This window comes from Streptomyces sp. NPDC048211 (genome assembly GCF_043202315.1).
Lineage (GTDB): Bacteria > Actinomycetota > Actinomycetes > Streptomycetales > Streptomycetaceae > Streptomyces.
Genome location: NZ_JBIDAD010000019.1, coordinates 10,025 through 67,695, shown reverse-complemented (window position 1 = coordinate 67,695; position 57,671 = coordinate 10,025). Strand labels below are relative to the sequence as shown.

Genomic DNA, 57,671 nt, shown 5'->3' with positions numbered 1-57,671 from the left:
TACCGCCGCATGTTCGAGGAGCGTCCGGAACTGCTGCGCACCCTGTTCAACCGCGCGAACCAGGCCAACGGAGCCCAGCGCGAGGCTCTCGCGGGTGCCGTCGCGGCTTTCGCCACCATGCTGGTGGAGCGTCCGGACGAGCGCCCCGACGCCGTCCTGGGCCGCATCGCCAACAAGCACGCCTCGCTGGGCATCACAGCCGACCAGTACACGCTCGTGGGACGCCATCTCCTGGGCGCCGTCGCCGAGGTGCTCGGCGACGCCGTGACGCCTGCCGTGGCCGCCGCCTGGGACGAGGTGTACTGGCTGATGGCCAACACCCTCATCGCGATGGAGGCGCGCCTCTACGCTGAGGCCGGAGTCGGCGACGGCATCGTCTGGCAGGATATGGAGGTGGCCGAACGCGTCGATGAGGCCGTCGACACCGCCTCGCTCGTCCTGCGCCGCCCCGACGGGCTCCCCACCGGGTCGTTCCTCCCGGGCCAGTACGTCAGCGTCAAGGTCGAACTGCCTGACGGGGCCCAGCAGATACGCCAGTACAGCCTGTCCACGGCTCCTGGCCGCAAGACGTGGCGGATCACCGTCAAGCGCGAACGCGCGGCGGACGACCGCACCCCCGAGGGAGAGGTCTCCGCCTGGCTGCACGCCCATGCCCGCCCCGGGCTGCCCCTCAAGGTCTCCCTGCCCTTCGGCGACCTCGTCCTGAACGAGGAGGACGGCCCCCTGCTCCTGGCCTCCGCCGGCATCGGCATCACACCGATGCTCTCCATGCTGGACCATCTGGCCGGTACTTCACCCGAGCGGCCCGTCATCGTCATCCACGCCGACCGCTCCCCCGCCCACCACGCGCACCGGCTGGAACTGGCGGAGCTCGCGAGCAGGCTGCCCAACGCCTCTTTGCACCTCTGGTACGAGAACAAGGCCGCGGAATGGTACGAGAGCGGGGCCGATGAGCCGACGGAGCCCGAGGCGCACGTGCGCGAGGGCTGGGCGGATGTGACCGGACTGGCGGTGCCCGAGGACACCACCGCCTACCTGTGCGGACCTCTGTCCTTCATGCAGGCCGTCCGCGGCGATCTGCTCACCCACGGGCTCAGCCCCGCCGCCATTCACTACGAGGTCTTCGGCCCCGACCTCTGGCTCAGCAAGTAACTCGCCGCAGGAGGCCGGGAGGGGTGACGTCGGCAGCGCCCCTCCCGGCCTCCGTGCTCGACGGCCCATGGCCGGCGAGTGGCGGCAGGACCGTGTGCATCACTGCGCGGGAGTGTCCACCGGCTCGCCGCGCCGCGGGTTTCCCTTCGTCACGAACGCCTCCCGGGGCCGCTGAACCGCGGCAAGGGAGACGATGTCCCGTCCGTAGAAGGCTGCGGTGATCCAGACCGCGAGCACCCTGACCTTGCGTTCCCAGGTCGGGACGGCGAGCACGTGGTATCCGCGGTGCATGAGCCAGGCGGGGAAGCCCTTGATGACCAGGCGCTTGTACTGGAAGATGCCCCGCCCGAGCCCCAGCGTGGCCACCACACCCAGACTGTGGTGGACATAGTCCCGGGTGGGCCGCCCCCGCAGTGCAGCCAGGATGTTCTTCGCCAGAAGCTTGCCCTGCCGTACGGCGTGCTGGGCGTTGGGAACCGTGTGCGCTCCCGGCCGCCCCACCGCGAGATCGGGCACCGAGGCATCGTCGCCGGCGGCCCAGACGTCGGCCACCGTCTCCGACTCCGTGCCCACGCGGAGATCCGCCCGCACGACGAGCAGACCGCGTTCGTCGACGGGAAGGTCCGTGTGGTTGTGAATGATCGGATTGGAGGCGTTGCCCGCCGCCCACACGATCAGTCCCGAATCGAGTTCCTCCCCGTTCGACAGCACGACATGGCCGCCCGCAGCGGAGACCATCTGCGTGTTCAGGTGCACCCGTGCCCCGCGCTTCTCCAGCGCCCGTACGACCCAGGCTCCGGGTTCGTCGCTGACCTCGGGAAGTATCCGGCCCCTGGCCTCCACCAGGTGGAAGCTCAGCTCTGCCGCGTCGAGTTCCGGGTAGTGCTTCAGCAGCACGGTCGCCAGGGACAGCAGTTCCCCGAACCCCTCCACACCGGAGAATCCTCCCCCCACGAAGGTGACGGTGAGGAGTCTGCTGCGCTCGGGGCCGCGGGGCAGTGTCGCCGCGACGTCGAACGAGGCCAGCAGCCGGTCGCGGATGGCCACGGCCTCCTCGACATGCTTCAGTCCGAAGGCCTCCTCGCTGATGCCCGGGATGGGAAACGTCCGGGTGACCGCCCCCGCGGTGACCACGAGGATGTCGTAGGCGAGCTCGTAGTCCGGCCCTGTCTCCGGCCGGACGGTCACGGTGCGCGCGCTGTTGCGGATCTCCGTCACCGTTCCCGCGATCAGCCGGGTGCGGTGCAGATGCCGGCGGAGCGAGACCGCCGCGTGCCGGGCCTCCACCGACCCGGCCAGGACCTCGGGCAGAAATGGCTGATACGTCATGTACGGGCGCGGGTCCACCACGGTGACGCGCGCCTCGCCCCGGCCCAGCTTCTTCTCCAGGCCCCACGCGGCATAGAAGCCCGCGTAACCGCCGCCGACGATCAAGATCTCACGCAAGGTGTCCTCTGTTCCTCTCGGTTGCACCGGTAGAGACAGGGCAGAACCGCTGATTGTGACACCGTCCCGCTCCGGTGACCGCGCCACGCTCCACAGGTGTGATCCGCCCGGACCGCCCGGCGGTTCCACACACGTACCAGTCGTTCGACCGATGCCTGCCGGGCGTCGTCGTCACACCATGTGCGGTATCCGCTGGCCGAAAAGGGAGCAAACGACATGGCCGACAAGCAGGCGCACACCACGTCCTGGGAGAAGACTCCGGTACTCCTCACGGACGTCCGCCGACTGTTCACACCCGGGGGGTACAGAACGATCAGCTGCCGCTTCCGGTACAGCCCCGACGATCCGTTCGCGGTGGGAATCGACCTCATCCCGGAAACCGGCGTCTACATCACCTGGTCCGTGTCGCGCGACCTCCTGTTCGCCGGCACGAAGGCGCTGAGCGGCGAGGGCGATTTCAAGGCCTGGCCTTCGTGCCGTCACCAACGCGCGCGTGCACGGCTGTACTTCAGCCTTGAGCGGCCGGAAGGTCATGCCACGTTCCAGGCGAGTCTCCCGGAGGTACGCAAGTGGCTGGAGACCACCTACGAGATGGTGCCCCCCGGCACCGAGAGCGAACTGCTCGACTGGGACGCCCTCGCGGAGGGCCTGCTGGGCCGTTGATCCCGCCGCACGCCGCACCTTCCCGTCAGAGACAGGGCTCACGATCGAGGCGCCCCGGCGCCGTGGTGCCGGACCGGCCGGGACCGCGGCGCCGGCCGCTGCGGAAGGACCCGGCACGGCCCCGGCGCCACCCGTTCCCGACGGTATGGACACGTCGGATTGACATGACTACGCTCACCCTTGGTCTAGACCGCAGCACTCTCCGGACATCACCCCACATCTCCAGGAGCGACGTATGCGCAGAAAGATCACCTCCTTACTGGCCGGGCTCGGCCTGGCCGGCGTGGCGCTGTTCGCCACCTCCGGCAGCGCGCAGAGCCACGGCTACACCGACTCCCCCATCAGCCGCCAGCAGCTCTGCGGCATCGGCACCGTCAAGCACTGCGGCCAGATCCAGTGGGAGCCGCCGAGCGTCGAGGGGCCCAAGGGCTTCCCCACCCGCGGACCGGCGGACGGTCACATCTGCTCGGGCGGCATCGGGCGCTTCTCCGAACTCGACGATCCGCGGGGCGGCGCCTGGCCCGCGACCAAGGTCACCGCAGGGCAGAACTACACGTTCAACTGGCGGATCGAGGCCCGGCACGCGACAACCGACTTCCGCTACTACATCACCAGGGACGGCTACGACCCGGCCAAGCCGCTCACCCGGGCCGACCTGGACCCGCAGCCGTTCCTCACCGTGCCCTTCGGCGGCCGGCTGCCCGGCTCGACCGTGTCCCACGCGGGAGTGCTGCCCCAGAAGTCCGGCAAGCACCTGATCCTCGGCGTCTGGACGATCTCCGACACGGGCAACGCGTTCTACGCCTGCTCCGACGTGCAGTTCTGACGCCCGGTCTCCGCTCCCGCGCCGGCACCCCGCGTGCCGGCGCGGGGGCGGAGGCCACGTCGCGGCGGCCGGCCCGGCAGTGAGCCATTGGTACAGTCGCTGCCCCGAGGGACCGACCAGGGAAAGGCCGACGGACCATGGCGGTGGACGCGCTCGACACCCGGATCCTGCGACTGCTCATCGAGCAGCCGCAGACGAGCGTGCGCGAGTACGCACGGATCCTGTCCATCGCACGGGGCACCCTCCAGGCCCGTATCGACCGCCTCGAACGGGACGGCGTGATCACCGGCAGCGGTCCCTTCCTCTCCCCCGCGGCCCTGGGCCACCCGGTCCTGGCCTTCGTCCATCTGGAAGTGACGCAGGGGCATCTGGACGACGTGGGCGAGGCGCTGGCCGCTGTGCCCGAGATCGTCGAGGCGTTCTCCACCACGGGCGGCGGAGATCTGCTGACCAGGGTGGTGGCGCGGGACAACGGGCATCTGGAGGACGTGATCCAGCGGCTGATCCAGCTGCCGGGCGTGGTCAGGACCCGGACCGAGGTAGCGCTGCGCGAACGGGTGCCGCACCGGCTGCTGCCGCTGGTGGAATCGGTGGGCCGGACGGCTCCGTCCGGCCGGGGCTGAGGGCTGTCCCGCAATTCCGGGTGGATCAGCGGACCGTCCCGCAATTCCGGGTGGATCAGCGCGCGGCGTCCGGGCGGACGACGCTCCTTTCGGAACACGCCCCGGAACCGGTCGCCCGGATCGGGCCGGATCAGGTTTCCCGCCCACGGCACACCCCTCGCCCGGGGCCTGTCGGCCCGTCACCGTGCGGGCGGCCGGGTCGGGGTGACGGCCGGTCGACCCGGGTCCGCGCGCCGGATATCCTGATCTTGCCGCGTACCCCACCCCGCCCCCCGTTCCGGGCGAGGTCGCCGCCGCGGCGGCCGGAACGGTCCTCGGCCCGGGCTTTTCGAGATACGCGAGCTATTCGAGATAGGTGTGCACAGGTGCTGGTTGCTGGTCGGTACCGATTGATATCCGCCATCGGCCGTGGCGGGATGGGTGAGGTCTGGCGGGCCACGGACGAGGTCCTCGGCAGGGCCGTGGCCGTGAAGCTGCTGCTGGGCGAACACGCCGACGAGTCGGCGACCGCGCGGTTCCGGCTGGAGGCCCAGACCGCGGCCCGGCTGAGCCATCCGCATCTGGTGGCCGTGTTCGACTTCGGCTCCTGGGAGGACCGGCTCTTCCTGGTGATGGAACTCGTCGAGGGCAGGAGCCTGTCCGACCTCCTCCTGTCGCAGGAGCGGCTGGGTCCGGAGCAGGTCGCCCGGATCGCCGGCCAGGCGGCCGCCGGACTGGCCGCGGCCCACCGGCAGGGCATCGTCCACCGGGACATCAAACCGGGAAACCTGATGCTGGACGCCGAGGGGTCCGTGAAGATCGGCGACTTCGGAATCGCGCAGTTCGTCGACGACCCCTCGGCCGCCCTCACCACGACGGGCCACATCGTCGGTACGAGCCTCTACCTCGCTCCGGAACGAGCCCTCGGCCGCACCGCCGGTGCCGCGTCGGACATGTACTCCCTCGGCTGCGTCATCTACCAACTGCTGCTGGGACAGCCGCCGTTCCGCTCGGACACCCCGACCGCGACCTTGTACCAGCATGTGGACACGCCTCCTGTGCCCCTGCGGCAGCGGGGCGTGGACATGTCCCCGGCCTTCGACTCGTACCTTCTGGGCCTGCTCGCGAAGCAGCCGGAGGACCGGCCCACCGCCCAGCAGGTCGCCGACTGGTTCCACAGCGAGGCCTGGCGGGGGCAGGCGGAACCGCTGCCGCAGCACCGGCCCGCTCCCCCGCGCGCCCCGGCCGCCGCCTATACGCCGAGGCCCGCACCCCCCGCGCCCTCCGCGCCTTCCGAGCGGCGCGGCGGAGCGGACTCCGGTTCCCCGACGACGTACCGGCTGCCGCAGGCGCACGGCCGTGGGCGGCGCGCGGCCGCCCGGCCCCGTAACAACCGGCGGCGCAGCACCCGCGAGGCGATCAGACGCCGCCCCAGAGTGGCGAGCGCCATCGCGGGGACGGTCGCTTTCCTCGCCGCCGTCTACCTGGGGATGAGCCTGTTCTCCCCCGATTCCAGCTCCGCCACCACTCCGGACGGCGGCACCTCGACGAGCGAGGCGCCGCCCCCCGCGGCCGACCGTTAGGGCGGCCGCTACCAGCGGTCGTGGACCGCCGCGCGGATCCTGCGGTCGTAGAGATCGCGCACCGCGTCGAGGGTGCGCTGCGGCAGCGGCGGAAGCGCCGCCGCGGCCGCGTTGGCCCGGGCCTGCTCCACCGAACGGGCACCCGGGATGACGCTCGTGACGCCGTCCTGCTGAATGATCCAGCGCAGTGCCGTCTGAGCGGGGGTCGTCCCTTGACGGGCGAGTCCGGCGAACTCCGCCGCCGCGGCCACGCCGGTGCGGAAGTCGATGCCGGAGAAGGTCTCGCCCTGGTCGAAGGCCTCCCCGTGCCGGTTGTAGGTGCGGTGGTCCTCCGGCGCGAAGACCGTGGCCTCGGTGTACCGGCCGGAGAGCAGGCCGGAGGCGAGGGGCACCCGTGCGATGATGCCGACCCCGGCCGCACGCGCGGCCGGCAGTACCTCGTCCAGCGGCTTGAGGCGGAACGGGTTGAGGATGATCTGCACGCTCGCGACACCGGGGCGGGCGATGGCCGTCAGCGCCTCGGCACACGTTTCGACGCTCACCCCGTAAGCGGCGATCCGCTGCTCGGCGACCAGCGTGTCGAGGGCGTCGTAGACCTCGTCCGAGGAGTAGACGGCCGTGGGCGGGCAGTGCAGCTGCACGAGGTCGAGGGTGTCGACCCCGAGGTTGGCCCGGGAGCGGTCGTTCCACGTACGGAAGTTGTCCAGGACGTAGTTCTCCGGCACCTGGTCGGCACGCCGGCCCATCTTCGTCGCCACGAGGACGCCCGCGTCGGGGCGCTCCTTGAGATAGCGGCCGATGAGCTGCTCGCTGCGTCCGTCCCCGTACACGTCGGCGGTGTCGAAGAAGGTGACGCCCGCCCCGACGGCGGCGTCGAGGATGTCGAAGGCATCGCCCTCGCGCACCTCGCCCCAGTCCCCTCCGAGCTGCCAAGTGCCCTGCCCGACGACCGATACGTCTCGCCCGGTCCTGCCCAGTTCGCGCTGTTCCATGAGGATCATGCTACGTCCGCGAGGGGGCCTGCCCGGGGTGCCTCAAGCCATCGGAAGCGCCCCGGGCGGGATGCGCCGTCCCCGGCCCCGGGCCGGATCCCCCACCGGGGCCGTCAGCCGGCGTTCTGGCCCAGTGCGGCGAGCCGCCGCGTCTCGTCCTCGGTGAGCCGCAGGGCTCCGGCCGCCACATTGGCTTCCAGGTGAGCGGGGTTGCCCGTGCCCGGAATGGCCAGGACGTGCGGGCCCTGCTGGAGCGTCCAGGCGAGTCGGACCTGGGCGGGGGACGCGTCGTGGGCCCGGGCGACGGCGAGCAGCGCCTCGTGCTCCGCGGTGACGTCCGCACCGCCTTCGCGGCCCCCGCCGGCGATGGCGTAGAACGGCACGAAAGCGATGCCGAGTTCACCGCAGGTGCGCAGGATGTCCTGCGAGTCGGCGCGCCGCTCGCCGATGCCGTATCTGTTCTGCACGCAGACGATGGGCGCGATGGCTCGCGCCTCGGCGATCTGTTCCGGCCAGACGTTGGACAGGCCCAGGTGGCGTATGAGCCCTTCCTTCCGCAGGTCGGCCAGCGCGCCGAACTGCTCGCTGATCGGGGCGGGCCCGTTCACCCGCAGATTCACCACGTCGAGGTGGTCGCGGCCGAGCTGCCGGATGTTCTCCTCGACCTGTCCGCGCAATTGCTCGGGCCTGGCCCAGTCCAGCCAGTCACCCCCGGGGCCGCGGCCGGGCCCGACCTTGGTGGTGATGACCAGGTCGTCCGTGTACGGGCCCAGGGCCCGGCTGATCAGTTCGTTGGCCGAGCGCAGCGGTGAGAAGTAGAAGGCGGCCGTGTCGATGTGGTTCACGCCGAGCTCGACGGCCCGGCGCAGTACGGCGATCGCCCGGTCCCGGTCGTGCGGGCCGCGGTCTTTGCCGAACGCGGGCCCGTTCTGGGTCAGGCGCATGGCGCCGAAGCCGACCCGGTTGACGGTCAGATCGCCGAGCTTCCAGGTGCCGGCGGCTGCCGCGTCGGGGGTTTTCGAGGTCAAGACTGAAGCCTTCCGTCCGTATGAGCGAGAAATCGAGCGCGGCCATGTAATGGTGCGCCAGAAGTCTTGCATGATCACCTTGTTCGTGATACGTTAGCGCCAACGCGTCTATCGATTCCTTCATTTGACGCGAGTGCAGGATAGATCCACTGCACACGCGTGTCCAGCCCCTCCCGGCCCGCACGCCACAACGGATCTCCCGCATCCCGGCTGCACCTCACCCCCGTACGGCGTGACGACTCCCGCCTGCGACCGGACCGCAACCCCCGGATGCCGGGTACGGCGTGCACGACACCGGAGCAGGCGGCGATGGACGGCGCACCCGAGGCGTCCGGCAACCCACCGCGGCTCCCACCCCACACCCCTCCCTGTGTCCCGGCTGTGTGATCGCACCATGGCGACTTGACCAGACTTGCCAAGTCCCTTGCACGAGCCCGCAGTTCGTTGACGAGGTCATGCCTACGTGTGAGTGTTCGGTCGCCCGATCACGGACACCACCTGGGCGGACGGCCTGCGCCGACAGCACGAGCCGGCCCGTCTCCCCTGCCACCGCCCGTGACCGAGCTCCCCACGAACCGAGGAGCCTCGATGAAACGCAGACCGATGACGGCCGGGACAACCCTGGCCGTCCTCGCCGGAATGCTGGTCGCCACCAGTGGCCAGTCAGCTTCTGCAGAACCGTCCCCGCCGGCCCCGACCGCGCTTTCGGCTGCCGTGTCGGCTGCCGACCGGGCGGCGGCCAGTGGTCTCGACGCCCTGGCCAAGGGACCCGAGGAGCGGTACGAGCGCCAGATGGTGACCCCTTGGGTCAACGGGCTCTACTCCATCGCGTACGAGCGCACCTACCGGGGACTGCCGGTCGTCGGCGGTGACGCCGTCGTGGTGGCCGACTCCAAGGGGCGCGTCCGCGGATCCCAGTCGGCCGTCTCCCGGCGCATCAACGTACCGACCAGTGCGACCGTCTCAGCCGAGGCCGCCGAGGCCACCTCGCGCAAGAAGCTCAGTACGGTGGAGCGGGTCGACAGCCACCGTCTGGTCGTCCGGGCCACCGGCACGAGGTCCCGGCTGGCCTGGGAGACCGTACTCACCGGCCGGACCGCGACGGCACCGAGCCGGCTGCACGTCTTCGTCGACGCGGGCACCGGCGCGGTGCTCGACAGTTACGACGACGTCAAGGCCGGCACCGGCAACAGCCAGTGGAACGGCCCGTCCCCGCTGTCCATCAACACCACGTCGTCGGGTGGCAGCTACTCGCTCCGGGACCCCGCCCGCCCCGGTCTGAGCTGCGCCGATTACAGCACCGGGAGTGTGTTCACCAAGTCGAGCGACTCCTGGGGAACGGGCAGCGCCTCCAGCAAGGAGACCGGCTGCGTCGACGTCATGTGGGCGGCCCAGCACGAATGGGACATGCTGCGCGACTGGCTGGGGCGCAACGGCCACGACGGCAACGGGCGCAGCTGGCCGGTCAAGGTCGGCCTCAACGACGTGAACGCCTACTGGGACGGCTCCACCGTTTCCATCGGCCACAACAACGCCAACCAGTGGATCGCGGCGATGGACGTCGTGGGCCATGAGTTCGGCCACGGCATCGACCAGTACACACCCGGCGGCGCCAACAACGAGTCCGGTCTCGGCGAGGCCACCGGCGACATCATGGGCGCGCTGACGGAGGCGTACACCAACGAGCCCGCCCCGTACGACGACCCGGACTACACCGTCGGCGAGAAGATCAACCTGGTGGGCAACGGGCCGATCCGGATCATGTACAACCCGGGACAGATCGGCGACCCGAACTGCTACAGCTCCTCCATACCCAGCACCGAGGAGCACGCGGCGGCCGGCCCCCTGAACCACTGGTTCTATCTGCTGGCCGAGGGCTCGAACCCCGGCGGTGGCAAGCCCGCCAGCCCCACCTGCAACAGCTCGACCGTCACCGGCGTGGGCATTCAGAGCGCCGGCAAGGTCTTCTACGGCGGCATGCTGCTCAAGACCAGCGGCATGACGTACAAGCGCTATCGCACCGCCACGCTGACCGCCGCCAAGAACCTGGACGCGACCTGTGTGCTGTTCAACCGGGCGAAGGCCGCCTGGGACGCGGTGAGTGTCCCCGCGCAGAGTGGTGACCCGACCTGTGCGCCGAGCGGGAACAACGACTTCTCGATGTCCCTCGACCCGGCCTCCGGCTCCGTGAAGCCCGGCAGTTCGGTGACCGCCACGGTCCGGACGACGATCAGCTCCGGCAGCGCGCAGACCGTGAACCTGTCCGCGAGCGGCCTGCCGAGCGGCGTGAGCGTCTCCTTCAGCCCGTCCTCGGTGCAGTCCGGCGCGACCTCGGTCATGACCGTGTCGACGACGTCGGCCGCCGCGCCCGGGGCGTACACCTTCACAGTGAAGGGCGCCGGCACCCAGGAGCACACCGCGCAGTACACGCTGACCCTCACCGGCGGCGGCAGCCCCGGCGGCACGGCCCCCGACATCAGTGTCACCAACGTGCAGGCCCATCTGTCGCAGCTCCACACCATCGCCACCCAGAACGGCGGCAACCGGCGGGCCGGCAGCGGCGGTTACACCGCCTCGCTCGCCTATGTGAAGGGAAAGCTCCAGGCGGCCGGCTACACCGTCAGCGAGCAGACCTGCACCACCTGCACCTACCGCGGCAACAACCTGATCGCGGACTGGCCGGGCGGTCCGGCCGACAAGACCGTGATGTTCGGCGCCCACCTGGACGGGGTGGCCGCCGGTCCCGGCATCAACGACAACGGCTCCGGTTCCGCGACCCTGCTGGAGAACGCGCTCGCCCTGGCCCAGCAGAACCCGACCATGACCAAGCATGTGCGCTTCGCCTGGTGGAACGGCGAGGAGCAGGGACTGGAGGGCTCCGAGTACTACGTCGGCCAGCTCACCGCCGCCCAGCGGACCGCCATCACCGCGTACTACAACTTCGACATGGTCGCCTCCACCAACGGCGGCTACTTCATCAACAACCTCAACTCCGCCGCATCGGCCCCGATGAAGGAGTACTGGACCTCGCTCGGCCTCGCCCCGGAGGAGAACGTCGAGGGCCAGGGCCGCTCCGACGACTACTCGTTCCAGCAGGGCGGCATCGCCACCTCGGGGTACGCGACCGGTGCGAGTGACACCAAGTCCTCCGCCCAGGCCGCCAAGTGGGGCGGCACCGCCGGCCGTTCGTACGACCCGTGCTACCACCAGTCGTGCGACACCACGGCCAACATCAACGCGACCGCGCTCGACCGCAGCGCGGACGGGGTCGCCTACACGGTGTGGAAGACGGCCGTCGGCACCACCGCCCCCGCCGACGACTTCTCCGTCTCGGTGAACCCGGCCTCCGGCAGTGTCCAGCCGGGCGCTTCCGCCACCGCCACCGTGTCCACGGCCACCACCGGCGGTTCCGCGCAGAGTGTGCGGCTCACGGCCTCCGGCGCGCCGAGCGGGGTCACCGTCTCCTTCGCCCCGTCCTCCGTGCAGTCGGGCTCCTCATCCACGATGACCGTCTCCGCCGGCGCACAGACCACCGCGGGTACGTACACCCTCACCGTGACCGGGACGGGCACCGCCACCCACACCACCACGTACTCGCTGGTCGTCGGGGGTGGCGGCACCTGCCAGGCGCGGCAGGTCGTCGCCAACGGCGGCTTCGAGAACGGCACGACACCGTGGTCCCAGTCCGACGGGGTCATCAACAACAGGACCTCCGAGAAGCCCGCGCACAGCGGCGCCTACCAGGCGTGGTTCGGCGGCTGGGGCAGCACCCACAGCGACACCGCCACGCAGTCACTGACGGTTCCGGCAGGCTGCGCGACGTACAGGCTGTCGTTCTACCTGCGCACGGACACCGACGAGTCGGCGGGCGATGCGACCGCCTACGACACGTTCACCGTGAAGCTGGGTTCCCGGACGCTGGCGACGTACTCGAATCTCGACGCGAGCAGCGGGTACGTCCAGCAGTCCTTCGACGTCGGCTCCGCCGCGGGGCAGACGGTGACGCTGGGCTTCACCAGTAAGGAGGACGCCTACCTGCAGACCAGCTTCGTCGTGGACGACGTGGCACTGGACGTGAGCTGATCCATCGCCGGAAGGCGCGGGGGCGGGGCGTGATCCACACGCCCCGCCCTCCGGTGCGCACGGCGCCTCGGGATCGCCCGTCGACGCGGTGACACTCCCCAGGGCTGCGTCCGTCCGGGGAGACGGGAAACGGGAAACCGGACCCCGCAGATCCGCCCGGTCCGCGGACGGCTCATCGGCGCGGGCGTAAGCCCTGCCTTCGGTAGCGGGCGGCGGTTGCCCGCCTGCGGGTCCTCCGGTGATTCAGCGGACCACTGCCGCCAGTCTGCCGACGAAGCCGTCGGCATCCGGACCGCCGCCGGAGTGGGCCACCAGTCTGGCGTGGAGTCCGCGCAGCTCCTGACCGAGCAGCGTGGACGGATTCACCTCGGTGGTGTCCAGGACCGCGCCCGCCACCGCGTGCGCCGCCGCCGGGTCGCCGGCGCACGCGTGGGCGTCGGCCATCCGGGCCAGGAACAGCATCCGCGCCGAGTGCATGCCCGGTGGCAGCAGCCCGAGTGCCGTGCGTACCGCGTCGACGGCCCTGAGCGCGAAACGGCGGTCGCCCGTGGCCGCCGCGAGGTCGCGCAGCGCACCGGCCGCACCGGACTCCACGCGCAGGCGAACCGAGGCGACGGAGAGCCAGGGCGCCTCCGTCTCGTCGCGTTCGCGGGCCCGGTCCATCTGTGACCGGGCGCGGTCGATGTGTTTCAGGGTCCGGGCCGCGTCACCGCGGACCGCGTGACCGCGCGCCTGGTAGAGATCGCTCATGGCTCCCGCCCAGTGCCGGCCGGCGGCGGCCTGGCCGATCGCCCCGCCGTAGGCGAGCGCCGACGGCCCGTCGCCCTCCAGCCGCGCCAGGGTGCTCATATCGCTGAGGGCCGCGACCTGCGTCCCGACGTGACCGGCCATGGCGGCCCACAGCAGCGAGCGGTCGAGCCAGGCCATCGCGGTCCCGTTCCGGCCCCACAGCAGCCGCAGACAGCCGGCCGACTGCGCGTACTCGGCCGCGAGCGGCGCCAGTTGACGCTGATACGAGGCCGCCGGAAGGGCCATCCAGCGGAGCATGGCGTGCAGCGTGCGCTCGACGACTGCGGTCGCTCCCGGCCAGGCGCGCTCCTCGTCGGCGCGCAGACAGACCGCGAGCAGCGCCGTCAGCGCGTGCACCGTGTCGTCGTCCAGGGCAGGGCGCGACTCCGTGTCCGGGCCCAGTGCGCAGAAAGCCGTGTGCAGGGCGATGACATCCGTGAGTACGGGCACCGAGCAGCCGTCCCGTCCGTGCACCGGGCAGACGAGTCCGTAGGCGGGCAGACGCGCGGGCAACACGGTCCCCGGCGGGAGCATCGCCGGAAGTGCTCCGCCCGCGGGCTCCCCGGGCAACGGCCCCCTCCGTACGGTGGCCGGCGCTCCGCGCCCGCCTCCCTCACGCTCCCGCTCCTCGGCTTCCTCGCACGCTGTCAGCAACTCACCTTCCGCCGACAGCAGTTCGTCCAGGCGGCGGGCCAGCGGCAGCGGGGTCCTGCGGCTGCCGTGCTCCAGTTTGCTGATGGCGGTGTGGTCGTAGCCGACCCGGGCACCCACCTGGGCCTGCGTGAGCCCGGCCCTTCTGCGCCACTGCCGTAGCCGGGCGCCGAACGACCGCCACACCTCGGAGGCACGGGCGTCCGCCGGAACAGGACCCATGGTCTCGCTCACCCGGAACCCCGTCGCGCCTGGTCAAGGACGCCCCGCGCGCCATGCTCACGGCTCATGTCCCGGAGGATAGCGAGCAGTCGCGGCCGCTGTCCCCCGCACGTCGACAAGATGTCCGGTAACAGGCGCAGCGGTTTCCGGTGCGCGCGCCCACGATCGGCCGCACAGGCACCGGGATCGGTCCGGTTGCGGTGGCAACGGCCGGACGGGCGCCCCTCACCGACCGCGACCACTGCGTCATCACCTGAACCAACGATCCGTCAGATCCCTTGTCAAGAGTGCCTCAAGGTGTCGGCAACGAGGTCAATCAGGACGTATCAGTCATCAGTTGTTGTTCTCAACGCCACTCGTTCAACCCGGTGTTGCACACCTATTGACGTGTGGGGATGCGAGAGAGAAGTATCCCCATCGGCCGGAGAGAGCGCTCTCCGGCTTCGTGTCGTGCACCCGTACCGCGACTCAGGAGACAAGCCCCCATGTACGCATCCCCCATGTTCCACAGACCCGCAGCACCGACCGGGAAAAGACGCACCGGCGTACTGGCCGCCGTCGCCGGTCTCGTCGTCTCGCTGCTGGCCTTCGTGCCGTCGACCTCCGCCAGCGCGGCACCCTCGCTGCTCTCGCAGGGCAAGACGGTGACCGCCTCCAGCCAGGAGAACTACGGCACCCCCGCCACGTCCGCCGTGGACGGCGACAACGGCACCCGCTGGTCGAGCGCCGCCTCCGACCCTCAGTGGATCAAGGTCGACCTGGGCTCCGCCGCCTCGGTCAGCCAGATCGCGCTGAGGTGGGAGACCGCCTACGCCAAGAGCTACAAGATCGAGTTCTCCACGGACGACAGCACCTGGAGCACCGCCTACTCGACCACCACGAGCCCGGGGGGCAACGAGACGCTGAACGTCTCCGGCACCGCCCGCTACGTGCGGCTGACCGGCACCACCCGGGCGACCCAGTACGGTTACTCGCTCTGGGAGTTCCAGGTGTTCGGCACCACCGGCGGCGGAGGCGGCCCGCAGATCCCCGGTGGCGGCGATCTCGGACCCAACGTCCTGGTCTTCGACCCCTCGACGCCCGGCATCCAGGCCAAGGTCGACGAGATCTTCAAGCAGCAGGAGTCGGCCCAGTTCGGCACCGGCCGCTACGCGCTGATGTTCAAGCCGGGCACGTACAACAACATCAACGCGCAGATCGGGTTCTACACCCAGATCGCCGGCCTCGGCCTCAAGCCGGACGACACCACGTTCAACGGTGATGTGACCGTCGACGCGGGCTGGTTCAACGGCAACGCCACGCAGAACTTCTGGCGCTCGGCCGAGAACCTCGCACTCAACCCGGTCAGCGGCACCGACCGCTGGGCCGTTTCCCAGGCCGCCCCCTTCCGCCGCATGCACGTCAAGGGCGGACTCAACCTCGCGCCCAACGGCTACGGCTGGGCGAGCGGCGGGTACATCGCCGACAGCAAGATCGACGGCCAGGTCGGCCCGTACTCGCAGCAGCAGTGGTACACCCGCGACAGCTCCATCGGCAGCTGGGGCAACGGCGTCTGGAACATGACGTTCTCCGGCGTCGAGGGCGCGCCCGCCCAGAGCTTCCCCAACCCCCCGTACACGACCCTCGACAACACCCCGGTCTCGCGCGAGAAGCCGTTCCTGTACCTGGACGGCAACACCTACAAGGTGTTCGTCCCCGCCAAGCGCACCAACGCACGCGGCGTCTCCTGGAACGGCACACCGCAGGGCGAGTCCATCCCGCTGAGCCAGTTCTACGTGGTCAAGCCCGGGGCCTCCGCCGCCACCATCAACGCGGCCGTGCAGCAGGGACTGCACCTGCTGTTCACGCCCGGCATCTACCACGTCAACCAGACGATCAACATCGACCGCGCCAACACGGTCGTGCTCGGCCTGGGTCTCGCGACGATCATCCCGGACAACGGGGTCACGGCCATCAAGGTCGGTGACGTGGACGGTGTGAAGCTCGCCGGACTGCTCGTCGACGCCGGCCCGCAGAACTCCCAGGTGCTGGTCCAGGTCGGCCCCGACGGAGCCTCGGCCGACCACGCGGCGAACCCGACCACTGTCCAGGACGTGTTCATCCGGGTCGGCGGCGCGGGGGCCGGCAAGGCCACCACCGGCATGGTCATCAACAACGACGACACGATCGTCGACCACACCTGGCTGTGGCGCGCCGACCACGGCGACGGGGTGGGCTGGGAGACCAACCGCTCCGACTACGGCCTCCAGGTCAACGGTGACGACGTACTCGCGACCGGCCTGTTCGTCGAGCACTTCAACAAGTACGACGTGCGCTGGTCCGGCGAGAGGGGCAAGACGATCTTCTTCCAGAACGAGAAGGCGTACGACGCCCCGAACCAGGCCGCCGTACAGAACGGCAGCACCAAGGGGTTCGCGGCCTACAAGGTCGACGACTCCGTCACCACCCACGAGGGCTGGGGACTGGGCAGCTACTGCTACTTCAACGTCGACCCGACGATCCGTCAGGACCACGGCTTCGAGGCACCGGTGAAGCCCGGCGTGAAGTTCCACGACCTGCTCGTCGTCTCCCTCGGCGGACAGGGCCAGTACGAACACGTCATCAACAACACCGGATCACCCACGTCCGGTACCTCCACCGTTCCGTCGAACGTGGTGTCGTTCCCCTGAAGCCTCATCTGAGGTGAACGAACCGTGCGGGGCCCGGCAGTTGCTGCCGGGCCCCGTCCCGTCGGCCCGCACCTACGTGGAGGGCGGCGGATCGTCGAGTGCCTGCTCGGACCAGATGACCTTGCCACGCTCGGTGTAGCGGGTGCCCCAGCGCTCGGCGAACTGAGCGACCAGGAACAGGCCCCGTCCGCCCTCGTCGGTCGTCGCGGCGTAGCGCAGGTGCGGGGAGGTGCTGCTGCAGTCCGACACCTCGCAGATCAGGGCCCGGTCGTACAGCAGCCGCACGCTGATCGGCTCGGAGCCGTACCGGATCGCGTTGGTGACGAGCTCGCTCAGGATCAGTTCGGTGACGAACCCCTCCTCGTCGAGGCCCCGGTCGGCCAGCCAGGCAATCGCCTCCTTGCGGACGCCGGCGACGGCCGCGGGGTCAGGGGCCACCTGCCACTGGACGCGGCGTGCCGGGTCAAGGGTGCGGGTACGGGCCACGAGCAGGGCGACGTCGTCGCCCGGCCGGGTGGGCAGCAGGGCCTCCAGCACGTCGTCGCAGGTCTCCTCCGGTGTGCGGTCACGGCCTGCCAGGGCGTTCCGCAACTGCTCCATGCCTTCGTCGATGTCCCGGCCGCGACGCTCCACCAGGCCGTCCGTGTACAGCACCAGACGGCTCCCCTCGGGCACCTCCAGCTCGATCGCCTCGAAGGGCATGCCGCCGATCCCGAGCGGCAGACCCGCCGGGATGTCGGGGAACTCCACCGTGCCGTCGGGCCGGACGAGGGCGGGCCCGGGGTGCCCGGCCCGGGCCACGGAGCACCGCCCGGAGACCGCGTCGTAGATCGCGTACAGACAGGTGGCCCCGGTGATCGACCCGCCGCCGGTCTCCTCGTCCTGGTCCGTCCTGACGACGAGTTCGTCGAGATGACCGAGGAGCTCGTCCGGGGGCAGGTCCAGTGTGGAGAAGTTGTGCACCGTGGTGCGCAGCCGGCCCATGGTGGCCGCGGCGTGCAGCCCGTGCCCGACCACGTCGCCGACGACGAGCGCGACCCGGGCACCGGACAACGGGATCACGTCGAACCAGTCCCCGCCCACCCCGGCCTGCGCCGGCAGGTAGCGGTAAGCGACGTCCAGGGCGTTCTGCTCGGGAAGGCCGCTCGGGAGCAGGCTGCGCTGCAGGGTCACCGCCATCTCGTGCTCGCGGGTGTAGCGCCGGGCGTTGTCGACGCTGACCGCCGCCCGCGCCACCAGTTCCTCGGCGAAGGACAGGTCCTCGGCGTCGAAGGGGGCCTCGTTCTGCGCGCGCCAGAAGTTGGCCATGCCGAGGATGACCCCGCGCGCGTGCAGGGGCACGGACAGCAGCGAGTGGAATCCGTAGTCCAGGATCCGCGCGGCCTGCTCGGGGTCGGCCGTGCGCCACTGCTGGGACGCGGTCAGGTCGGGCACCACCCAGGTGTGACCGCTGCTGCTGCCGAGCCCTTCCGCGCTGGTCGGCACGAAGCCGATCACCCGGCCCAACGGATAGAGCGGATGGCCGGGGCCGACTCCGCCCACGGCGGTGCGGCGCATGTCCATCGCGTCACCGGAGGGTGACTCCGGTTCTTCCCCGCGCAGCACGGAGTCGGCGAGGTCGACCGTGGCGCAGTCGGCGAACCCGGGCGCGGCGACCTCCGCCAGCTCCTGCGCGGTGGTGGTGACGTCGAGGGTCGTCCCGATGCGGGCACCCGCCCGGTACAGGAGCAGCAGCCGCTCGCGCACGGTCTCCGCCCGGCCGGTGACCGCCTGCAGTTCCGTGGTGTCCCGGAGCGTGGCCACCATGCCGGGCGGACCGCCGCGTTCCCCGGTGGGACGGAGGTTGACCGCCAGCAGCCGGTTGCCGGCAGGTCGCAGCTCGTCCGTCTCGTCGCGCCCTGAGGCCAGCAGCTCCGCGGTGCGGGGGTCCAGTCCCAGGTCCGTCACCGCGCGGCCCTCGGCGTCGGCGGGCAGCTCCAGGAGGCGGCGGGCCTCGTCGTTGGCCAGGGCCAGCCGGCCGTCGGCACCGATGATGAGGACGCCCTCACGGACCGCGTGCAGCACCGCGTCGTGGTGTTCGTACATCCGGGTCATCTCGGCCGGGCCGAGGCCGTGCGTCTGTCGTCCCAGGCGGCGGCTCACCAGACCCGCGCCGCCCGCGGTCAGGGCGAGTGCGACCACTGCGGCGCCGAGGGCGAACGGGAGGCTCGGATAGGCGAGCTTGTTCACGGTCTCGACCTTGATGCCGACGGACACCAGGCCGGCGACCGTGCCGTCGCGGCGTTCCACGGGCACCACCGAGTTGATCGCGAGGCCCCGGCTGGCGGTGACCGTGCGCGTGACGGCCTCGCCCTCCAGCGCCTCCTTGTACGGGCCGAGGATGTGCTTGCCGATCAGCGCGATGTCGGGATGGGTGTAGCGGATGCCATTGGTCCCGGCCACGACGACGTACTCCACGTCCGTGCTGCGCCGGACCTCCTCGGCCCGGGGCTGCAGGATGACGGTGGGATCCCTGCTGTCCAGGGCGGCCGCGACTCCGGGCGCGTGGGCGAAGGTCTCCGCCACGCTCAGGGACCGGGTCCGCGCCTCGTTCATGCTGTCCCGTCTGCCCTGGACCACCAGGGCGACGACGGCCGCCACGACGAGCAGCGTCACGATGCCCAGCATGAGGACGAAGACCTGGCCGGCCACGGTGTGGACGCCGAACAGGGCGCGCAGCCGGCGGACCGGTGAGGACCAGCCGGGGTTCCGGCCGGAGGGCGCAGGCTCGTCACCGCCCGGGGGGCCGCCATCGTGCCGATGCGGCTGCCGGGCGGAGTGGTGAAATCGCGTCCGGAACCGACCTTTACCACCCACATCTCCAGGTTTAACACGATTCTCCGGCGCCGCCCGTCCGGGACCGGGTGCGTTCCTGGCCGCCGGACGTGTGAAGGGCGCACCGCGCGGGCATATGACGGATTACCGACAGGAGGTGGTGTCCGTGAGCCGCATCAGGATCGTCCGGCGCCCCCCGCTTCCGTCCCGGCCGCCACCCCTCGACCTGCGCACTCCGTCGGGGCGCCCGCTGCCGTACTGACTCCGGCACTCCGCTCATCCGTTGCCCTCGGGGCCGCACTCCGTGCGGCCCCGAGGCACGTTCGGGAGCAGGTCCGAGGCACGTTCCGGAGCGGGCCCGAGGCACGTACCGGACCAGGTCCGACCGACCGCGGGATCCGGGATGTTGATCACCCTGCGGCGGGGCGGCGCGAACCGGCAGGATGTCGGTGTACAGGGTCACCGTCCGCGGGCGGTTGCCGGCCACCCCAGGAAAGGGTTCCCATGCGGGAAGCGCACGCAGACCGGTCCGCCCCGGACGAAGGCTCCGCCCCCGGACTGTCCGAGGAGGCCCAGGTGATCGTGGTGGGCGCGGGGCCGGCCGGCTCGTCCGCCGCCTTCCACCTGGCCAGAGCGGGCGTCGATGTGCTGCTGCTGGAGAAGTCCGCGTTCCCCCGGGAGAAGGTCTGCGGTGACGGTCTCACCCCGCGTGCGGTGCACCAGCTGATCCGGATGGGCGTCGACATCAAGGCCCCCGGCTGGACGCGGTCGCGCGGGATGCGCTGGGTGACCGGCGGGCGGCAGGTGCAGATCGACTGGCCCGCGCTGGGTGGCTACCCGGACTTCGGCCTCACCCGCAGCCGGCACGACTTCGACGACATCCTGGCCCGCCACGCGGTGGCCGCCGGGGCCCGGCTGCGCACCGGCGCGAAGGTGACGGAACCGGTGACCGACCGGGCCGGCCGGATCACCGGGGTGGTGGCGGTGTCCGGTGCGGGAGACCCGGTGGTGCACCGGGCTCCGCTCGTCATCGCCGCGGACGGCGCCTCCGCGCGGCTGGCTCTCGCGATGGGGCTGGAGCGCGACACGAAACGGCAGATCGCCACGGCTGCCCGCCGCTACTACCGCAGCCCCGAGCGGTCCCGTGAGGAGTTCCTGGAGCTCTGGGCCGATCTCCGCTATCCCCGGAGCGACCACTTTCTGCCGGGGTACGGCTGGATCTTCCCGATGGGCGACGGCCGGGTCAACGTGGGACTCGGCGCGATCCCCCATCGCCGCCACGGCAAGGCCGACCTGCGGGCCACCCTCGACCGGTGGCTGGCACGGACGCCGCAGGAGTGGGGGCTGCGCGAGGAGAACGCCGAGGGGCCCGTCCGCAGCGCCGCGCTGCCCCTGGGCTTCAACCGTCACCCGTTGTACACCAAGGGGCTACTCCTGGTGGGCGACTCCGGAGGGATGATCAGCCCCTGGAACGGTGAGGGCATCGGCCAGGCGCTGGAGGCCGGAGAGGTCGCGGCCGAGTCGGCCGCGCTCGCACTGGCCCTGCCGACGGGCCCGAGGCGGGAGAGGGCGCTCCACCACTACCCGGTCGAGATGAACCGCCGCTGGGGCAGCTACTACCGGCTCGGCAACACGGCCGCCGACCTGGTGTTCAGCCGCTCGGGGTTCCAGCCCGTGCTCAACCGCTATGTGATGGGCTCCCCGTTCCTCCTCAACACCCTGGCCAGGCTGCTCAGCAATCTGACCGACAAGCCCTCGCGCGATGTGATCGACCACGTCCTGAACACCACGGTGCGGCTGGTCCCCGCCCCGAGCGCCCGGCGTCGCTGACCGGGCCGCCCGCCACCGGACGGATCCGGACACTCAGCCCGCGTGCGGGTCCGCCCCGGGAACCCCGAGAAGCTGCCGCCCCCAGATCACCTCGGCCTCGCTGAGCGGGACGTCGGTGCACAGGCGTTCGGGGTGGCCCGGGGGCGGCCCGCCGGAGGGCGCGTCGTCCGGCGGGGCGGCGACGGGCGGGGCGGCGACCGGCGGGATGTAGACCCAGATCTGACCGAAGGCGACCAGCGCGTAGGCGACGGACCGCAGGTAACGGGCGAGGAGGATGCGCATGACCCCAGCCTGCCCGCCGATTCCAAATCCGCGCCAAAGTCGGCAGCCCACAGCGCATTTCGGCCAATCAGCATACGTACGCAGTTTCCCCGATGTGCGGACAGGCGCCGTGCCTCGACAGTGACGGGACCCGGAAACACGAAAGTACGTTCCCCCTACCGCATGAGGTCACGATGCGCTACGAACTGCTCGGCCCCCTCCGCGTCTCCCACGAGGGACACGGCTACACCCTGAGCGCCCCCAAGATGGAAATGACTCTGGCCACCCTGCTCGTCGGTGCCGGACGGGTCACCACGAAGGAACAGATCATCGAGGAGCTCTGGGGGTCGGGGCCGCCCCGGCGGGCGTCGGCCGCCGTCCACGTCTACCTCTCGCAGCTGCGGAAGTTCCTCACCGCCGCCGGGGACGACCGGGGCAGCGCCATCGTCACCAAGCCGTCCGGCTACCTCATGCGGCTGAACGGCGCCGGCTACGACGTCGACGACTTCGGCGCGGCCATGCACGAGGGCCGCTTCCTCCAGCAGTCCGGCCGGTACGAGGCCGCCCTGGACGCCTTCGCCCGGGCACAGTCCCTCGTACGCGGCCCCGTCCTCGACGGCGCGCCCGAGGGCCCGGCACTGACCCGCTTCGCCACCTGGGTGGAGGAGGAGCGCCTCGCCTGCCTCGAACTGTCCGTCGAGGCCAGTACGGCGCTCGGCCGGCACCGTGAGGTCATCAGCCTGCTGAACACCCTCACCGCCGAGTACCCGTTGCGCGAGTCCTTCTACCGCCAGCTGATGCTGGTGCTGTACCGCTCGGAGCGGCAGGCGGAGGCGCTCCAGGTCTACCGCTCCGCCCAGCGCGTCCTGCGATCCGAACTGGGCCTGGAACCCTGCCGGTCACTGCGGCGGCTGCATCAGGCGATCCTCACGTCGGACCGCCTGCTCGACCTCCCCGTGGCGAGCTGACCGTGGCCACGGAGCGCCAGGACACCTGGCTGCGCAGCTACCACGCCACGCGTGCCGGCGCCGAGCTCATCTGCTTTCCGCACGCGGGCGGTTCCGCCGGCTACTGGCACCCCCTCTCCGCCGCCGCGTCCCCCGCCCTGTGGGTACGCGCCGTCCAGTACCCGGGCCGGCAGGACCGGTACCGCGAACCGCCGGTCCGCGATCTGCACCGGCTCGCCGACCTGATCGCCGAGGCGCTGGGCGGCGGCCCGCCGCCGGCCGGACCGCGGATCCTCCTCGGCCACAGCATGGGGGCTTCGCTGGCCCATGAGGTGGCCCTGAGACTCGCCGGGACGGCGGACCGGGGACCGGCGGCGCTGCTCGTGTCCGGCCGCCGGGCGCCGACGCGCCTGCCGGCCCGCGCGGAAAGGCTCGACACCGACGCGGCGCTGCTCGCCCGGGTCCGTTCGCTGGGCGGCACCGCCCCCGCCGTACTCGACGATCCCGAACTGCTCGAACTGATCCTGCCGGCACTGCGCGCCGACTACGCGGCCCTCGCGGCCTATGTGCCGACGGAAGGTGTGCCCCTGACGTGCCCGGTCGTGGCACTCACCGGGGACAGCGACCCGCAGGCGCCGGTCGAGGACGTACGCGCGTGGCGCGAGCGGACCACCGGCTCCTTCGAGCTGCGGGTGCTCCCGGGGAGCCACTTCTTCATCGGCGACCATCTGCCGGCCGTCGCGGAACTCGCCGCCGCGCTGTCGGCCGCCGTCCCCGTGAGCCGGCGGTGAGGCCGTCGTGAGCGGGCCGGGAAGCCTGCCGGCCCTCAGCGATCCGCACACGGCGTTCGACGACGGCCGGGTGGTGCTCGACCGGTGGTGCGCGGGCCGTCCGGCCGGCTGCCCCCGCGCATGGAGCCGGCGAGGGCTGGGGCGTGTGGTGAAAGGAGCGTCGTCCGCCCGGAGTGCGGGGCTCGCGGCGTCCGGTGCGGTGCATCGCAAGGCGGAGGGTCGCCCGCGTACCGGACGTACTCGGGCGACCCCGACAACGCGGCGAGGTGCCGTGCCAGGCGTCGCGAGCCAGACGGGACTTTCACCACACGCCCTAGTACCGGGCGGGCCGCGGCTCGTTCTGCCCGGTGCGGACGCGGCCGCGCGATCCGGTGGGCCAGAGGTCCCGCGGTGATCGCCGCCCTGCTGCCACCGGGGGCTGTGGGGGCCGAGGTGTACGACGATCCGCCGGAGGCCCGACTGCATCCGGCGGAGGAGGCCGCCGTCGCCCGGGCCGTGGACACGCGCCGCAGGGAGTTCACGACGGTACGCCACTGCGCCCGCACGGCGCTGCGCGAACTCGGTTGCGCGTACGAGCCGTTGGTACCGGGACACCGGGGCGCGCCCAGCTGGCCGGCCGGCGTGGTCGGCAGCATGACGCACTGCCCCGGTTTCCGGGCGGCCGGGGTGGCTCGGTCGGATGTGCTGGCGTCGCTGGGCATCGACGCCGAACCCGACCGCCCGCTGCGGCCGGGCATGCTCGCCTCCGTCTCCCTGCCGGCGGAGCGTGAGCGCGTGGCCGGACTGACCGCACACCGGCCCGGCGTGGCCTGGGACCGGCTGCTGTTCAGTGCCAAGGAGGCGGTGTACAAGGCCTGGTTCCCGCTGACGGGGCTGCTGCTCGACTTCCCGGAGGCGGAGATCCGGATCGAGCCCGGGGGCACGTTCCGTGCGGTGCTCCTGGTGCCCGGCCCCGTGGTCGGAGGCCGGGCGGTCGGGGTCTTCCACGGCCGATGGGCGGCCGCCGGCGGACTGCTGGCCACCGCGATCGGGGTGCCTCAGCCCGCCAGGGCCATCAGCCGGACGAGCGCGGCCCGCGAGTTCACGCCCAACTTGCTGTAGATATGGGTCAGATGAACATCCACGGTGCGCGGGCTCACCCGTAGCCGTCCCGCGATGTCCTTCGTCTTCAGCCCTTCGCCCGCGAGATCGGCGACCTCCCGCTCCCGCAGGGTCAGCTCGTCGAGACCGCTGCTCTCCCGACGGTCCGTCAGCCGCACTGCGGAACGTGCCAGTTCGCGGGCGCGGGCGCCTGCGGGGCTGGAGTCACCGAACAGCCGCTGCGCCTCGCCGTAGCACCGGGCGGCCTCCGCCGTCAGCTCCCGGCCCATGAAGGCGTGGCCGCGGGCCAGCAACGCGTGCCCGCTCTGCTCGACCAGTCCCACGGTGGACGCGGCCTCCGCGGCTCGTTCGGCCCAGGCGTCCAGAGTGTCCGCGTCGGTCTCCGTCTGCACGGCCGCTGCGGCCAGGAGTTCGTAGTTGCGGGCCGCGAACACGGCGACGGGCTCGGAGACCCGCCAGGCGTCCCGCTCGGGGAGCAGCAGGGCCAGCGCGGCGCCTGCCTCACCCGAGGCGAGCGAGGCCTCGGCGAGGAGCAGGGCGTTGAGCGGGGTCCGGGGCTCCGGCGCGGCCCGGTCGTGAGCCCCTGTCGTGGCGGGGCGCGGGGAGGTCCGGCCCAGCTGGGCCCAGGCGGCGGCGGTGATCGCGTCCGACAGGGCAACGTGGTCGCCGCGGCCCATGGCGCGGGCGGCGGCGCTGCCCTCCCGGACGGCGCTCAGGGCGTCGGCCAGCCGGCCGCTCTGGTAGTGCACATAGCCGAGCGTGTCGAGCAGGGGCGGCAGGAAGTGCGTGTCGCCACGGCCGCGTACGGCCGTCAGCGCCCGCTCCGCATGGCCGTACGCCGGCCCGTACCAGCCCATCAGCGCCTCGGCCCAGCTCAGGACCAGCAGATGGCCGGCCTCCTGCTCCCCGGCCTGCCGTCCCGAGTCCACCTCGTCCAGGGCCTGTGCGGCGGCGTCCAGGGACATCTCGGCCGCGCACATGTCGCCGTCGAGCACGGCGCACAGCCCGGCGAGGCCGAGGGCCCCGCCCGTGGTGACCGGGTCGGCGCCGTCCGTGCCGTGCACGAGCACCTCGACGTCGGCGCGGGCCGGGACCTGACCGGCGAGCACCTTGCCGAGCTGCTGACCGACCCGCAGGAGCAGTCCGGTGGCGGGCGAAACGGCTTGCGCGGCGGGGAGTTCGGCGGCCAGCAGTGCCTGCGCCCCCTCGTCGTGGCCGAGCGCCGCGAGCACGGCGGCGAGGAAGGCGACCGCGCGGACGCGGAGCCGGGGTGACCTGCCGTCGGGTCCCGCGAGCACCTCGGCCGAAAGCGCGACGATCCGCTCGGCGTCGCCCTCGGCGGCCAGGGCACGGACCACCTGTTTCCACAGTTCGGTGCCGGCGGGACCCGCCCCGCTGTCGTCACCGGTCCTGCGGCCCAGTCGCAGCGCCGACTTCAGCCAGTGCGCCGCCTCCGCCGGCCTGCCCGTCTGCGCGCAGGCGCGCGCGGCGGCGGCCAGGACCTCCGCGTCGGCCGGCCGTGTCCCGGATCCGGCGCGCTCGATGTGCGGGGCGATGTCGAGGGCCGGAAGGCCCAGCCGTGCGAACCGGTCCCGGGCGCGGCGGTGTGCTCCCGAGCGCCAGCAGGCGTCGGCGTCGGCGTAGAGGCACCCTCTGAGCAGCGGGTGCCGGAACTCCAGCACGCCGGGCTGCGCCGTCGCGCGGACCAGATCGCGGCGGCGCAGCTCGGAGAGCGCCCGGCATGCCTCGTCCCTGGACGTCTCCGCCACCTCGGCGACGGCGTCGATGTCGAAGACGCTGCCGAGCACCGCCGCCGCGTGCACCACCCTGCGGGGCACTGCGGGCAGGAGCTCCGTCTCGGCGAGGAGCCGGGCGCCGAGGGAGCTGGATGTCCAGAGGTCGAGGGCGTCCCCGGTCAGCGATCCGGCCTCGGCCAGGGCGGTGAGGTAGAGCGGGTTGCCTCCGCTGCGCGCGTACAGCCGGGGCAGTTCCGGAGCGTCGGCGCGCAGGCCCAGCACCTCGGCGCACCGGTGGGCCGGCAGGGCTCCGAGGACGATGCTCTCGACGGCTCCCAGCTCGCCGCCCTGCTGGAGGACGGCACGCAGCGCGACGGGGGCCTGCCGCGGCCGGTGCGCGACGACGACCATGAGGCCGCGGTCGACGGGCCAGCGAATCAGGGTTTCCACAAGCCGGGCCGAGCCGGCGTCGGCCCAGTGGAAGTCGTCCAGGAGGAGCAGTGTGCCGCCGGAGGACGCGGCAGGTCCGGTGGTGAGGAGGCGGCGCACCCCTGCGAAGAACGGGGAGCGCCAGACGGGCTGTTCCGCGCCGGGCGGCACGTCCGTGAGCGCTTCCACGAGAGCCGCCGTGGCGGCGGCGCCGGCTCCCGCCTCCGCGGCTGTGCCCCGCCATGCGGTCAGTGCCTGCACGAGGGGATGGAACGGGGCCCGCGCCTCCGCCTCGGAGCAGCGGCCGTGGAGGACGGCGAGCCCCTGCCCCCGGGCCTCCCGGGCGAGTGCGGTGAGCAGTCTGGTCTTGCCGGTTCCGGGGTCGCCTGTCAGTTCCACGACGACCGGCCGGCCGTCGCGGGCCGCCCGGACGAGCTCTGTCAGCCGCGCCAACTCGGCAGCGCGGACGGTGATGACGGTGTTCGGCCCGGTGATGGTGGTGGTGATGCCCATGTCGCAGGTCCCCTTCCCCCGGTCTGCATTCCCGCGCTCTCGACGCTGAGAGACACCCAACAGCTGTGGCCCTCGCCAGGGTAGGCGCGGGTGACGGGATGGATCGTTCTGTAACAGAACCTTCATGGACCGCGCCGGGACGGCACCGCCGGTGGACTTAGCAGCGATTTAGACACCCCCGGCAGCCTGACGCTCGTCCGAACCCCGCAGACCCGCCGTCCAGTCGGTCCAGCTGAGGAGCCGCCCGTGCCCACGTCCCGGGACCTGCCCGCCCATCGCGCCGTGCGGCGCCTGCCGCTCGGAGACCTCGGCGAGCTGCTGGTCGATCTGCACGAGGGTGAACTGATCGTGCGTCATCTGGATCTGGTCGTCGCAGGTACCGGCCGGCACCTGCGACTGGTCCGCGAGTACCGCAGCCAGTCGGTGGCTGAGCTGGGATTCGGCCCCGGCTGGTCCTACTCCGCGGGTCCCGGCTTCGCACCGGACACCGGCGGCGAACCGGTGACCTTCACCGACGCCCGGGGCCGGGTGGTGACGCTCCACCGCGACTCCGACGGTCTGGTGTCGAAGATCGTCGATCCGCTGGGGGCCGAGGCTGCGTCGTTCGCGTACGACCGTTCGGGGCGGCTGGAGCGGCACACCGGGTCGGACGGGGCCACCACCGCGTTCCTCTGGGATGCGGACGGGCGCCTGGTCGGCATCACCGATCCGCTCGGCGACACCGTGGAGATCGCGTATGACGGGATGTTCGCGGTCTCCGAGCTCTCCTGGACCGGCCCCGGGGGCAAGGCGCTCACGGCATTCGACTACGGGCCGGACCGCACGCTCGTCACCGGGCCGACGGGGCTGCGTACCGGCTATGTCTTCGACGCGCAGGGCCGGCCCGTAGCCGTCGAGGACGCCGCGGGCCGGGTCCGCCGCGTGACGCGGGACGTGGCGGGCCGGCCGGTCTCTCTCACCGACGCGGCGGGCGCGACGCTCACCCGCACCTTCGACGGGCTGGGGCGCCCGGCCTCGCTGCAACTGCCCACCGGCGCCCGCTCGCAGGTCACCTACACCTCGCTGGACGGCGAGGGCACGCTCACCTCCCTGCGCGATCCGCTGGGCAACGAGCTCCTGCTGGAGTACGACGTGGAGGGCAGGCTCGTCCGCACCCGCGCTGCGGGACGGGCGAGGGACGTGGACTCCCGCAGCTACGATCCGCTCCACGGCGGGCTCGCCGAGATCGTCGACGGCAACGGCGCCCGCACCCGGTTCGGTTACGACGAGGCCGGTGACCTGACCACCGTGGACCCGCCGGCCCCGCTCGGCCGCACGGTCCTCGGGTACGACGGGCTGTCCCGGATCACGTCGGTGACCAGCGGGGCCGGTGGGCGCGTCGGCTGCCGGTACGACCCGGCGGGACGCCTGAGCGAGGTCACGGACGAGACCGCGGGCCGGACGCTGCTGGTGCTGTCGCGCGACGCGCTGGGCCGGGTGGTCCGCAAGGCCGGACCCGGCGTTTCCTACACGTTCGACTGGGTCAGGACGGCACGCGGTGACCGTCCGGCGGCGGTCGTACGGACCGGGGAGACGGGCTCCGGGGCGGAGCGGATCGACGCGGAGTACGACGCCGAAGGCGCGCTGACCTCGTTCACCACGCCGGGCGGCACCGCGCGTTACACCCTGGACGGTGCGGGCCGCACCGAGTCCGTCACCACACCGGCCGGCCGCACCGCCCGGTTCGTCCGTGACGCGGCCGGGCGCCCGGTGCGGATCGAACTGGGCTCGGCCGTACAGGAGATCCGGTACGACGCGTCCGGCCGCAGGACCGCGCTGACCGTGCGCGGACCGGGGGGCGACACACTGTTGTCGGCCGAGTACGGATACAGCTCGGGCGGTGGCGCCGACAGCGACGTGCTGCGCTCCTCGGTGATCGACGGTGAGTTCACCGGATTCGCCTACGACGGGCTCAAGCGCCTCGTGCGTGCCGGTGACAGCGAGTTCGCGTACGACGACGCCCATCATCTGCGCCGGCTGGGAGCGACGGAGTTCACCCTGAACGACGCCGGCCAGGTGGTGAGGTTCGGTGACACGGCGTTCGCCTACGACGGCGCGGGCAACTTCACCGAGGAGACCGACCCGACCGGATCGTTCCGCTACAGCGCCACCCATCAGACCCTGACGGGCGTGTTCGGCGGGGTCCAGGTGGTGGACGTGCGCTACGACGGGCTGGGTCAGGAGACTCCGCGGCGCATCACGGAGACCACCGTGGACGGACGCACGGTCGTCCATGTGCTGACCCACTCCGCGCTGGGCATCGTGCGCGCGACGGACGACGGTGTGCCGTCCGACTTCGTGCGCACGCCGGACGGCGCTCTCCTCGCCGTCCTCACGGACACGGGCCGCCACTACTGGGCGGTGACCGACCAGCAGGGCTCCGTGCTCGCGCTGATCGACGAGGAGGGGGCCGTCGCCGCCCGCTACCGGTACACCGCCCACGGGGCGGTGACGGCGACGGGTGACGCCGCGTCGGTGAACCCGTTCCGGTACCGGGGCGCGTACCAGCTGCTGCGCAGCGCGCACCTCCTCGACCACCACCTCTACAACGGGTACTGGGGGCGCTTCACCCAGCCCGATCCCACCGGCACCCAGTACGCCTCCTACTCCTTCTCCGACAACGACCCCGTGAACAGCGGGACATGGACCCGGCACGGCTTCTGGCCCGTCCTGGCCCACCCGCACCTGCCCGCCGCGGAGGTGTTCCTCCCCTCGCCCGGTGCCCCGGACGAGGCGGCCGCCGTCGCGGCCGAGGCCCTCACCGGCCCGGGTGCGTTTCTCGCCGCCCCACCCCTGATCGCCTGGGCGCCACCGTCCCGGGATGTCCGAACCCTTCACCGAGAGGAACTGTCAGATGGCTGACCAGATCGTGCTGCGCGTCCCGAGGGAAGTCGTGGTCAAGGTGGTCGACGACGTCGAGGTCGCCGACCCGAGCACCGGGCAGACCGGCACGTTCGACGACGAGCTGTACGACGAGGACGGGAAGCTGATCGGCACCTCGCACGGCTCGTTCCGGATCGAGTACGTCCGGCCGGGCGACGGCGGGCTGCTGACCTACTACACCGAGGACATCACCCTCGACGACGGCACCATCCACGCCGAGGGGTGGGCGGACTTCAACGACGTGCGCACCAGCGAGTGGGTGCACTATCCCGCGACCGGGACGAGTGGCCGCTACAAGGGTCTGCGCGGCTTCCGCACCTGGCGCATGACCGGCGTCCGGGCCTCCGCCGAGGCGCGGATCCTGCTGTCCGACTGAGACCGGTCCCCACGAGCGAGGAAGGGCCCTCATGACGGGTCGGGATGTGTACATAAGGTCGGCGGCCTCCGCGCTTCCCGGCCCGCCGCTGGACAACGCCACACTGGCGGAGCGGTTCGGCATGGACGCGCTGTGGCAGCAGTGGGTGGATGTCTTCATCGGCACCGCTTCGCGTCATCTGGCCCTGGATCTGGACTCGGGGAAACTCACCGTGTCGCTGGCGGATCTGGCCGAGGAGGCGGGCCGCGCCGCGCTGGACCGGGCAGGTCTGGCCCCGGGACAGGTGGACGCGGTGGTGCTGGGCACCGCCACACCGGACCGGCTGATGCCGGCGACCGTCAATGTGGTCGCGGACCGGCTGGGTATCGACGGCGTACGGACCTTCCAGCTCCAGTCGGGGTGTTCCGGCGCCGTCCAGGCACTCGATGTCGCCCAGCAGCTGCTGCACAGCGGCAGCGCCCGTACCGTGCTGGTGCTCGGCGGTGACGTGATCGCCCGGTTCTACGACCTGGACACCGATCTGCGCAGGACGGCCCCTGCCGAACTGGTCAACTACGTCCTGTTCGGGGACGCGGCGGGGGCCGCGGTCGTCTCCACCGAGCCGGGTCCCGGCGCCGTGTCCGTACGGGCCCTGTTCACCCGGCTGGTGGGGCTCGGCAGGGAGCCCGGAGCCGTCCTCGAATGGTTCGGCCCCGCCGACCGGGACAGCGACCGGCCGGCGGCCACCGAGGACTACAAGGCCATCGAGAAGCATGTCCCGGTCATGGCCGGCGAGGTGCTGGACGAGCTCCTGGACGGCCTGGGATGGGCCCGCGAGGACGTGGATCTGCTGCTGCCTCCCCAGCTGTCCGGCCGGATGACCCGGCTGATCACCGAAGGGCTCGGCCTGCCGGGCGCCGAGGCCGTCTCCTGCGTCGACGAGGCGGGCAACTGCGGCAACGCCATCGTCTTCCTCCAGCTGGAGCGGGCACTCGCCCGGCTGGCCGGCGGCCGGCGGGCGGTGGGCATCTCCATCGAGTCCAGCAAGTGGCTCAAGGCGGGCTTCGCCCTGGAAGGGAGCTGACACCGTGACCGGGACCACCGCGGACCTGCGGGAGATCACGGCCGAGGACTACCCCGCCGTGCGAGGGCTGGTGGCCGGCCTGGAAGGGGACGCGCTCGTCCGGGCGGGCAGGGCCCTGGCCCGGCTGGATCCCGGCAAGGTGCTGGCCGCGCACCCCGGCACGCCCGCGCCGCTGATCGCGGTGACCGGGCACGGCACGCTGTCCGCCCTGGTGCCGGCGCTCACCGGAGAGCTGGCCCGGCACGGGCTGCTGGCGCGGGTGCGGCTCTCCGACTTCGACAGCTGGGTCTTCGACCTCGCGGATCCGGGCAGCGGTCTCTACGCGGCCGCCCCCTCTCTGGTGCTCTGCGTCCTCGACCCGGCGCTCGTGGCCGACGAACTGCCGCTGCCCTGGCGGGTGGAGGACGTGGAGAGGGTCCTGGCCGGGAAGACGGCGCTGGTCGAACGAGCCGTCGAGGTTTTCGCCGCGACGGCCCGGGGTGCCACGCTGGTCCTCAACACGCTTCCGCTGCCCCGCTCGCTGACCGCGCAACTCGTCGACCTCGGCTCGCGGGCCCGGTTCGGGGCCGTATGGCGGGAGGCCAACGCCCGTCTGCTGCGCCTGATGGAGGCCCGGCCCGAGGTGGTCACCGTGGATCTCGACCCGCTGCTCGCGGAGGGGGTCGCCGCCCACGACGTACGGCAGAGCGTGTACGCCAAGGCGCATCTGTCCGACGGGCTGCTGGCCGGATACGCCCGCGAGGTCGGCCATCTGGCGCGGCAGTCGGCGGGCGGAGCGAAGAAGGTGCTCGCCCTGGACCTGGACGACACCGTGTGGGGCGGTGTGCTCGGTGAGGCGGGACCCGAGGGGATCGAGGTCGCGGGAAGCTATCGCGGGGAGGCGTTCCGGCGCTTCCAGGCGGTGGCGAAGCAACTGGGCTCCCAGGGGGTACTGCTGGCCGCCGTCAGCAAGAACGACCGGGAACCGGTTCTGAAGACTCTGCGCGAACACCCCGAACTCACGCTGCGTGAGGAGGATTTCGTGCAGGTGCGGGCCAACTGGCGTCCCAAACACGAGAATCTCGCCGAGCTCGCGGCCGACCTGAATCTGGGCACGGACAGCTTCGTCTTCGTCGACGACAGCTCCTTCGAGTGCGGCCTCGTCCGCCGCGAGCTGCCCGGCGTCTCGGTGCTACAGGTGGGCCGGGAGCCCGCCCTCCATGCCGAACGGCTGCTGCGGGACGGGTGGTTCGACGTGCGGGCCCTCACCTCGGAGGACCGGGCCCGCCCGGCACGCTACCGCGAGGAGCGGGCCCGGCAGGACTTCCTGCACACCTTCGACTCCCTCGACGGCTATCTGCGGGAGCTGGACATCTCCGTGACGCTCGCGCCCGTGGACACGGCCCGGCTCGACCGGGTCTCCCAGCTCACACTGCGTACCAATCAGTTCAACCTCACCACGCGCCGCCTGCAGCCCGCCGAGGTGCAGGCGTTGCACGAGGACCCGGCGGCGCGGGTGCTCGCGATCGAGTCCGCCGACCGGTTCGGGGACAACGGCCTGGTCGGCGTGGTGCTGCTGCGGCGCGAGGCGGGGGTGCTGCTCATCGAGAACTTCCTGCTGAGCTGCCGGGTCTTCTCGCGCGGCATCGAACAGGCCGTGCTCGGGGCCGTGCTGGAGCACGCCTTCGACGACGGCGCCACCGAGGTGCGGGCCGCGTATGCGCGCACCGCCCGCAACGGCAAGGTCGCGGACTTCTATCCCCGGGCCGGGTTCGAGACGGTCCGCGAGGACGCGGACTCGGCCGACTTCCGGCTCGCGTCCCGGCCGGCCGCCGCAGCCGTCGATCACATCCGTCTGACCGCGCGTTTCGAAGGGACCTCCCGTGAAGACCGTCGATGATTTCGTCACTCTGCTGCGGGACGAACTCGCCCTGTCCGTCGCCGCCGAGGACCTGGGGCGCGGGCTGGACACCGTGGAGTCCTGGGACTCGGTGCACCTGCTGACGCTGTGCACGGTCCTGGAGCGCGAGACGGGACGTTCGCTGCCGCTGGCCGACGTTCTGGAGGCGTCCAGCCTGAAGGACGTGTACCTGCTGGCGGTCGCGCCGTGACCGCCCCTGAATCCGGTGCGCCGCTCCCCCGCCAGCGCAGGCACACGCTGTTCTTCCTGGAGGTGATCCGCGACTTCTCGCCCGTGTTCCTCGACACCGAGGTCGACATGAGCGGGGTGCTCGCCCATCGCGCGTCGGCGCTGGAGAGCGAGGGGGTGCGCTATGCGACCACCACGTATGTGCTGCGGGCCGCCGGCCGGGTACTGGCCCAGCATCCGGACGCCAACGCGGCGGTGCGCGGCGGGCCCCGGCATCCGCGGATCGCGCACTATCCGTTCGTCAACGGCAAGGTCGCCCTGGACCGCACCCTGGAGGGGCGCCGGGTGGTGCTCGGCACGATCGTGCCCGACGTCCACGAGGCCGAACTGCCCGCCATCCAGGAGCATCTGGCCCGGGTCAGGGATGGTGATCCGGAGAAGCTGCCCGAATTCGACGGGGTACGCAGACTGCACCGGGCGTCCTGGGCGGAGGGCCGCCGGATCTTCCGCGGCGCGGCGGACTCGCTCGCCCTGCGGCCCCATCTCAACGGCACGTTCGCGGTCACCTCGCTGGGTCACCGCGCGGTCGACTCCTTCCACTCGGTGGGCGGTACCACGACCACCTTCGGCGTCGGCAGGGTGCTGGACCGCGCGGTCGTGCGGGAGGGCCGGATCGTGGTGGCACCGGTGCTGCGGCTGAGTCTCGCCTTCGACCACCGGGTGATCGACGGGGCCGAGGCGGCGGACGTACTGACCGAGGTCAAGGAGGCGCTGGAGAGCGTATGAACGACATCGCGGAACTGAAGAACTTCGTCGTCGCCCACACCCGTTCACAAGGGCTGCCGCCCGAGCACTACGATCCGCTGCTCGCCCGGATCGGCGACGACGAGAACGGCGCCCCGGGGTCCTGGGTGCACGAGTGGAGCGCCGAGGGTGCCCGGCTGGAGGCCGAGGGGAAGCCGCTGGACGCCTGTGTGCACTACAACATGGCCCGGTTCCCCTTCGTGGACGGTTCGGCGCGGCAGGAGGCGCTGGAGCGGTGCACCGCGTCCTTCGACACCTGGCGGTCGGACTTCCCGGCCGTGCAGCGCCTGGACGTCGAACTCGCCGGCGGCCGGATCCGCTGCTGGACGGCGGGGCTGGACGCCTCGGAGCCCAGACCGCTGCTGGTGATGACCGGGGGCATCGTCTCCGTCAAGGAGCAGTGGGCGCCCGTGCTGCTCCAGCTCGGGGCGCTGGGCTTCGCCGGGGTGGTCACGGAGATGCCGGGCGTGGGCGAGAACTCCCTGCTGTACGGGGCCGACAGCTGGCAGATGTTCTCCGCCGTGCTGGACGCGGTCGGGGACCGCGCCGACACCTCCCGTACGTTCGCGCTGGCGCTCAGCTTCAGCGGGCATCTGGCGCTGCGGGCGGCCCTGCACGACTCACGGATCAGCGGGGTCGTGGGGGCGGGGGCGCCGCTGCACGACTTCTTCACCGACACGGGGTGGCAGCGGACGGTGCCCCGGGTCACCACCGACACGCTGGCCCATCTCACCCGGTCGAAGCCCGACGAGGTCTACGGGCTGATCCGGCAGTGGGCGCTCTCGCCCGGCGAACTGGCGGCGCTGCGGATTCCGGTGGCGCATGTGACGAGCCTGCGGGACGAGATCATTCCGCCGGGTGATGCCCGGCTGCTGCGGGAGCGGGTGCACGGGGTGCGGCTGCTGGAGCACGACGATGTGCACGGGTCGCCGTCGCACTTCGCGCAGACCCGGCTGTGGACACTGCTGTCGGTGCTGCGGATGCGCGGTGGGTTCGGCGACCAACGGGTGGCACTGACCAGGGAGTTCGCCCGGCTGCGGTACGGCCGGGGGGACCGGGCGTGACCACGGGGGCCCTCGACGGCGCCGCTCGACGTCCGCGCGACGCCCGGGCGGCTCAGCCGCCGGCCGGGCGGGGGCCCGCGGCCGGTTCCGTACCGAAAGCGCGCAGGAAGGTGTCGACACCGGCGGTGACGACCTTCGCGACGTCGGCCGGGTCGAGGGGCCGGGTGCCCAGCGCGCTCATCCCGGGCAGTTCCTCGTAGACCAGCGCGATGAACTGGTTGGCCGCCCTGACCGGATCCTCGACCCGCAGGTGCCCGGCGTTCGCGAGGCGGGCGAGCCGGCCCGCGAGCGCCTCGGTGAACTGGTTGGGCCCGCTGGCCCGCACCGCGTCGAAGAGGTCCGGAAAGCGCACGGCCTCCGCGTACAGCAGCCGGCGCACTGACTCGGACTGCTCGTCGCAGTAGCAGTCGACGAGCTTGGTGGCGAGGCCCTCCAGGCCCGGGCGCAACTGGTCCGGGTCGGTCGGGAAGGCGGTGAGGACGTCGAGGGTCTTGGCGTTGGACCGGGCGGCGGTCTCCGTCATCACGTACCGGAACAGCTTCTCCTTCGATCCCAGGTGGTTGTAGATCGTCGGCTTGGACACACCGGCCTCGGCGGCGATCACGTCCAGGCTCGCCTGTGCGTATCCGACCTGCGCGAAGACCCGCAGGGCGGCCTCCACGATCGCCCGGCGCTTGTCCAGCCGCCCTCGGTCCACCGGGCCACCGGCCGTCTGTTCGTTCTCGCCAACGCTCATACGGCCATGCTACCGTGCCAGCCACAGAATTTAACTACCCAGTAAAATTTTCTGGGTAGGGTGGTTAAAAGGAGTTGCCGTGTCTGAAACAAAGGCGGCGGGAAGCGGGCCTGCCCGGCTCGATGCCGCTCTGCTCACACTCGTCGGCGTCATGGTGCTCGGCGGGATGATGTCCTACCTGGACGCGACGATCGTCAACGTCGGGATCAGCACGCTGGGCGGCGAGTTCCACGCGACGCTCGCCACCATCGAATGGGTGACCACCGGCTATCTGCTCGCGGTCGCCCTGGCGATTCCGCTGGCCGGCTGGGCCGTGGTCCGGTTCGGCGCCAAACGCATGTGGCTGCTGGGCCTTACGGTCTTCCTGATCGGCTCGACGCTCTGCGCCTTCGCCTGGGACGCGGAGAGCCTGATCGCCTTCCGCATCGTCCAGGGCTTCGGCGGCGGCATGGTCGACCCGATCATGATGACCGTGGTCGCGGGCGCCGCCGGGCCCGCCCGGATCGGCCGGGTCATGGGCCTGGTCTCCGTACCGATCACGCTCGGCCCGGTGGTCGGGCCCATCATCGGCGGGCTGCTGCTGGACAACTTCTCCTGGGAGTGGATGTTCCTGGTCAACATCCCCTTCGCGCTCGCCGCGATCGTGCTGGCGATCCGGGTGCTGCCCGCCGACCCGCCGCCCAGTGGTGACCCGGTGCCCTTCGACGCCCTGGGTGTCGCGCTGCTCTCCCCCGGCTTCGCCGCGCTCGTCTACGCGCTGTCCCAGGCCGGCGGCGACGGCTTCGGCAGCACCAAGGTGATCGTCGGGCTGGCCGTCGGTGTGGTCCTGTTCTCCGCGTACGCCGTGCACGCCCTGCGCACCACCGCCACACCCCTGCTCGATCTGCGGCTGTTCGGGAACAAGGGCTTCAGCGCCAGCGTGACCACCATGTTCCTGCTCGGCGGCGGTCTCTTCTCGCTCCTGTTCCTGCTGCCGCTGTACTACCAGCAGGTGCACGGCCACAGCGTCCTGGAATCCGGCCTGCTGCTCGCCCCGCTGGGCCTGGGCACCCTGATCGGCATGCCGATCGCCGGCAACCTCGCGGACAAGGTCGGCGCTCGCAGGCTGGTGCCCACCGGCGCGCTGCTCATCGGTCTCGGCGCCCTGGTCTTCACCGGCTCCGACTCCGGCACCTCGCAGATCGCGCTGACCGCCGCCCAGTTCGCCGCCGGATTCGGCATGGGCCTGGTGGGCGCGCCCACCATGGGCTCGGTCTACAAGACGGTGCCGGGCGAGGCGGTCGCCGGCGCCACCGGTGCGGTGTTCATCCTCAACCAGATCGGGGCCTCGCTGGGCATCGCGGTGGTGGCTCTGATCCTCCAGGGCGGCGGCTCCCACGCGGCGCCCACCGCCGACTCCTTCGGCAACGCCTTCTGGTGGCCGGTCGCCGCCGCCGTCGTGGTCTTCGCCGCGGGCCTGCTGCTGCCAGGCAGGCCGAAGGCGGAGCCGGCCGCCGACGCGAACGCCCCCGCCGGTACGCCGGCCGAGTCGGAGCCGGTCACCGACCACGCCTGAGCCGGGCGCCCCCGCACGGGGCACCCGGCCCTTCATCGCGCCTCCCGCATACGCATGTCCGTCCAGCCCGCGCCGCCGGACCCCCGTCCGGCGGCGCGCTCCTTCCGGAGGTCTCCATGAGCCGACCCCTCGGCATCCCCCTGTCCGTGCTCGACGTGGTGCCCGTCTTCGAGGGCGGCTCCGCGACCCAGGCGCTGCGCGACACCGTCGCCCTGGCTCCGCGCGTCGAGGAACTCGGTTACCTGCGCTACTGGGTGGCCGAGCACCACAGCACTCCGAGCCTCGCCACCTCGGCGCCCGCCATTCTCGCCGGACGCCTGGCCGCCGCCACGACCACCCTGCGCGTCGGCTCCGGTGGCGTCCTGCTGCCCAACCACGCGCCGCTGGTGGTAGCCGAGCAGTTCGGCACGCTGGAGGCACTGCACCCCGGCCGCGTCGACCTGGGGCTCGGCCGAGCCCCAGGCACCGACCCGCACACCGCCCGCGCCCTGCGCCGGGCTCCCGAGCGGGGCGAGGACGACTTCTTCCGCCAGGTCAGCGAGCTGAACGGCTACTTCGCGCCCGGCGACCCCAGCTCTCCGATCACCGCCGTGCCCGCCGCCGACGGCAGGCCGGACCTGTGGCTGCTCGGCTCCAGCCCGGCCAGCGCCGAACTCGCCGGATCGCTCGGGCTGCCGTACGCCTTCGCCCACCAGATCAACCCGCACGCCACGGCCTACGCCCTGGACCGCTATCGCGAGGCCTTCCGGCCCTCGCCCCATCTGGACCGGCCGCGCACGCTGATCTCCGCGCTGACCACCGTCGCCGACACGGACCGGGCCGCCCGCGAGGTCGCCGCGCCCTATCTGCTCGGCAAGATAAAGATGCGTACGGTGCGACGCTTCGACGCGTTCCCGTCCGCGCGGACGGCAGCCGGATACGCGTACGCGGAGGCGGAGCTGCAGTTCCTGGAGGAACTGGCGGAGCGCCAGCTGATCGGCGCACCGGACACCGTGCGCGACAAGCTGGCCGAACTGGTGGAGCGCACCGGGGCCGACGAGCTGATGGCGCTGACCGTCGTCCCGGACCAGGAGGAGCGGCTGCGTTCGTTCGAGCTGCTGGCGCAGGCGGCCCGGGAGGTCCGTCCCGGCTCCCCCGAGGGCGTTTCAGCCCGGCTTTAGACGCACTCGCGACAGTTCGTCCGGCCCCCCTCACCTCGTTTCCTGTCCCGGAGTCCCCATATGCACCCGCGCCGTACACCTCGAAGAGCCGCTCTGCTGTCCGTCCTGCTGCTCGCCGCCACCGCCGCCTGCAGCTCCGACGGCGGCACCGCCCCCGCCGCGCACGCGAAGCCCCGGAACGGCGGCAGCCTCACCTATGCGGCGCAGCAGGAACCGGACTGCTGGGACCCGCACACCAGCGCGCAGGACGTGACCGCCTTCGTCCAGCGGCCGGTCTTCGACTCGCTCGTCTACCAGACTCCGGACGGCGAGCTGGAGCCGTGGCTGGCGAAGGCGTGGAAGACCTCGGAGGGGGGCCGGACGTACACCTTCGACCTGCGCGACGACGTCACCTTCCACGACGGAAAGCACCTGGACGCGGCGGCGGTGAAGGCCAACTTCGACCACATCACCGCCAAGGCGACCCAGTCGCAGTACGCGGCCGGGCTGCTCGGTCCCTACTCCGGCACGACCGTGAAGGGGAAGTACGAGGTCGAGGTCCGCTTCAGCCGGCCGTACGCGCCGTTCCTCCAGGCGGCGAGCACCACCTATCTGGGGATAGCCTCGCCCGCGTCGCTGAAGGCGGGGGCCGACAAGCTCTGCGCGGGTACGGACTCCGTCGGGTCCGGCCCGTTCAGGGCGGGCGCCTACACCCGGGGCCAGAAGCGCGGCTACACGAGGAACGCCGCCTACGCGTGGGCGCCGAAGGACGCCGGTCACAGCGGGCCCGCGCGTCTGGACTCCTTCACGGTCCGCTTCATCACCGAGGACGCCACCCGGGTCGGGGCGCTGTCCTCCGGTCAGGTCGACGCGGCGGCGGCCGTCCCGGCCAACCAGATCGCGGCCGTACGCAGGAACACGCGGCTGGACGTCGTCGGCAAGGACGTCCCGGGCGCGGTCGACACGTTCTACCTGAACACCACGAGCCCGCTGTTCTCGGATGTCCGGGTGCGCAGGGCGTTCCAGCGGTCCATCGACCTGGACGCCCTGGTGAAGTCGGTGTTCCAGGGCACCGGCACCCGGGCCTGGAGCACCCTGTCCCCCGCCACTCCGCACAGCTACGACTCCGGTCTCGAGAAGAGCTGGCCCTACGACCGGGCGCTCGCCGGCCGGCTGCTGGACCAGGCGGGCTGGACGGGCCGCGACTCCGAGGGCTACCGGACGAAGAACGGCAAGCGGCTCACCGTGGTCGCCCCGGTCTACGGCACGGCCTCGGTGTTCTCCCAGGCGGTGCAGGGCGACCTGAAGAAGGCGGGCATCTATCTGAACCTCGCCGCTTCCACCGACGCCACCGCGGTCTCCGCCCAGTTGGACGAGGGCCGCTACGACGTGGTCGAGACGTCCTGGGCGCGCGGCGACGGCGACATCCTCAGCAGTTTCTTCCTCTCCACCGAGTCGTCCGCCGGCGGCGGGCACAACTTCGCCCGGGTCGCCGACCCGCAGGTCGACACCTGGCTGAAGAAGGCACAGGGCGCCACGGCCCCGGAGCAGCGTGCGGACTACTACGCGCAGGTGCAGAAGTGGACGGTCGACCAGGCAGCGGTGGTTCCCGCCTATGTCCAGAAGGCATCGGTCGGCGTGAACAAGAAGGTGCACGGGCTGCGGCTCTCCCTGTCGGCGTGGCCCGAGTTCTACGGTGCCTGGGTCGAGGCCGGCTGATGACGGCACCGCACATACCCGCCGCGATCCGGGCCGTCACGGCCCGGGTCGGGGCGGCCGTCCTCGTTGTCTGGGGGGCCGCCACCTGCGCCTTCCTGGCGCTGCAGCTGATCCCCGGCGACCCTGTCAGTGCCATCGTCGGTGCGAACGCCCTGGTCGGGGCGGAGCAGCGCGAGGAGATACGCCACCACTACGGCCTCGACCGGCCGCTCGTCGTCCAGTACGGCTCGTATCTGAAGCATCTGGTCTCGGGCGAGCTGGGCGACTCCTACCAGTTGCAGCAGTCGGTCTCCTCGCTGCTCGCCGACCAGATCGGGCCGACCGCCCAACTCGCCCTGTGGTCCTCGCTGGTGGCGGTGGTGCTGGCCGCCGCCGTGACCGTGCTGACCTCCGGGCGCTCCCGGTGGCCGCGGCGGCTGTCGACGGCGGTGGAGCTGATCGTGGTGTCCACGCCGTCGTTCTGGCTCGGCATCATGCTGCTGACGGTCTTCTCCTTCCGTCTGGGATGGCTGCCGGTGTCCGACAGCGGCGACGCCCGCTCGCTGGTCCTTCCGGTGATCACGCTGGCGCTGCCGATCGCGGCGGTGCTCACCCAGGTGATGCGGGAGGGGCTGCTCGGCGCACTGGAGCAGCCGTTCACCCTCACCGCGCGGTCGCGGGGGCTCGCCGAGCACACCGTGCGCTCGCGCCACGCGCTGCGCCATGCCGCGCTGCCGGCGCTCACCCTCACCGGCTGGTTCACCGGAACCCTGCTCGGCGGGGCCGTGGTCGTGGAGAACGTGTTCGCGCGCTCGGGCATCGGACGGATCACCCTGCAGGCAGTGAGCGACCGTGACCTTCCGGTGGTGCAGGGCGTGGTGGCGCTGTCGGCCGTGGTGTTCGTACTGGTGGGCGCGTTGGTCGAGGCGTTGTACGCGGTCGTGGATCCGCGGCTGCGCAAGGGGACGGGGGTGGCGGCCGCATGAGCGCGGAACAGGTGGTACGGGCCGGGGCACCGGTCGCGGCGGCCCGAAGGGCCCGCAGGGGCCGGGTACGGCCGGGGGTGCTCGCCGCCGCCGTGCTGCTGGGGCTGATCCTGCTGGCCGCGCTCGCGCCCTCGCTGCTGGCGGGCGGCAGCCCGACCGACACCGATCCGGTGCACGCGCTCCAACCGCCGGGAGGCGCGCACTGGTTCGGCACGGATCAGCTGGGCCGTGACGTGTTCACCCGGGTGGTGCACGGCACCCGCTACTCGCTGGCCATCGGGGCGGCGGCGACGGGCGCCGGAGTCGGGCTCGCCGTGGTGTGGGGGCTGGCCGCCGCGCTGTCCGGCCGGTTCGGCGACGCGGTGCTGATGCGCGCCGCCGACGCGCTGCTGGCACTGCCGGGGCTGCTGCTCGCCCTGATGGTGGTCCTCATCGCGGGCAAGGGGGTGCTGGGCACCACGATCGCCGTCGCGGTGGGCACCGCGCCCGGCTTCGCCCGGGTGGTGCGCGCCCAGGCGCTGGTCGTCAGGCGCTCCGGCTATGTGGAGTCCGCAGTGGCGCTGGGCGTGCCGCGCCCGCTGATCGTGCTGCGCCATGTGCTGCCCAACACGCTGGGACCGCTCCTGGTGCTGGCGACCGTCACGCTCGGGGCCTCCATCTCGACGGGAGCGGCACTGAGTTATCTGGGGCTCGGCGCCCAGCCGCCGACCCCTGAATGGGGCGCGATGCTCACGGAGGGCCAGGGCTTCCTCGACCAGGCCTGGTGGATCGCGCTCTTCCCGGGCCTGCTGCTGGTCGGCACGGTTCTCGCGGTCACCGTCGTGGGCCGCCACGCACAGGCACGAGCCGAAGGGCGGGCCGCCTCATGACCACCGCATCACCCCGGGGTACGGCCCCGGGCCCCACGGAGGCACCCGCGGGTCCGCCCGTCCCGGAGGCCCCGCCGCTGCTCGACGTCGCCGGGCTGAACGTATGGTTCGGCACCGGCCCCGGCCGGGTGCACGCGGTGCGCGACGCGTCGTTCTCCCTCTCCGCGGGGCGGTGCCTGGCCGTCGTCGGAGAGTCGGGTTCCGGCAAGAGCGCACTCGCCCGCAGTCTGCTGGGGCTCGCCGGACCGACCGCCGAGGTGACGGCGGACCGGCTGCGCGTCACGGGCCGGGAGGCCCGGGAGTTCGGCCCGCGCCAGTGGCGTGCGGTACGGGGCCGGCGCGTCGGTCTGGTCGCCCAGGACGCGCTCGTCGCCCTGGACCCGTTGCGGCCCGTCGGCAAGGAGATCGCCGAACCACTGCTGACGCACGGGATCGTCCCGCGCAAGGAGGCCGGTGCGCGCGTCCTCGCCCTGCTGGAGCGGGTCGGCGTGCCCGAACCGGCGGAACGGGCGCGGGCCCACGTCCACCAGCTGTCGGGCGGGCTGCGGCAGCGGGCCCTGATCGCCTCGGCGATCGCGGCCGAGCCGGCTGTCCTGATCGCCGACGAACCGACGACCGCGCTCGACGCCTCGGTGCAGTCACGGATCCTGGCACTCCTCGGCGAACTGAAGCGGGACGGCACCGGGCTCCTCCTGATCAGTCACGACCTGGCCGTCGTCGAGGCGCTGGCCGATGAGGTCGCCGTGATGAAGGACGGCCGGATCGTGGAATCGGGCCCGGTCGCCCGCGTACTGGAATCGCCCGAACACCCCTACACCAAGGCGCTGTTGGCAGCGATCCCGGGCAGCAGGTCCCGGGCCGCCCACGCGGCGGCGGAGACGGCTGACACCGAACCCCTCCTCGATGTCTCCGGCGCCACGAAGGTGTTCAAGGGGGCGCGCGGCGGTCGGCGGACGGCGGTCGACGACGTGTCCTTCGAGCTGCGGCCGGGCGAGACGCTCGGCCTGGTCGGCGAGTCCGGCTCCGGCAAGTCCACGCTGGCCCGCATGGTCCTCGGCCTGGTGACCCCGGACAGCGGCACGGTGCGGCTGGCCGGAACCCCGTGGAGCACCCTGCGCGAGCGGGATCGCCGGCCGGCTCGGCACACCCTGCAACTCGTGCCGCAGGACCCGCTCAGCGCCTTCGACCCGCGCTGGAACGTGGCCCGGATCGTGGGCGAGGCCCTCGCCACGTCCGGCGTCGGACGTGCGGAGCGCCGGGCCCGCACCGTACGGCTGCTGGAGCAGGTCGGTCTGTCCGCGCAGCACCTGGAGCGCCGGCCGTCGGCCCTGTCCGGCGGGCAGCGCCAGCGGGTGGCCATCGCGCGCGCCCTGGCTCCCTCGCCCCGGCTCCTGGTGTGCGACGAGCCGGTCTCGGCGCTCGACGTGTCGGTGCAGGCCCAAGTGCTCGACCTGCTGCGGCAGTTGCAGCAGGACTTGGGCCTGGCGGCGCTCTTCATCTCGCACGACCTCGCGGTCGTCCGGGAGGTCTGCGCACGGGTGCTGGTGATGAAGGACGGCCGGATCGTGGAGTCCGGACCGGTGGAGGAGGTGTTCGCGAAGCCCGCGCATCCGTACACCCGGGCCTTGCTGGAGGCGGTGCCGCGGCGTGCGCGTACCGCACAAGAGCGGCTTTAGAACCGGCCAACACGTGACTGCGAGCCTCGGCGGGCCAGTTTCGGACAAGTCGGAGGTCATCAGCCATGCCAGGCTCCCCAGCACCGTCCACCCCGCCACCCCCCGTCCCGGATCTGCCGCGGGCCGCCAGACTGCCGTCCCTCACCGGGATGCGCTTCCTGGCGGCCCTGCTGGTCTTCGCGTTCCACACCACCTTCCAGACCCGGTTCTTCGCAGGCGGGGTGGGCAACACCCTGGGCGACACGTTCGCCAACGCCGGCTTCTACGGGGTGACGTTCTTCTTCGTCCTCAGCGGCTTCGTCCTGACCTGGTCGGCGCGGCCCGCGGAGGGCGCGCCCCGCGTCTGGCGGCGCCGGCTGGTGAAGATCTTCCCCAACCACCTGATCACCTTCGTGGCAGCCGCCGTTCTGATGGCGGCCGCGTCCGAGGTGTTCACCACCAAGGGTGTGCTGGCCAACCTCTTCCTCGTGCAGGCGTGGATACCCGAGATCCAGGTGCCGAACACGATGAACGCCGTCAGCTGGTCGCTGTCGTGCGAGCTGTTCTTCTATCTCGCCTTCCCGTTCCTGCTGCCCGTCCTGGAGCGGCTGACGGCGCGCCGGCTGTGGACGGTCGCGGGCGTGCTCGCCGCGCTCACCGTGCTGGTGCCGGCCGTCAGCGGGTGGGCCGTGTCCGGCGCCCCGCTGCCCTTCATCGCCGACGGTTCGCTGTCCTTCGAGCAGATCTGGTCCGTGTACTTCTTCCCGCCGGTCCGGGCCGTCGAGTTCGTGCTGGGCATGATCGCCGCCCGGCTGGTGCTGACCGGTGCGATTCCGCGCGTCCGGCTGCTGCCGGCCGCCGCGATCGCCGTCGGCGGGTACGTCCTGAACGCGTCGGTGCCGTATCTGTACGGTGTCGCCGGAACCGGCGCCCTGTGGCTCACCCCGCTGGTCGTCGCCGCCGCGCAGGCCGATGTCCGGCAGACCGCTTCGCCCTTCAGGGGGCGCGTGCTGGTGCGGCTCGGCGAGCTCTCGTTCGCGTTCTACATGGTGCACGGGCTGGTGGTGACGTACGGCCACAAGTGGCTCGTCGCCGGCAAGGACCTGTCCGGTGCCGCGGCCGCCGCTCTGCTGCTCGCCGCCCTGCTGGCCGCCCTCGCCCTGGCCCACGCCCTGTTCACCTGGGTCGAGGCCCCCGCCGTACGGCGGTTCAGTGCTCCGCGCGCGAAGAATCCGGCGACGTCCGAGGCGGCTCCACCGGCCGCGCCCGCTCCCGCCGTCGCCCCACTCACTGTCCTGGAGGCCGGAGAATGACCGAGATCAGTACCGCTCCGTCGACGGAGGGCCGGGAGCTGCCCGCGTACCCGCAGGCGCGCGGCTGCCCCTTCCAGCCGCCCGCGGGCTACGGCACCTACCGCGAACAGGGGCCGGTGTCCCTGGTCGAGCTGTACAACGGGCGCCGGGTCTGGGCGGTGAGCGGGCACGCGGAGGCCCGTCAGGTCCTGCTCGACGCGGCCACCTACTCCTCGGACCGGGTCCATCCGCACTACCCGGCCACCGCACCGCGCTTCGAGTCGGCGCGCAAAGTGCGCAACTTCATCGGCATGGACCCGCCGGAACACACCGTGCAGCGGCGCATGCTGCTCACCAACTTCACCGTCCGCAAGGTGCAGGCGCTGCGTCCCGGCATCCAGCGGCTGGTCGACGAACTGATCGACGCGATCGAGGCCAAGGGCCCGGTCGCCGATCTGGTCCCGGACTTCGCGCTGCCCGTGCCGTCGGTGGTGATCTGCGAGCTCCTCGGTGTGCCGTACGCCGACCACGGGTTCTTCGAGCAGCAGTCCCGGCGGGTGGTCACCGGGACGACGACTCTGGAGGACAGCGCCGACGCCTTCGCCCAGCTCGCCTCGTACCTCGACGGGCTGATCCGGCGCAAGGAGGAGGAGCCGGGTGACGGGCTGCTCGACACCCTGATCGCCGAGCAACTGTCCGCCGGAGCACTCACCCGCCGCGATCTGGTCGACATCGCCCTGCTGCTCCTGGTGGCCGGGCACGAGACCACGGCGAGCGCCATCGCGCTCGGCGTCCTCACCCTGCTGGAGAACCCGGAGCAGCTCGCGGCCCTGCGCGCCGACGAGTCGCTGCTGCCGGGCGCGGTGGAGGAGCTGCTGCGGTACATGGCCATCGCCGACGGCGTCGCCCGGTTCGCGACGGTCGACACGGAGCTCGGCGGGCACCGGGTCCGGGCGGGCGACGGCGTGATCGTCGTGATCTCGTCGGCCAACCGGGACGACGGGGCCTTCCCCACCGCCGACGCCTTCGACGTCGGACGCGGCGCACGCCACCACATCTCCTTCGGGCACGGCGTGCACCAGTGCATCGGCCAGAACCTGGCCCGTGCCGAGATGGAGATCGCGCTGTCCACACTCTTCCGCCGGCTGCCGGGGCTGCGCCTCGCCGAACCCTCCGGGCAGCTGCCGGTCAAGGAACCGGGCGGTGTCCAGGGCATCTGGCGCCTGCCCGTCACATGGTGATCAGAAGGGAACCGGAAGCCATGCACATCAAGGCAGATACACAGCGGTGTCTAGGCGCGGGTCAGTGCGTCCTGTCCGCCCCCGACCGCTTCGACCAGTCGGACGAGGGCACGGTCCTCGTCCTGGAGGACCGGGTGGACGGCGCGGCCGAGGAGGCGAGGCTGCGGGACACCGTGGCGCTCTGCCCCTCGCAGGCCATCGCCCTGGAGGCCTGAGCATGCCCGTGACGGGACGGCTGGCCGACGCGGTCGCGGACCATCGGGCGGGTCCGCGGCCGCTGCGTGAACTCCCCGCCCTGCCGGGGGTCGAGGTGACCGAACACGGGATTCCGGGGCTGCCCGGATCCCCGGAGGTCCGGGTCCGGGTGTACCGCCCGGCCGGGGCGGGGTCCGCGCTGCCCGCGGTGCTGTGGATCCATGGCGGGGGCTTCGTCCTCGGCAATGTGGACTCGGTGCACCACTCGGCGGCGCAGGCGGCGTCGTTCGCCTCGGCGGTGGTCGTGGCCGTGGCCTACCGGCTGGCGCCGGAGGACCCGTTTCCCGCCGGGCTCGACGACTGCTGGGCCGCACTGGAATGGACCGCGGGGAACGCGACGGAGATCGGGGCGGACCCGGCACGGCTCGCGGTGGCCGGGGCCAGCTCCGGGGGCTGTCTCGCCGCCGGTCTCGCCCTGCTCGCACGCGACCGGGGCGGGCCCGGGCTGGTCTTCCAGCACCTGAGCACGCCGGTGCTGGACGACCGGCTGGAGACGGGCTCGATGACCGCGTACGTGGACACGCCGATCTGGAACCGCCGGCTGGCCCAGGAGAGCTGGGAGCTCTATCTGGGCGCGGACCGGGGCGGCACTCCCGCGTACGCCTCCCCCGCGCGGGCCGGGGACCTGGGCGGGCTGCCCCCGGCGTACATCTCGACCGCGGGTCTCGACCCGCTGCGCGACGAGGGGCTGCTGTACGGGCTCCGCCTGGCGCAGGCCGGCGTGCCGGTGGAGCTGCACAACTTCCCGGGGGCGTACCACGCGTTCGGCGGGTGGTCGGACGCACCGGACCCGGACGATCAGCACCGCGTCGCGCTGGAGCACCTGACGGCACTGCGGCGCGGGCTGCACACGGCCGGGCCGGGGAACGCGGCGGAACGGGCGGGCCCGGACGGCTCCGGGGCGATTTAGAACGCGCAAAGGCCGCCGTTAGCGCGGCTGGGGAAGGTGGGCCTCGCCGGGTCGTTCTCGACGAGGGAGTACGTCACAGATCATGCGTAGCGCCCACTCCGCACCTATCGCCGTCATCGGTCTCGCCTGCCGCCTCCCCGGGGCACCCGATCCCGCCGCCTTCTGGCAGTTGCTCAGTCGCGGGGAGGACGCCGTCGGCCGGGCACCCGCGGGCCGCCTGGCCGCCGGGGTCCCCGCCCGCGGCGCCTTCCTCGACGAGGTGGACCGGTTCGACGCCGGCTTCTTCGGCATCCCGCCCCGCGAGGCGGCGGCCATGGACCCCCAGCAACGGCTGCTCCTGGAGCTGGGCTGGGAGGCACTGGAGGAGGCCGGGATCGTCCCGGGGGTGCTCGCCGGGAGCCGGACCGCCGTCTTCGCCAGCGCCATCTGGGACGACTACGCGGCGCTCCACCACCGCAGGGGTGAGACGGACGCGGACCGTTACTCCGTGACGGGGCTGCACCGGGGCATCCTCGCCAACCGGCTGTCGTACGTGCTCGGCCTCACCGGTCCGAGTCTGACCGTGGACGCGGCCCAGTCCTCGTCGCTGGTCGCGGTCCATCTCGCCTGCGAGAGCCTGCGCAGCGGTGAGTCCGACCTCGCCGTGGTCGGCGGTGCGAACCTGATCCTCTCCCCCGGCAGCAGCGCGGACAGCGCGACGTTCGGGGCGCTTTCGCCGGACGGCCGCTGCTTCACCTTCGACGCACGGGCCAACGGCTACGTGCGCGGCGAGGGAGGCGTCGCCGTGGTGCTCAAGCCGCTGGACCGGGCACGGGCCGACGGCGACCGGGTGCACTGCGTCATCCTGGGCAGCGCGGTCAACAACGACGGCGCCTCCGACGGGCTCACCGTCCCGGACCGGGGGGCGCAGGAAGCGGTGCTGCGCGAGGCGTACGCCCGCGCGGGTGTCACGGCGGGCGAGGTCCAGTACGTCGAACTGCACGGCACGGGCACGCCCGTGGGCGATCCCGTGGAGGCCGCCGCGCTCGGCGCGGCGCTCGGTACAGGCCGGCCGGCGGACGCGCCGCTCCAGGTGGGCTCGGCGAAGACGAACGTCGGGCATCTGGAGGGCGCGGCCGGTCTGGTGGGGCTGCTGAAGACGGCACTGTCCGTGGCGCGGCGCCGGATCCCGGCCAGCCTCAACTTCGACGTACCCAACCCGGCGATCCCGCTGGCGGACCTGGGCCTGCGGGTCCGGACCGAGGAGGGTCCCTGGCCGAGCGAGGAGCTGCCGCTCGTCGCGGGGGTCAGCTCCTTCGGCATGGGCGGGACCAACTGCCATGTGGTGGTGGCGGACGCGGCGGGCCGTTTCGCGGAGACGGAGGCCGGGGGTGCGGACGCGGCGGGCCCCTTCGCGGAGACAGAGGCCAGGGGCGCTCACGAGGGCGCCGGAACTGCTGGCCGGAAAGCCGCAGGCACGGACGCGGGCTCCGGAGCCTCTTCCAGGAAGGCAGGGGGCGCGTCGGTCATCGATGCGCCGAGGCCCGTCCCGTGGCTGCTCAGCGCCCGCGACGGCCGAGCCCTGCGCGGACAGGCCGCTCGGCTCCTCGACCGTCTGACGGCCGCCGGCCCCGCCGGCTCGCCCCTCGACACGGCCTACTCCCTCGCCACCACCCGCACGCTCTTCGCCGAGCGGGCCGTCGCCGTGGCGGCCGACCCGGACGGCCTGCTGCGTGCCGTCGAGGCCCTGGCCGAGGGCCGGGACGACCCCGCGCTCGTACGCGGCCGGGCGGACGCGCCTGCCCTCACCGCGTTCCTCTTCACCGGCCAGGGCAGCCAGCGCGCCGGGATGGGGCGCGAACTGTATTCCACGTACGGGGAGTTCGCCGAGGCGTTCGACGACGTCTGCGCGGCCTTCGCCCCGCACCTGGACCGCCCGCTCAAGGAGATCGTCCTCGCGGCGGAGGATTCGCCGGAAGCCGCGCTGCTCGACGAGACGCGTTTCACCCAGCCCGCGCTCTTCGCTGTCGAGACGGCTCTCTTCCGGCTGGTGGCACACCTGGGCCTGCGGCCGGACCGGCTGGCCGGGCATTCGATCGGCGAGCTGACGGCGGCCCATGTGTCCGGTGTGCTCTCGCTGGACGACGCGGCGCGTCTGGTGGCGGCCCGGGGCCGGCTGATGCAGGAGCTTCCGGCGGGCGGTGCGATGGCCGCCGTGGAGGCGACCGAGCAGGAGGTGGCCCCGCTCCTGACCGACCGGGTGTCGATCGCCGCCGTCAACGGCCCGCGCGCGGTGGTGGTCTCGGGCGACGAGCCCGAGGTCCTGAGGATCAAGGAAGCCTTCGCCTCCCAGGGGCGCCGCACGCGGCAGTTGACGGTCAGTCACGCGTTCCACTCGCCGCTGATGGACCCGGTCCTGGACGCGTTCCGGCGGATCGCCGGGGAGCTGGAGTTCCGTGCGCCGGACATCCCGGTCGTCTCGAACGTCACGGGTGCGTACGCGACCGCCGAGGAACTCGCCTCACCCGACTACTGGACCCGGCACATCCGAGAAGCCGTCCGCTTCCACGACGGGCTGCGCACGCTGCGGGACGACGGAGTGCGTGTCTTCGTCGAACTGGGCCCGGACGCCGTCCTCACCGCCCTGGCACGCCAGACGCCGGCTGACGGTGAGTCCGCGCTGCTGCCGGTCCTGCGGCGCGGCCGGCCCGAAGCGGAGACCCTGACGGCCGCACTCGCCGGGGCCCAGGTGCGCGGCGCCCGGGTGGACTGGGCGGACGCGCTCGCGGGATGGGGCGGCACGACCGCCCCGCTGCCGACCTACGCGTTCCAGCGGGACCGCCACTGGCTGGACGGCCCGGTCGCGGCACCCGAGGCGCCGCCGGGCGGCCCTGCCCCCGCGGCGAACCCCGAGGCGACCGCCGCTGCGGCCCCGGACACGGACCTGCTGGATCTGGTCCGGACGCAGGTCGCCCTCGTGCTGGGTCATGTGACGGGCGAGGCGGTCGATCCGGGCCATGCGTTCAAGGACCTCGGTTTCGACTCGCTGGCCGGGGTGGAACTGCGCGACCGGCTCCAGACCTCGACCGGACTCTCGCTGCCGTCGGCCCTGGTCTACAACCACCCGACGCCGGAGGCCGTCGTCCGGCTGCTGCGCGAACGCCTCGACGGGACCTCGGCGCGTACGACGGCCGGCCGGCCGGTCTCGCGCACGGGCACTGTTTCCCAGGTCGACGAACCGATCGCCATCGTGGGCATGGCGTGCCGCTACCCGGGCGGGGTGGCCTCGCCCGAGGACCTGTGGAAGCTGGTCGCCGGGGGGACGGACGCCATCGGCCCGTTCCCCACGGACCGGGGCTGGGACCTGGAGGGGCTCTACGATCCGGACCCCGACCGGCCCGGCACCTCCTACGTGCGGGAGGGCGGTTTCCTTTACGGGGCGGGCGAGTTCGACGCCGCGCTCTTCGGAATCAGTCCGCGCGAGGCGGCGGCGATGGACCCCCAGCAGCGGCTGCTGCTCACCACGGCCTGGGAGGCCTTCGAGCGGGCCGGCATCGCACCCGACAGTCTGCGCGGCACCGCGTCCGGCGTGTTCGTCGGCGCCACCGCCCAGGACTACGGGCCCCGTCTGGACGAACCGGCGGAGGGTCTTGACGGCTATCTGCTCACCGGCAGCACGGCAAGTGTCGCCTCGGGTCGTGTCGCGTACACCTTCGGTCTGGAAGGCCCGGCGGTCACCGTGGACACCGCCTGCTCGTCGTCCCTGGTGGCTCTGCATCTGGCGGCGCAGTCCCTGCGGCAGGGCGAGTGCGATCTGGCGCTCGCCGGCGGTGTGACCGTGATGCCGACACCGGGAATGTTCCTGGAGTTCAGCCGGCAGCGTGGCCTCGCGTCGGACGCGCGCTGCAAGGCCTTCGCCGCGGGGGCCGACGGCACCGCGTGGTCGGAGGGTGTGGGTCTGCTGCTCGTGGAGCGGCTCTCGGACGCCCGGCGCAACGGTCATCAGGTGCTTGCCGTCGTGCGGGGCTCCGCCGTCAACCAGGACGGGGCCAGCAACGGCCTCACCGCACCCAACGGCCCCTCCCAGGAGCGCGTCATCCGCCAGGCCCTGGCCCATGCCCGCCTGGCCGCCTCCGAGGTGGACGCGATGGAGGCGCACGGGACGGGTACCCGGCTCGGCGACCCGATCGAGGCCGATGCGCTGCTGGCCACGTACGGACAGGACCGCCCCGCCGAACAGCCGCTGCTCCTGGGTTCGTTGAAGTCGAACATCGGACATGCCCAGGCGGCGGCCGGGGTGGGCGGCATCATCAAGATGGTCGAGGCGATGCGCCACGGCGTGCTGCCCCGCACCCTGCATGTCGACGCCCCGTCCCCGCACATCGACTGGGAGGCGGGTGCGGTGCGCCTGCTGACCGAGGACACACCGTGGCCGGAGCACGACCGGCCGCGCCGGGCAGCCGTGTCGTCCTTCGGGATCAGCGGGACCAACGCCCACGTCATCCTGGAACAGGCACCGGGGAATACCGATCCGGACCCGCACCCGTCCGAATCCGGCGGCACCGAGCCCGTGTTGTGGCCGCTCTCCGCACAGCACACCGGCTCACTGCGAGAGCAGGCCGAGCGGCTGCGTGCGTACGTCGTGGAACACCCGGAGACCGATCTCGCCCAGGTCGCGTCGACGTTGTACCGGGGCCGGGCAGGACTTGAGCATCGTGGGGTGGTGCTGGCGGGTGACCGGGACCAGGCCCTGGACGCCCTCACCGCACTCGCCACCGACCAGGAACACCCCGCACTCATCCGCGGCACCGCCCCACCCACACCCCGCATCGCCTACCTCCTCACCGGCCAGGGCAGCCAACACCCCCGCATGGGACACACCCTCTACACCACCCACCCCGCATTCGCCACCGCACTCGACAACACCATCGACGCACTCGACCCCCACCTCGAACACCCCCTGCGCGACATCATGTTCGCCCCCCAAGACACCCCCAAAGCAGCACTCCTCAACCAGACCCGCTACACACAACCCGCCCTCTTCGCCCTCGAAACAGCCCTCCACCACCTCCTCGCACACCACGGCATCACCCCCCACTACCTCACCGGCCACTCCATCGGCGAACTCACCGCCGCCCACCTCGCCGGCATCCTCACCCTCCCCGACGCAGCACTCCTCATCACCACCCGCGCCCACCTCATGCAATCCGCACCACCCGGCGGAGCCATGACCGCCATCGAAGCAACCGAAGAACAAATACAGCCCTACCTCAACAACCACGTCGCCCTCGCCGCCATCAACAGCCCCACCTCCCTCGTCATCTCAGGCGACACCGACGCCATCCACCACACCACCCACACCCTCAAACAACACGGCCACCGCACCCACCCCCTCACCGTCAGCCACGCCTTCCACTCCCACCACATGGACCCCATCCTCAACCAATTCCACCAAACAGCCCAAACCCTCACCTACCACCAACCCCACACCCCCCTCATCACCCAAGGCGACCCCACCACCCCCCAACACTGGACCAACCAAATACGCAACACCGTCCGCCACCACGACAACATCACCACCCTCACCCACCACCACATCACCACCTACCTCGAACTCGGACCCGACGCCACCCTCACCACCCACACACCCCACACCACCCCCCTCCTCCGCAAAAACCACAACGAAAACCACACCTACCAAACCGCCCTCGCCACCACCCACGCACAAGGAACCCCCACCAACCCACCCACCCCCACCACCCCACACACCAACCTCCCCACCTACCCCTTCCAACCCACCCACTACTGGCGGGTGGCGAGTCGTGCCACGGCCGGTCCGGAGTCGCTGGGGCTCGTCGCCACGCATCACCCCTTCCTGGGCGCGTCGGGTGAACTGGCGGAACGGGGCGGGTCGGTGTTCACCGGTCAGCTGTCGCAGGACGCCCACCCCTGGCTCGCGGACCACGAGATCCTCGGTCGCGCGCTGCTGCCCGGAACCGCCTTCGTGGACCTCGCACTGGCCGTCGGGGAGTCCGTGGACACGCCGAAGGTGGCGGAACTGACGCTGGAAGCACCCCTTCCGCTCCCCGCGACCGGTGCCCTGCTCCTCCAGCTGGCCGTCGGCCCGGCGGACGCGGACGGCGCGCGTTCCCTGAGCATCCACACACGCCCGGACCCGGCGGGCGACTGGACCCGGCACGCCACGGGCACCCTGGCTCCGGCCACGACCGCCCGGCCGGACACGGCGGACGGCGTCTGGCCACCGGCCGGGGCCGAAGCCCTGGACGTCGAGAGCCTTTACACGCGGCTCGACCGGCTGGGGTACGGCTACGGTCCCGCGTTCCGCGCCGTACGGGCCGCCTGGAGCGACGGCGACGACCTCGTCGCCGAACTCGCGCTTCCGGACGAGCTGCTGGATCAGGCGGCGGATTTCCCGATCCACCCGGCCCTGCTCGACGCGGCCCTGCATCCGCTGGTCGCGCGGGAGGCGCAGGAGGGTGCCGGCCTGCCCGTGCCCTTCGCCTGGTCGGGCGTCGAGCTCTTCGCCACGGGCGCCACCACCGTGCGTGCCCGCTGGTCGTCGGAACGGCTCACGGTCACCGACCTGGCCGGCCACGCCGTCCTCTCGGCCGCATCGCTCACCCTGCTACCGGTCGAGGCGTCGGCGCTGGGCACGCCCGGTGGCCCCGCCCCCGCCCTCCATCGCATCGACTGGGCACCCGTCGCCCACGACGCCCCGGCCCGGACGCGGGCCGTGCACGTCGACGCGCTCGGGGACCTCGCGCCGGACGCGCCCGTGCCCGCCGTCGTCGCCGTGAGCGTTCCGCCGGGACGCGGTGCGGCCTCGCACGCTCTGGAGCTGGTACGGGAGTGGCTGGACCAGGACCGCTTCGCCGATGCGCGGCTCCTGTTCCTCACTCGTGGTGCGGTGGCGGCCGCGGTGGGCGATTCCCTCTCCGATCCCTGGTCGGCCGCCGTCTGGGGGCTTGTCCGGTCGGCGCAGGCGGAGCACCCGGGCCGGTTCGCCCTGGCGGACGTGGACGGGAACGAGCCGGACCTCGCCGCCCTGGCGGAGGCGTCGAACGGAGAACCGCAACTCGCCCTGCGTCACGCTCACCTGTTCGCTCCCCGAGTGGTCCGGGGCCGCGCTGTCGAGCCCGCGCCGGACGGACACGACTACGGCCGTCGCACGGTCCTGATCACCGGCGGGACCGGTGGGCTGGGCCGGCTGCTCGCCCGGCACCTCGTGGCCCGGTACGGAGCCCGGCAGCTGCTGCTCCTGAGCCGTAGCGGTGAACGTGCCGCAGGTGCGGCCGAGTTCGCGGCGGAGCTCACGGGTGCCGGGGCCGAGGTGCGGTTCGCGGCCGGGGACGCGTCCTCGCGCGAGGACCTGGCCGCAGCTCTCGCCTCGGTCCCCTCCGCGCACCCCTTGGGCGCCGTCTTCCATCTGGCCGGTGTGCTCGACGACGTGACGATCGGCAGCCTCACTCCGGACCGGCTGGACGCCGTGCTCCGCGCGAAGGCCGACGCGGCCGCACACCTGCACGAGCTGACGGCCGATGCCGAGCTGGACGACTTCGTGCTGTTCTCGTCGATCGTCGGGGTCACCGGCAACGCCGGACAGGCGAACTACGCCGCCGCCAATGCCTACTTGGACGCGCTCGCCCAGCACCGGAACGCCCTCGGCCTGCCCGCCACCTCACTCGCCTGGGGGCTCTGGGACCAGCCCGAGGGGATGAGCGGCGGCCTCGGGGCCACCGAGCTGGCCCGCTGGCGGCGGTCGGGGCTCGCCCCTCTCTCCGTCAACGACGCTCTGGCCCTGCTCGACGCGGCCCTGACCGGCGGGGACCCGGCACCGGTCCTCGTACGGACCGACGCGGCCGCGCTGCGGGCGAGGGCGGAGCAGGGTGCTCTGCCTTCCGTGCTGCGCGGTCTGGTCCGCACGCCGCGTCCGCGCGCCTCGGCCGAGCCGGCCGACGCCGCCGGGACCGGGTCGTGGACGCTGCGCGTCGCCGGGCTGCCGGAGGAGGAACGACGGCACACGGTGGCGGAGTTGGTCCGCACGACTGTGGCCACGGTGCTCGGCCACACCACGCCGGAGACGCTGGACGACTCCCGCGCCTTCCGGGATCTGGGCTTCGACTCGCTCGCAAGTGTCGATCTGCGCAACCGGCTCGCCACGGCCACCGGCCTGAGGATCTCCACCACGGCCGTCTTCGACCACCCCACCCCCCGCTCGCTGGCCGCACATGTGCTGACGCTGCTGCCCGGGGGCACGGCTCCGTCCTCCGGCGCCGTCGTCACCAGCACACGGCCCACCGACCAGGACGACCCGGTCGTCATCGTCGGCATGGCCTGCCGCTACCCGGGCGGCGTGGCGTCGCCCGACGATCTGTGGGATCTCGTCGCGTCCGCACGGGACGCCGTCGGAGGCTTCCCCACCGACCGGGGATGGGACCTGGAAGGGCTCTACGACCCGGACCCGGAGCACCTCGGTACGTCGTACGCCCGCGAAGGCGGATTCCTCTACGGAGCGGGCGAGTTCGACGCCGAGTTCTTCGGGATCAGCCCGCGTGAGGCCCTCGCGGCCGACCCTCAGCAGCGGCTGCTGCTGGAGACGGCGTGGGAGACGTTCGAGCGGGCCGGGATCGACCCCGGCTCCGTGCGGGGCAGCCGGACCGGGGTCTTCGCCGGGGTCATGTACAACGACTACGGGTCGGGGTTCCTCAAGGCCCCGCAGGACCTGGAGGGCTACCTCCTCACGGGCAACACGTCGAGTGTGATCTCGGGTCGTGTCGCGTACACCTTCGGTCTGGAAGGCCCGGCGGTCACCGTGGATACCGCCTGCTCATCGTCCCTGGTGGCTCTGCATCTGGCGGCGCAGTCCCTGCGGCAGGGCGAGTGCGATCTGGCGCTCGCCGGCGGTGTGACCGTGATGGCGCGTCCCGACACGTTCGTCGAGTTCAGCCGGCAGCGCGGGCTCTCCCCCGACGGCCGGTGCAAGTCCTTCTCCGCCTCGGCCGACGGCACGGGCTGGTCGGAGGGTGTGGGTCTGCTGCTCGTGGAGCGGCTCTCGGACGCCCGGCGCAACGGCCATCAGGTCCTTGCCGTCGTACGGGGCTCCGCCGTCAACCAGGACGGGGCCAGCAACGGCCTCACCGCACCCAACGGCCCCTCCCAGGAGCGCGTCATCCGCCAGGCCCTGGCAGGCGCGGGACTGCGGGCCTCCGAGGTCGACGCGGTCGAGGCGCACGGCACGGGCACCCGGCTCGGCGACCCGATCGAGGCCCAGGCCCTCCTCGCGACCTACGGTCAGGAACGGCAGGGCGACGAGCCGCTGCACCTCGGCTCACTGAAGTCGAACATCGGGCACGCCCAGGCGGCGGCCGGGGTGGGCGGCATCATCAAGATGGTCGAGGCGATGCGCCACGGCGTACTGCCCCGCACCCTGCACGTGGACGCCCCGTCCCCGCACATCGACTGGGAGGCGGGTGCGGTGCGCCTGCTGACGCGGGAGACGGCCTGGCCGGACCATGACCGGCCGCGCCGGGCAGCCGTGTCGTCCTTCGGAATCAGCGGGACCAACGCCCACGTCATCCTGGAACAGGCACCCGGGACAACCGCCCAGCCGGTCACGGGCGCTCCCGAATCCGACGACAGCACGCCCGTGCTCTGGCCGCTGTCCGCGCACAGCCCGGCCGCCCTGCGCACCCAGGCCGCACGGCTCGCCACCTTCGTACGGGATCGGCCGGACTCGGCCGCGGCGATCAGCCGCACGCTGACGGTCGGACGCGCCGCGCTGGAACACCGTGGGGTGGTGCTGGCGGGTGACCGCGACCAGGCCCTGGACGCCCTCACCGCACTCGCCACCGACCAGGAACACCCCGCACTCATCCGCGGCACCGCCCCACCCACACCCCGCATCGCCTAC

At 72.2% G+C, this 57,671-nt stretch carries 37 protein-coding genes (1 of these 37 cut by a window edge); 29 read left to right on the top strand and 8 right to left on the bottom strand.

Going from position 1 to position 57,671, the window contains the following annotated elements; translation table 11 throughout:
* Positions 1-1,152 carry the 3' portion of a globin domain-containing protein gene (locus ACGFZA_RS38625; protein ID WP_393685393.1) on the top strand. Its footprint begins 84 nt before the window's first position, so only the last 1,152 of its 1,236 coding nucleotides appear in the window; the start codon falls outside the window, past its left edge; it ends in the stop codon at positions 1,150-1,152.
* A gap of 99 nt (positions 1,153-1,251) precedes the next feature.
* Here ACGFZA_RS38625 and ACGFZA_RS38620 read toward each other — a convergent pair whose 3' ends face one another.
* Positions 1,252-2,598, bottom strand: coding sequence for an NAD(P)/FAD-dependent oxidoreductase (locus tag ACGFZA_RS38620; RefSeq protein WP_393685391.1), 1,347 nt, complete (start codon positions 2,596-2,598; stop codon positions 1,252-1,254).
* A 216-nt stretch (positions 2,599-2,814) separates the two neighbouring features.
* Here ACGFZA_RS38620 and ACGFZA_RS38615 point away from each other — a divergent pair, with 216 nt between their 5' ends.
* The 4 genes from ACGFZA_RS38615 (at position 2,815) to ACGFZA_RS38600 (ending at position 6,272) form a co-directional block, all read left to right on the top strand.
* Complete coding sequence (locus tag ACGFZA_RS38615) at positions 2,815-3,261, top strand: SsgA family sporulation/cell division regulator (RefSeq protein WP_393685389.1); 447 nt, start codon at positions 2,815-2,817, stop codon at positions 3,259-3,261.
* A 235-nt stretch (positions 3,262-3,496) separates the two neighbouring features.
* A complete protein-coding gene (locus ACGFZA_RS38610) occupies positions 3,497-4,087 on the top strand; it encodes a lytic polysaccharide monooxygenase (RefSeq protein WP_385286950.1) in 591 nt (196 codons plus the stop codon).
* A 137-nt stretch (positions 4,088-4,224) separates the two neighbouring features.
* Positions 4,225-4,710, top strand: coding sequence for an Lrp/AsnC family transcriptional regulator (locus ACGFZA_RS38605; protein WP_385286952.1), 486 nt, complete (start codon positions 4,225-4,227; stop codon positions 4,708-4,710).
* A 365-nt stretch (positions 4,711-5,075) separates the two neighbouring features.
* Entirely contained in the window at positions 5,076-6,272 is a 1,197-nt protein-coding gene (locus tag ACGFZA_RS38600) for a serine/threonine-protein kinase (RefSeq protein ID WP_385286954.1), read from the top strand.
* An 8-nt stretch (positions 6,273-6,280) separates the two neighbouring features.
* Here ACGFZA_RS38600 and ACGFZA_RS38595 read toward each other — a convergent pair whose 3' ends face one another.
* On the bottom strand, positions 6,281-7,273 hold the full coding sequence (locus ACGFZA_RS38595; protein ID WP_385286956.1) for an aldo/keto reductase: 993 nt from the start codon (positions 7,271-7,273) through the stop codon (positions 6,281-6,283).
* A 104-nt stretch (positions 7,274-7,377) separates the two neighbouring features.
* Positions 7,378-8,292 (bottom strand): aldo/keto reductase, encoded by a 915-nt coding sequence (locus tag ACGFZA_RS38590; protein WP_393685385.1) that lies wholly within the window; start codon positions 8,290-8,292, stop codon positions 7,378-7,380.
* Between the two features lie 603 nt (positions 8,293-8,895).
* Between ACGFZA_RS38590 and ACGFZA_RS38585 the strand changes: the two genes are divergently transcribed.
* Positions 8,896-12,375, top strand: coding sequence for a M28 family peptidase (locus ACGFZA_RS38585; protein WP_393685412.1), 3,480 nt, complete (start codon positions 8,896-8,898; stop codon positions 12,373-12,375).
* A gap of 243 nt (positions 12,376-12,618) precedes the next feature.
* Here ACGFZA_RS38585 and ACGFZA_RS38580 read toward each other — a convergent pair whose 3' ends face one another.
* Complete coding sequence (locus ACGFZA_RS38580) at positions 12,619-14,049, bottom strand: helix-turn-helix domain-containing protein (RefSeq protein ID WP_385286959.1); 1,431 nt, start codon at positions 14,047-14,049, stop codon at positions 12,619-12,621.
* Positions 14,050-14,537: 488 nt separating this feature from the next.
* Between ACGFZA_RS38580 and ACGFZA_RS38575 the strand changes: the two genes are divergently transcribed.
* Complete coding sequence (locus ACGFZA_RS38575; protein ID WP_385286961.1) at positions 14,538-16,706, top strand: discoidin domain-containing protein; 2,169 nt, start codon at positions 14,538-14,540, stop codon at positions 16,704-16,706.
* A 72-nt stretch (positions 16,707-16,778) separates the two neighbouring features.
* Here the strand turns inward: ACGFZA_RS38575 and ACGFZA_RS38570 are convergent, their stop codons facing one another.
* Positions 16,779-19,373, bottom strand: a complete 2,595-nt coding sequence (locus ACGFZA_RS38570; RefSeq protein ID WP_393685410.1) for a SpoIIE family protein phosphatase — start codon at positions 19,371-19,373, stop codon at positions 16,779-16,781.
* Between the two features lie 651 nt (positions 19,374-20,024).
* On the opposite strand from ACGFZA_RS38570, the gene ACGFZA_RS38565 reads away from it, so the two are divergent.
* Positions 20,025-21,350 (top strand): geranylgeranyl reductase family protein, encoded by a 1,326-nt coding sequence (locus ACGFZA_RS38565; RefSeq protein WP_393685382.1) that lies wholly within the window; start codon positions 20,025-20,027, stop codon positions 21,348-21,350.
* 33 nt (positions 21,351-21,383) lie between these two features.
* Here ACGFZA_RS38565 and ACGFZA_RS38560 read toward each other — a convergent pair whose 3' ends face one another.
* A complete protein-coding gene (locus tag ACGFZA_RS38560; RefSeq protein WP_393685380.1) occupies positions 21,384-21,632 on the bottom strand; it encodes a DUF6059 family protein in 249 nt (82 codons plus the stop codon).
* Between the two features lie 173 nt (positions 21,633-21,805).
* Here ACGFZA_RS38560 and ACGFZA_RS38555 point away from each other — a divergent pair, with 173 nt between their 5' ends.
* The 3 genes from ACGFZA_RS38555 (at position 21,806) to ACGFZA_RS38545 (ending at position 24,450) form a co-directional block, all read left to right on the top strand.
* Positions 21,806-22,579: a BTAD domain-containing putative transcriptional regulator gene (locus ACGFZA_RS38555; protein ID WP_385286967.1), complete on the top strand. Its 774-nt coding sequence runs from the start codon at positions 21,806-21,808 to the stop codon at positions 22,577-22,579.
* Between the two features lie 2 nt (positions 22,580-22,581).
* Positions 22,582-23,349 carry a thioesterase II family protein gene (locus ACGFZA_RS38550; protein ID WP_385286969.1) on the top strand — a complete coding sequence of 256 codons (768 nt, stop codon included), beginning with the start codon at positions 22,582-22,584 and terminating at the stop codon, positions 23,347-23,349.
* A 390-nt stretch (positions 23,350-23,739) separates the two neighbouring features.
* Positions 23,740-24,450, top strand: a complete 711-nt coding sequence (locus ACGFZA_RS38545; protein ID WP_393685377.1) for a 4'-phosphopantetheinyl transferase — start codon at positions 23,740-23,742, stop codon at positions 24,448-24,450.
* On the opposite strand, the gene ACGFZA_RS38540 is transcribed toward ACGFZA_RS38545, so the two are convergent.
* A complete protein-coding gene (locus ACGFZA_RS38540) occupies positions 24,387-27,128 on the bottom strand; it encodes an ATP-binding protein (protein ID WP_393685375.1) in 2,742 nt (913 codons plus the stop codon). The two genes, ACGFZA_RS38545 and ACGFZA_RS38540, sit on opposite strands and share 64 nt — an antisense overlap.
* A 246-nt stretch (positions 27,129-27,374) precedes the next feature.
* Here ACGFZA_RS38540 and ACGFZA_RS38535 point away from each other — a divergent pair, with 246 nt between their 5' ends.
* The 7 genes from ACGFZA_RS38535 to ACGFZA_RS38505 are packed head-to-tail and all read left to right on the top strand — an operon-like array spanning position 27,375 to position 35,425.
* Positions 27,375-30,029: a DUF6531 domain-containing protein gene (locus tag ACGFZA_RS38535; protein ID WP_393685373.1), complete on the top strand. Its 2,655-nt coding sequence runs from the start codon at positions 27,375-27,377 to the stop codon at positions 30,027-30,029.
* Positions 30,022-30,426 carry a hypothetical protein gene (locus ACGFZA_RS38530; protein ID WP_393685371.1) on the top strand — a complete coding sequence of 135 codons (405 nt, stop codon included), beginning with the start codon at positions 30,022-30,024 and terminating at the stop codon, positions 30,424-30,426. Before ACGFZA_RS38535 ends, ACGFZA_RS38530 begins: the two co-directional genes overlap by 8 nt.
* Before the next feature lie 31 nt (positions 30,427-30,457).
* Positions 30,458-31,489 carry a 3-oxoacyl-ACP synthase III family protein gene (locus ACGFZA_RS38525; RefSeq protein WP_385286821.1) on the top strand — a complete coding sequence of 344 codons (1,032 nt, stop codon included), beginning with the start codon at positions 30,458-30,460 and terminating at the stop codon, positions 31,487-31,489.
* Positions 31,490-31,493: 4 nt separating this feature from the next.
* Complete coding sequence (locus ACGFZA_RS38520; protein ID WP_393685368.1) at positions 31,494-33,368, top strand: HAD-IIIC family phosphatase; 1,875 nt, start codon at positions 31,494-31,496, stop codon at positions 33,366-33,368.
* The gene (locus tag ACGFZA_RS38515; RefSeq protein ID WP_385286825.1) at positions 33,352-33,579 is read left to right on the top strand and encodes an acyl carrier protein; all 228 of its coding nucleotides are present in this window, start codon (positions 33,352-33,354) and stop codon (positions 33,577-33,579) included. Before ACGFZA_RS38520 ends, ACGFZA_RS38515 begins: the two co-directional genes overlap by 17 nt.
* Entirely contained in the window at positions 33,576-34,343 is a 768-nt protein-coding gene (locus ACGFZA_RS38510; RefSeq protein WP_385286827.1) for a 2-oxo acid dehydrogenase subunit E2, read from the top strand. The genes ACGFZA_RS38515 and ACGFZA_RS38510 overlap by 4 nt, the downstream gene beginning before the upstream one ends.
* Positions 34,340-35,425, top strand: coding sequence for an alpha/beta fold hydrolase (locus ACGFZA_RS38505; protein ID WP_385286829.1), 1,086 nt, complete (start codon positions 34,340-34,342; stop codon positions 35,423-35,425). Before ACGFZA_RS38510 ends, ACGFZA_RS38505 begins: the two co-directional genes overlap by 4 nt.
* A 52-nt stretch (positions 35,426-35,477) precedes the next feature.
* Here the strand turns inward: ACGFZA_RS38505 and ACGFZA_RS38500 are convergent, their stop codons facing one another.
* Positions 35,478-36,161 carry a TetR/AcrR family transcriptional regulator gene (locus ACGFZA_RS38500; protein WP_393685365.1) on the bottom strand — a complete coding sequence of 228 codons (684 nt, stop codon included), beginning with the start codon at positions 36,159-36,161 and terminating at the stop codon, positions 35,478-35,480.
* 79 nt (positions 36,162-36,240) lie between these two features.
* Between ACGFZA_RS38500 and ACGFZA_RS38495 the strand changes: the two genes are divergently transcribed.
* From ACGFZA_RS38495 to ACGFZA_RS38445, 11 genes are all read left to right on the top strand, one after another.
* The gene (locus tag ACGFZA_RS38495; RefSeq protein ID WP_393685363.1) at positions 36,241-37,716 is read left to right on the top strand and encodes a DHA2 family efflux MFS transporter permease subunit; all 1,476 of its coding nucleotides are present in this window, start codon (positions 36,241-36,243) and stop codon (positions 37,714-37,716) included.
* A gap of 116 nt (positions 37,717-37,832) precedes the next feature.
* Positions 37,833-38,876, top strand: a complete 1,044-nt coding sequence (locus ACGFZA_RS38490) for an LLM class flavin-dependent oxidoreductase (protein WP_393685361.1) — start codon at positions 37,833-37,835, stop codon at positions 38,874-38,876.
* 60 nt (positions 38,877-38,936) lie between these two features.
* Positions 38,937-40,574: an ABC transporter substrate-binding protein gene (locus tag ACGFZA_RS38485; RefSeq protein ID WP_393685359.1), complete on the top strand. Its 1,638-nt coding sequence runs from the start codon at positions 38,937-38,939 to the stop codon at positions 40,572-40,574.
* Positions 40,574-41,539 (top strand): ABC transporter permease, encoded by a 966-nt coding sequence (locus tag ACGFZA_RS38480; RefSeq protein WP_385286839.1) that lies wholly within the window; start codon positions 40,574-40,576, stop codon positions 41,537-41,539. The genes ACGFZA_RS38485 and ACGFZA_RS38480 overlap by 1 nt, the downstream gene beginning before the upstream one ends.
* Complete coding sequence (locus ACGFZA_RS38475) at positions 41,536-42,408, top strand: ABC transporter permease (protein ID WP_393685356.1); 873 nt, start codon at positions 41,536-41,538, stop codon at positions 42,406-42,408. Before ACGFZA_RS38480 ends, ACGFZA_RS38475 begins: the two co-directional genes overlap by 4 nt.
* Complete coding sequence (locus ACGFZA_RS38470) at positions 42,405-44,084, top strand: dipeptide ABC transporter ATP-binding protein (protein WP_393685354.1); 1,680 nt, start codon at positions 42,405-42,407, stop codon at positions 44,082-44,084. Before ACGFZA_RS38475 ends, ACGFZA_RS38470 begins: the two co-directional genes overlap by 4 nt.
* 65 nt (positions 44,085-44,149) lie before the next feature.
* Positions 44,150-45,376, top strand: a complete 1,227-nt coding sequence (locus ACGFZA_RS38465) for an acyltransferase family protein (RefSeq protein WP_393685352.1) — start codon at positions 44,150-44,152, stop codon at positions 45,374-45,376.
* Entirely contained in the window at positions 45,373-46,596 is a 1,224-nt protein-coding gene (locus ACGFZA_RS38460; protein ID WP_393685350.1) for a cytochrome P450, read from the top strand. Before ACGFZA_RS38465 ends, ACGFZA_RS38460 begins: the two co-directional genes overlap by 4 nt.
* 20 nt (positions 46,597-46,616) lie before the next feature.
* Positions 46,617-46,811: a ferredoxin gene (locus ACGFZA_RS38455; RefSeq protein WP_136326119.1), complete on the top strand. Its 195-nt coding sequence runs from the start codon at positions 46,617-46,619 to the stop codon at positions 46,809-46,811.
* Positions 46,812-46,813: 2 nt separating this feature from the next.
* Positions 46,814-47,761 (top strand): alpha/beta hydrolase, encoded by a 948-nt coding sequence (locus tag ACGFZA_RS38450; protein WP_393685347.1) that lies wholly within the window; start codon positions 46,814-46,816, stop codon positions 47,759-47,761.
* Between the two features lie 82 nt (positions 47,762-47,843).
* A partial coding sequence (locus tag ACGFZA_RS38445) for an SDR family NAD(P)-dependent oxidoreductase (protein WP_393685345.1) occupies positions 47,844-57,671 on the top strand: 9,828 nt, incomplete at its 3' end.

Coding starts and splice junctions, on each gene's coding strand:
- ACGFZA_RS38465 (WP_393685352.1), top strand. CDS start 44,150: ATGCCAGGCTCCCCAGCACCGTCCACCCCGCCACCCCCCGTCCCGGAT.
- ACGFZA_RS38585 (WP_393685412.1), top strand. CDS start 8,896: ATGACGGCCGGGACAACCCTGGCCGTCCTCGCCGGAATGCTGGTCGCC.
- ACGFZA_RS38540 (WP_393685375.1), bottom strand. CDS start 27,128: ATGGGCATCACCACCACCATCACCGGGCCGAACACCGTCATCACCGTC.
- ACGFZA_RS38505 (WP_385286829.1), top strand. CDS start 34,340: ATGAACGACATCGCGGAACTGAAGAACTTCGTCGTCGCCCACACCCGT.
- ACGFZA_RS38460 (WP_393685350.1), top strand. CDS start 45,373: ATGACCGAGATCAGTACCGCTCCGTCGACGGAGGGCCGGGAGCTGCCC.
- ACGFZA_RS38490 (WP_393685361.1), top strand. CDS start 37,833: ATGAGCCGACCCCTCGGCATCCCCCTGTCCGTGCTCGACGTGGTGCCC.
- ACGFZA_RS38560 (WP_393685380.1), bottom strand. CDS start 21,632: ATGCGCATCCTCCTCGCCCGTTACCTGCGGTCCGTCGCCTACGCGCTG.
- ACGFZA_RS38555 (WP_385286967.1), top strand. CDS start 21,806: ATGCGCTACGAACTGCTCGGCCCCCTCCGCGTCTCCCACGAGGGACAC.
- ACGFZA_RS38525 (WP_385286821.1), top strand. CDS start 30,458: ATGACGGGTCGGGATGTGTACATAAGGTCGGCGGCCTCCGCGCTTCCC.
- ACGFZA_RS38470 (WP_393685354.1), top strand. CDS start 42,405: ATGACCACCGCATCACCCCGGGGTACGGCCCCGGGCCCCACGGAGGCA.
- ACGFZA_RS38565 (WP_393685382.1), top strand. CDS start 20,025: ATGCGGGAAGCGCACGCAGACCGGTCCGCCCCGGACGAAGGCTCCGCC.
- ACGFZA_RS38455 (WP_136326119.1), top strand. CDS start 46,617: ATGCACATCAAGGCAGATACACAGCGGTGTCTAGGCGCGGGTCAGTGC.
- ACGFZA_RS38485 (WP_393685359.1), top strand. CDS start 38,937: ATGCACCCGCGCCGTACACCTCGAAGAGCCGCTCTGCTGTCCGTCCTG.
- ACGFZA_RS38475 (WP_393685356.1), top strand. CDS start 41,536: ATGAGCGCGGAACAGGTGGTACGGGCCGGGGCACCGGTCGCGGCGGCC.
- ACGFZA_RS38615 (WP_393685389.1), top strand. CDS start 2,815: ATGGCCGACAAGCAGGCGCACACCACGTCCTGGGAGAAGACTCCGGTA.
- ACGFZA_RS38605 (WP_385286952.1), top strand. CDS start 4,225: ATGGCGGTGGACGCGCTCGACACCCGGATCCTGCGACTGCTCATCGAG.
- ACGFZA_RS38570 (WP_393685410.1), bottom strand. CDS start 19,373: ATGCTGGGCATCGTGACGCTGCTCGTCGTGGCGGCCGTCGTCGCCCTG.
- ACGFZA_RS38530 (WP_393685371.1), top strand. CDS start 30,022: ATGGCTGACCAGATCGTGCTGCGCGTCCCGAGGGAAGTCGTGGTCAAG.
- ACGFZA_RS38480 (WP_385286839.1), top strand. CDS start 40,574: ATGACGGCACCGCACATACCCGCCGCGATCCGGGCCGTCACGGCCCGG.
- ACGFZA_RS38595 (WP_385286956.1), bottom strand. CDS start 7,273: ATGATCCTCATGGAACAGCGCGAACTGGGCAGGACCGGGCGAGACGTA.
- ACGFZA_RS38450 (WP_393685347.1), top strand. CDS start 46,814: ATGCCCGTGACGGGACGGCTGGCCGACGCGGTCGCGGACCATCGGGCG.
- ACGFZA_RS38500 (WP_393685365.1), bottom strand. CDS start 36,161: ATGAGCGTTGGCGAGAACGAACAGACGGCCGGTGGCCCGGTGGACCGA.
- ACGFZA_RS38610 (WP_385286950.1), top strand. CDS start 3,497: ATGCGCAGAAAGATCACCTCCTTACTGGCCGGGCTCGGCCTGGCCGGC.
- ACGFZA_RS38575 (WP_385286961.1), top strand. CDS start 14,538: ATGTTCCACAGACCCGCAGCACCGACCGGGAAAAGACGCACCGGCGTA.